The organism is Enterococcus sp. AMC1252 (genome assembly GCF_058216515.1).
The window spans coordinates 1903161-1960831 of record NZ_CM177097.1; the positions used below are offsets into that span (position 1 = coordinate 1903161).

A 57671-nucleotide genomic window follows, 5' to 3' on the forward strand; every position below is an offset into this window, starting at 1 on the left:
TTGCCTAGTATAACGAAATATTCATTACTTTATTTAGCTGAACATAATCTGGGAATGGAAGCTGTCGAAGAAGATGTTTATATTGATTCTTTGGACCAATTTAAAGAAGCCGGAGCTTGTGGAACTGCAGCTGTGATTTCACCAATTGGCGGTATTCAAACTTACGATGATTTCCATGTATTTTATAGTGAAACTCAGGTAGGACCAGTAACTCAAAAACTTTATGATGAGCTGACAGGGATTCAATTTGGAGATTTAACTGCACCAGACGGTTGGATCAGAAATATAAAGATATAAATAATGTTGTCAAAGGATGACTAACTTCATACGAGTAAAAAAAGAAAATAACGAAAAGTTCTCGTTGTTTTCTTTTTTTGTTTTTTAATTGATACGAAGTTGGGCAAACAAAAAATACGGAAAAAGAACTGAGTGATTTCTAAACTTGATAGCAATCCAGTTAGTTTCCATCTTGTGTTTTAAGGGGTATACTAAGTCTGTATTCATTTTTTTAAGAAAGGAATGAAAAAATATGTCTTTTGAAAAAACAAAACAGTTAATGAATGGCTCAATTATCCCACGTTTAGGGTTAGGGGTATGGCGTGTGGAAGATGGGAAAGAGGCCGTTGATTCTGTGAAGTGGGCGTTAGAAACGGGTTATCGTTTGATTGACACTGCAGCCGCCTATAAAAATGAAGCAAGTGTTGGCGAAGGAATTCGTCGTTCTGGCGTTCCTCGAGAAGAAATTTTTGTAACAACTAAATTATGGAATGCTGATCAAGGATACGATTCAACTTTAAAAGCTTTTGATGAGAGCTTGAAGAAGCTTGGGCTAGATTATATTGATTTATATTTGATCCATTGGCCAGTAGAAGGGAAATATAAGGATTCTTGGCGTGCTATGGAAGAAATTTATCAAAGTGGACGTGTGAAAGCGATCGGGGTTTCTAATTTTCATAAACATCATATTGAAGACTTGCTTAAAGATGCTAAAGTTGTGCCTATGGTTGATCAAATCGAGATTCATCCTACATTGACACAAGGGCCATTGCGTAAATTTTTATCTGATAATAAAATTGCAGTTGAAGCATGGTCTCCATTAGGACAGGGCAAAATTTTAGAAAACCCAACATTAGTTGCTATTGGTAAAAAATATAATAAAACGGCAGCACAAGTCATCATTCGTTGGCACTTACAAAACGATATTATTGTTATTCCGAAATCGGTTCACCAAGAGCGAATCAAACAGAACTTTGATGTATTTGATTTTGAATTAAGTGAAGAAGATATCAAGCAAATCAATGAGCTAAATACAAATGAACGTTTAGGTCCTGATCCAGATAATTTTGATTTTTAATGTGATGAAAGTAAAAAAAGCTAGGAAATTGTTGTAAAACAATTTCCTAGCTTTTTTATAACTGATTTACAAAATAATCGAATAACTTAAATTCTTTTGCTTCCACATCAAAACGAAGTTCAGGATGCCATTGAACACCTAATATTCTTTGAGTTGGATCATTTGACTCAATTGCTTCTGCAAGACCATCAGATGATCTTGCGGTAATTTTTAATGGAGATGCTAATGTTTTAAGCGCTTGATGATGATAAGAGTTCACTCGATACTTTGCTCCAAGCAACGTATACAAAGTAGTGTCTTTTTCTATTTGGATATCATGTGTTGCAAATTGTGGTTGCGTAGGCTGTTGACCATGTTTAACTTGCCACTTAGAATATAGTGAAAGATCTTGATATAAAGTTCCTCCTAAAGCAACATTTAATAACTGCATCCCTCGACAAACTGCAAAAATAGGTTTCCCTTGTTTGATAGCTTCTTTGATCAGAGCTAGTTCAAAAATATCACGACTGCGATTGGTTTCTTCTAGTTTCGGGTGAGGTTGTTCGCCAAATAGATCTGGAGAAATGTCTTGTCCTCCAGCTAGGAGTAATTTATCTATTTTAGATATATAAGCTGTAGCGGTCTGTTCATTTCCAATAGGTAGTATAATCGGTAATCCGCCCGTCTTTTGAATAGCTGTCACAAATCCTTGTGGTGTGTAACTTACATGGTTGCCGTTGAAAACATCAACGGATTGAATAATTTGATTTCCAGCTATGCCGATAATCGTTGTCATTAGATCACGTCCTCAATTAATATGTAGAATAACAGTGTATCACTTTTTTTATAAAATAGGGATATAAAAGGCTTTAATGCCTAACTGAAATCAAACACAAATAAAGAAACAGTTAATCTCAAAGTAGGAATGACCTAAAAAAGATTAACTGTTTATTTGGAGTTAACGAGTACGAATGACTTCGATTTTGTAGCCGTCAGGGTCAGTAATAAAGTAATATGATGGAGGAGTTCCAGGTAAACCTTTCATATCTGTAACCGAGAAGCCAGCATTTTTTTGTTCTTCATGTAATTTTTCGATCTCATCTGTACTAATAGCTATATGACCATAACCATCGCCTAGATCGTAAGCTTCATGATCATAATTATACGTTAACTCTAGTTCATAAGCATCACCTGGCAATGTCAGATAAACTAAAGTAAATTTATGTTCAGGAAAATCACGACGGCGGCTTTCTTCAAAATTGAATGCCTTTTGATAAAATTCTAACGACGCTTCTAAATCTTTAACACGAACACAAGTGTGAGCCATTTTCATATGGGTCATCTTCCTTTCAAGAGTAGATATTATCGTAGATCATGGATATAATCTATTGATATTTTTATAGTAGCATAGACTATAATAAAATTGTGAATGAAATGATAAGATATTACTTGTTCATGAGAAAATTCTCATGTAAAATTAGATTAAAAGAAAAGGGAGTTGTATTTATGAAAATACCGTCATTCGGTAAGAAAATGGAAACATTAGTCTATAAAAAAAGGCTTGGTGCTTATATTATTGTATCAAGGAAAAATGGTACCGAAATAGTGTTGGTTCAAGCACCAAATGGAGCATACTTTTTACCGGGTGGAGAAATTGAACAAGGCGAGACTAAAGAAGTTGCGATTCATCGAGAAATGATTGAGGAGCTTGGGTTCGAAGTGATTATTGGTGAGTATCTAGGACAAGCAGACGAATACTTTCATTCAAGACATCGCAGTACTGACTACTATAATCCAGGCTATTTCTTTGTTGCAGACAGCTGGACAAAAGTGTGCGAACCTTTAGAAAAGACTAATACAATCAGTTGGGTTCCTGTTGAGGAAGGAATTAATTTACTAAAGCGCGGTAGTCACAAGTGGGCAGTACATAAATGGAGAAACAATCAATAAAATAATAAAACAACTAAAAACAGACTGGGATAACCATCCATGAGAGCTATTGCTTTATGGGGGGATTCCAGTTTTTTCTTTATTCAGAAAACGGAAAATACCATTGAAAAAAACATGAGAAATTACATTTTTGTTTCTAAAATAAGAGTGTTGGGTACAGTGTTTGGTTTCAAGTCATACAATTATTGCAATGGAAAGAATGTATAAATGAGTGGATGAGAAATATACATGACATTTTATAAACACCTTAATTCGAAGAGCATATTTGGCTAAACGTATAGGATTTCATGAGACCACTTTTTGTTTTAACTTAGTACAAAATAAGTATCCAAAAGAGATTGAAACCCTTTCATAAACAGATTATATTGAAATAGAACCAATAAGTCGTACGCTTGGTGAAATTCAAAAGGGGTGTTGCATATTGTTAAGTGAGATGATAAAAAAAGAATATATTCAATTAGGTGTTAAAGCAGTGGATTGGGAAGATGCAATTCGACAATCAGCACAGCCTCTGCTCAATGAAGGGAAAATTACAGAGGAATATATCGAAAAAATTATTGAAACAACGCAAACATCAGGCCCCTACATTGTGGTCACAAAACATGTGGCATTACCTCATGCACCAACACAATTTGGTGCACTAGATTTAGCAATGGGTATCACAACATTAAAAACACCGATCAGATCAGGAAATATAGCAAATGATCCAGTTAAATATCTATTTTGTATGAGTGCAAAAGATAGTGAAACTCATTTGGAGTCTATGGCTGAGCTCGTTAACTTATTAAGTGATCAGAAGTTTTATCAGGTTTTAGATACAGCTGAAACACCAATGGATGTTTTAAACTATATTATTGAAACGGAATAGGAGATGAATCATATGTATAAAGCACTTGTTGCTTGTAGAGCTGGAGTAGGATCAAGTTTAATGCTAAAAATAAAAACGGAGCAAGTAATTACAGAAAATGGTTTTCCAATTCAAGTTGAACATTCTTCTTTGGATGCGGTTCCAGGCTTTGATGGTGACTTATTGATAACCTTAGCAGATGTTGCGAAAGAATTAGAAACGCAAGGATTAAAGCAAACAGTTATTGGTATCAATAATATCGTAGATAAAATTGAAATTGAAAGTAAACTAAGTCAGTTTTTGAGCCGCTGATGCAGTTGTAAACACAAGGAGATGAAAAAAAGTGGATTTTATTATTAGTTTCTTAAGTACACCAGCCGTTTTGTTAGGTATTGTAGCGTTTGTTGGACTCGTTGCTCAAAAGAAGACAGGTACTGAAATTTTAACTGGGACCTTTAAAACGATTATTGGGTTCATGGTTTTTAGCGCTGGAGGAGCATTGATGACTGGTGCTTTACAGAATTTCAATAAACTATTTCAAACAGGTTTTAATATTGTCGGGGTTGTTGCTTCACCTGAAGCAGCGACTGCTATGGCTCAGGAGCAGTATGCATTAGTGACGTCTTGTACATTGATCTTAGGATTTTTAATGAACTTAGTTTTTGCTCGTATCACGCCAATGAAGAATATCTTCTTCACAACGGGTCATAGTTTATTCTTTGCCTGTGTTCTTTCATTGATTATAAAGTCACATGGTATTTCAGATATTGCAGCAATTATTTTGGGAGGAACAATTTTAGGATTTTGTTCAGCCGCTCTTCCTCAACTATGTCAACCCTTTATGCGGAAAATCACTGGTAGTGATGATGTTGCAATCGGACACTTTAATATGATTGGCTACTCGCTATCAGGTTATATCGGGAAACTTTTTAGTAAACATGAAGATAAAAGCACCGAGCACATCAACTTCCCTAAATGGCTCTCATTTTTTAGAGATTTTTTGATGGGCGTTGCGGTCATCATGCTTATCCTTTTTTATGTATCCGCTTTAAAAGCTGGGCGATCAGTCACACAAGAATTGGCAGGAACTACACATTGGTTAGTTTTCCCAATGATTCAAGCTTTTACTTTTACTGCTGGAATGTCTATTTTAATGACAGGCGTGCGCATGTTTTTAGCAGAAATCACTGCCGCTTTTGTGTCCATTTCAGAAAAATTTATTCCCAATTCCCGTCCTGCTTTGGACGTGCCAACTGTTTTCCCATATGCTCCAACTGCAGTCATTGTTGGTTTTTTATCCGCCTATGCAGCAGGGTTAGTTGGTGTTGCAGTTATGGTAATCTTTAAATTCCCAATCGTTATTATTCCAGCCGCTCATATTTGTTTTTTCTCGGGTGGAACAGCAGGGGTATTTGGCAATTCAACTGGGGGATGGCGTGGAGCGGTTGCTGGATCGTTTATAGTTGGGTTGTTGTTAGCCTTTTTACCAACGATACTCTATCCAGTGTATGGAAGTATGGGGTTGGAAGGATCAACGTTTCCGAACATAGATTATAATGTAATCGGAATTTTTATTGAGAAGTTATTGAATCTGTTTACTTAATATTCATGCCTAATTCAGTAGACTGGAGGTAAAGAAAGTAATGAAACCAAAAACAGACCAACTATTATTCGATTTTTTTGAAAATACATCTGAAGAATTAAATAAGCTCATTCAAGAAATATCAGTAGAACGATTAGCTGAAGCAAAAGAATTGATTATCGCTTCAGAAAAGCAAGGTGGGCGAGTTCATGTGACTGGAATTGGAAAACCTGGGCATGTTGCAGAGTACGTTGCTTCATTATTGTCTTCAACAGGAACGCCGGCTTATTTTTTAGATGGTACTGAGGCAATTCATGGTTCAGCAGGTCAAGTGAGGGCAGGGGATATTGTGCTGTCAATTTCAAATAGTGGTGAAACAGAAGAACTAAAAAAAACTGTTCAAACACTAAAGAAAAATGGCGCTAAAATTATTTCTGTTACGGGCAAAAAAAAATCATGGTTGGCAAAAAACAGTAATTGTTTCCTTTTTGCTGGGGTAGAAAAAGAGGGGGATTCCTTGAATAAACCTCCACGTGCTTCTATTTTAGCAGAGGTCTTGATTCTTCAATCTTTGAGCGTTTTGTTACAAGAGGAAAAAGGAATAACAAGCAAGGAATATATAAAGTGGCATCCTGGAGGAACTTTAGGGCAAAGTATTTCACATCAAAAGCAATGAAAGGAAGAGCCAAACATGAAGCCATCAGGTATTATTACAGCCATGGTCACACCACTAGATAAAACAAATAAAATTAACGTGAAATCTACAAAGAAACTAGTGAATCATTTGATTGACAAAAAAGTCAGTGGCCTGTTTATTCTTGGAACAAATGGAGAATTTCATGTTCTAAATGAGTGTGAGAAATTGACATTCGCTGAAATTGTTATCACAGAAACCAACGGGCGTGTACCTGTTTATGTGGGTACAGGTGGAAATAGCACAGATCAAGTCATCAACTTATCAAAAGAAATGACGTCGTTGGGTGCAGATGCATTATCTGTTATTACGCCGTTCTTCGTTTCTCCTACTGAAAGTGAGTTACTCACTCATTATTTAACAATTGCTGATGCAAAGGTTGCGCCGATTTTATTATATAACATTCCTAAAAATACAGGTATAGATCTAAAATATAGTACAGTTTCTAGTCTAGCTGAACATCAGAATATTATTGGAATCAAGGATAGTAGCGGCAAAATTGAAAATATAAAAAAATATCTTGATGCGTCCAAAAATGAACAGTTCTCTATTTTGGCTGGATCAGATTCTTTGATACTCGATGCATTAGAATTAGGAGCTACAGGGGCAATTGCTGCTACATCAAATGTATTGACCGAAATTGACGTAGCAATTTATCGATACTGGTTAGAAGGGAAATTAGAAGAAGCTCGTACAATGCAAGATAGTATTGAAGAATTTCGTCGTATTTTAAAACTTGGAACCATTCCATCTGTATTAAAAGCAGCTATCACTTATCAAGGGATTGATGTTGGACAACCTAGATTACCTGTTCAACCGTTAGATAATAAATTATTATTGGAAGTTGCACAAACAATGGAAGATTACAAAAAAATCGATTCTTTTAGAGGAGGGCAATGATGTTTAGGACAAATATACTAAAACGCATTGAAGAAACTGCTATCATGGCAATTGTTAGAGTAGAAACAATCGAGCGAGCAATTGAAATTGCTGATGGTTGTTTAAAAGGTGGTGTGGACTGCCTAGAAATCAGTTATACTCTGCCTAATGCAGGTATGATCATTGAGCAGTTAAACGCGCATTATCAAGGAGAATTATTGATTGGAGCTGGAACAGTTCTGGACAGTGAAACAGCTAGATTAGCAATTCTGTCTGGTGCGAAATTTATTATCGCTCCAAATTATGATGACTCTGTGTGTAAATTATGTAATCGGTATCAAATTCCTTATATGCCAGGTTGTAGCAGTGTAACGGAAATGATAACAGCAATTGAAGCAGGAGCAGCTATGGTCAAAGCATTTCCAATTTCTACGTACTATGGACCAACACTGGTTACAACACTAAAAACACCAACGCCATATCTTCCAATTATGTCATCTGGAGGAGTTAATTTAGAAAATATAGATGAGTGGTTAGAAAGTGGTGTAGATTGTATAGGGATAGGTAGTCTTTTAACAAAAGGAACAAAAGATGAAATCTCAGTAAATGCTAAACAATTGAAGCAGGCAGTTGTTAAACATAAGATGGGAAAAAGTTAAGGAAGCGTTCTGCGTTTTCGCAACTAAAAAAAGATTGTTTTTGGAGGAGGGGACTTAGTGACGGATGAGCGTTCTAGAAAATTGATGAAACGGCTGATTGAGCGTTCGATACATGATATAAATGAATTAGCTGCTCAAACTGATTTAACAAAAAGACAATTGGAGTACGCAATAGAGAAAATTAATGGGTATGTTGAGATGGACAATGAACCCAAGTTAATGATTGAAAACAATCATATCATTTTAACGAACCAACTCCGAGAACAATTTATTACACTACTTTCAGATAAAACTTATACTACAGATTATTTAATGAATGCTTTCGAACGGTCAAAATATTTATACTTACTATTATTTTATTATGCAGATGAATACCTTTCAATCAATCATTTCGTCGAAGAGCTGGGTGTGGGGAAAACAACCATTATCAATGATCTGAAAAATTTGACGATCGAGCTGGATTTAGAAAACATTCAACTTGTTTATACTAGAAAAAATGGTTATCAATTATTAGGCAGTGAAGAGCATATTCGTTATCATTTAATAAAAATGATCATTTGGGATTCAACTGAGAATAATACTGCATTTATTTATGATCGATTTTTAGAAAAGCACCAAATTGAACCCATTGATTTAACAAAGCAATTAATTGAAAACTATACAATTCAGTATGGCATTACATTCGTTGAAAATCGTTTAACAGAGTTTCTTTATACGTTTATCTTCTTAAAAAAACGATTGCTCAGCTCACCAGTAACTTCGAACGACATCTACCAGTTGCCAGCTTTGATCGCAATGAAAGAATACCAATTTTCCAAAAGTATCTTAACTCATTTTGGCATTGAAGATAAGTCTGCTTATCTGTATCTTTGTGCTTGGATACTAGGGTTATCCGTTGGCCGTCCCGATGATTCTACAAAAGATTATGAAACGATTATGGAACTAGTTAAACGAATCATTATGCGTTTTGAAGCACTATCCGGTATTCGCTTTAATAATCAAGAATCAGTCAGCCGACAATTATATACGCATATTAGACCTGCATATTATCGTTTGTATTTCAAACTACCGATTGTAAATCCGTTTCATAGTAAAATAAAAGGCGAATACAATGAATTATTCAATATTGTTGAAGAAACATTGAAGCCAATCTCATCATTATTTGAACATCAGATTCCGGAAGATGAAATCGCATTTTTAACGATGCACTTTGCGTCATTGTGCTCCCATTTTGATGAGTATAAAACATCTCAAAAGGTTGCGTTGATTGTTTGCCCGAACGGAATTGGTAGTTCATCCATTGTTTATACAGAGTTAAAAGGACTTTTCCCCGAGCTATCTTTTATAGGACCTGTTGAAACCAATGGAATTGAGCGCTTATCAGATTCATATGATTTGATTTTTTCCACAGTGCCAAACATTCGGTTATTTTACACAAAAAAACCGGTATATATCGTAAGTCCGATCATGAACACACGAGAAAAGTATCGTTTGATCAGTGATGTATACACTCAGATAGGCAACTTCAATTTTAAATTACCAAGTGTTGGGAAAATCATGGAAATTGTTCAACGACATACTACAGTTGGTGAAGCAACGTCTTTGGAAAAAGAACTGTATGAATACTTGATTAATCAAGAAGAACCTACTGAAAATGAGATAGATGGCCCTCGTTTAATGGAAATTACAATTCCTGAGTTAATACAGCTGAATTTGCAGGCTAAGAATTGGGAAGAGGCAATCCGACTTTCAGCTGCACCATTGCTAAATGATGGTAGAATCACAAGAAATTACGTTGACATAATTATTGAAACTGCTAAAAAACAAGGTCCATACATGGTCATTTCTAAATATGTTGCGTTACCACATGCTAGACCGACCGATGGCGTAGAAAAATTAGGAATGAGTATTAGTGTTTTAAAAGAGCCGATTACATTCGGAAGCAAAGAAAACGATCCAGTGAAGTATATATTTTGTCTTGCTGCTACTGCGAATAATCGTCACTTGAATGCGATGGCGGAATTAGTAAAATTATTGGACGATTCTGAATTCTATCATTTGCTAAATTCTAGTAACGACCCAAATGAAATCTATCGGTATTTATCAAGAAAAGAAATATAAATTAGTACGATTTGATGACTGAGGTAGAAAAAAACATACTAAGATTAGAGGGTAATCTTAGTATGTTTATATTAAAATTAGTGCATATATTTCAATAAAACTTCAGCAACACCGTCTTCATCATTACTTGTTGTTTGAATATCTGCAGCGAGTTTAACACTTTCAGTTGCATTTCCCATTGCGACACCAATACCGGCATACTCGATCATGGAGAGGTCATTCTCATTATCACCAATTGCCATTGTTTCGGACTGAGAAATCCCTAGATGTTCTGCAAGTTTCGCAAGCGCATTTCCTTTACTTGCTTCTTTGTTCAAAATCTCATAGTAAAAATCAGTACTTTTAACAGTAGTATATTTATTAACGAATTCTTCGGGAAGTTGACTAATCGCTCTATCCAAAATGTCTGGCTCATCGATCATCATCATTTTGATAATTGACATATCTGGAGTCATCTCGTCAACTGTCCGATATTTTAAAGGCATATCCACAAGAGATGCTTCATGAACAGTGTATTTACCGATATCACGGTTCGCTGTATAGATTGTTTTATCATCAATCGTATGCAAATGCGTACCAACTTTTCGAGACATAAATTCTATTTCTAAAAAGTCATTATAACTTAAAGTATACTGTGAGATGATTTCATTAGATTTTGTTGCTTGTACCAATGAACCGTTATAAGTGATTACATAATCATTGTCACCATATAAATCTAATTCAGTCAACTGTTCTTTTACACCAGGTAAAGGGCGCCCTGTACATAAAACGATATACATGCCACTTTGATTGGCTTTTTGAAGTGTTTCTTTCACTTTGGGCGTGATGTTTCTGTTTGAATCAAGTAATGTTCCATCGATGTCTATTGCTACTAATTTGACTGACATAAGTTCCTCCTAAGTATACTGTTTAATTTTTTCCTTCAACTAATGCACCATTGTGAATATAGGCAGCAAATTCACGATAGGTGTCATCAAATAAATCATAATGTTGTTGTCTTCTTGGGTCGACCATTTCTTTAGGGAAATAAAAACGTTCATCGATTTGTGTTTGCCCAGCAAGTGCAGCCACTAAGTGACTAATTTTAGATAATTCGATTAACGTTCCATCTTTTTGCATGATTTCAATTTGAGTTCGATGGCTATTTTTTTCTGGACGATAAAAATCATATGGCAGATCATAACTTGAATTGATTGCAGTGTAGTATTTTGGATTATAGCCAACTTTTTCAATCAAAGCTTTTAAATGACGGATAGTAACGGAATCCTTATTGCCAGAAAACGTTGCTGATTTTAGCGGTTTACGTATTAAAAAACGGTTCGCTAAATCGTTTAGAATGGGATCAGGTAATGAAGTCCATTGGATGAAATATGTGTTTAACACGCCATCATCTAATTTTAAGTATTCTTGCAATGAAAAATTACCTTTAAAAAAAGGCACCAGAAGCTGAGAATGTAATTGATAGTCTTCAGGCTGTTGTTCATATAATTCTTTTGCGCGATGTAACAGGTGATCCAAAATGACTTCCATGCCACGAGAAACTGGGTGGAAATAGACTTGGACATACATTTGGTACCGACTAACAATGTAATCTTCAACTGCATGCATTCCGTTCATAGCAAATGCTAAACCATCTTTGTAAGGGCGAATAACACGTAATATCCTAGTCAAATCAAACGTACCATATTCCGTTCCTGTAAAATAGGCATCTCTCAATAAATAGTCCATACGATCAGCATCAATCTGACTTGAAATCATTTGAACAACTTGCGGATTAGGATACTGTTTAGTGATGACACTCGCTACCTTATTAGGAAAATCTGCTGAAACTCGGTTCAGTATTTGAAAGACTTCAGTTTCTGGAGAAGTGATTATTTCAACTGTTATTGCTTCGTGATTTGTATTGAAGATGTGTTCAAACGTATGAGAATACGGACCATGACCAACGTCATGAAGTAAAGCCGCACAAAGTGCAACTAAACGTTCACTATCATCCCAGCCATCTTCACCAAGCCGCTCAGCCGAATAATTACGTTGAAAAATATCACAAATGCGTCGAGTGATTTCATAGACGCCTAAAGAATGTGCAAAACGACTATGCTCTGCACCATGAAAAGTGAAAGAAGAAGTTCCTAATTGTTTGATTCGTCGTAGGCGCTGTACTTCCGCTGAATTGATTAAATCCAAAATAACTTGATGTTGCACATGAATATAGTTGTGTACGGGGTCTCTAAAAACTTTCTCAATAGGTAAAATTTGATGCTTATAAGGGGTTGGCATTGTTTCACTCCTTTTACTGTGTTTCACAAGAAATAGTTGATGAGTATAAAGAACAATCTATGTCCGAAATACTAACATTGCTATTTCAATAATTGGTTTCTTTGTTCCATTTTTTCCATTTGTTTATTGATTTCAGTCGTAAACCAGTCGGAAGTTAGTGATTTAGGCAATGTTTGGCTATCAATCTTAATAGGCATGCTTTCTAATAATACAGTAATTAATCGTTTTTTTACTTCATCAACTGTCATTCTTTTTTGCAGAAGATCTTCCAAATTCGCCATAACTTTTGGATCAACGGCAGGATAACCGTTCTTACCAAAGTCATCGTGCAAACTAGTTTCATAAAAACGGCGGACACTTTCCCCACGTTTTTGTTGATTACCGTTGATACTTAAATAAATCATGATTGCAGTACCATTTTTTACTCGGCGTTGAGCAATTCCAGCAAATTTTCTACCATTGATACTTAAATCGAATGTACCTGGACAATAAGAAGTAGTGATTTCGAAGGCTTTGATGGCATGCAAGGAATCCTCAAAAGCAAGCTTTACCCAATTCCACATATAAGTATAGGCTTCATCAATGCTCATTTTTTTATTTTCGATATTAGGTAAAATCAAAGAGAGGTTTAAAATCCCTTCATCTGCAATCACACCTAATCCTCCAGCATTTCGGATGATACTATTATAACCATCTTGTTTCAAAGACGCTAGACCACTGTTCAAATCAGTAACCCGAGTATCTTTCATTCCGAGAATCATTGCTTGATCAAGTTGCCAAAAATGAATGATTGGCTGTTGGTTAATGCCAGCAAATGTAGTGAGGGTATCGGTTAATGCAAAAGGAAGAAAATAATCTTTTACACTCAAACAATGTTGATCATATAAAAAGATTGTATCAGTTGTAAATAGTTGATTTAAATTAGTCATCTTCGTCTTCATCCTGTTTTACGCGGGAAACGTAATCTTTCACCTCTTTATTCATTTGATTATATTCATTCGTAAAACGCATGGGTTTACTAATAATTCTCATCGGCATGGTGGCTAAAAATTTACTGAAATCTCGTCTAGCTTCTTCAGTTAAACGGCCTGGCTTGGAAGCTAAGCGTTCATATAGATAATGATAAAATTGATTCATCGCATCAATATCAATACTCATTTGATTATGACACTCTGTACATTCAATGCTGGAAATGATTTCGTTCATATATTGAATATCGTGGAGTGTTTCTTTTTGGCAATGCATACAAAATAACATTGCTTTTTCATCGTGAAATAACATTTGTTTCCACCTCCAAGCTCTATTATATACGATTTAAGAGAAAAATCATGCTTATCTACATAGAAATAAGAAGGAAAATGGAGAAAATTTAAGGAAAATCAAAAAATCAAGAGAATATCTTGCTATTGGTTAAAGAAAAATATAGAATATTTACATATGATCCGGTCGGGAACAAATGTAAAGCGGGGTGTGGAAATGATTCAAAAGATAACTAAAATTCAACCAAGTAAATGGATGGATGATTTAAAAGCATTAAGAAAAATGTGGGAAATTAGAATTTTTGAAGAAATGATCCAAGAACTTTTTGACGCTGGAGAATTGCATGGAACAATGCACCTGTGTATTGGTCAAGAAGCCACTGCGGTGGGTGGAGCGGGTATTTTGAAAAAAAGTGATTGGATCGTTTCAACGCACAGAAACCACGGACACTGTATAGCAAAAGGAACGGATATTAGAAGTATGTTTGCTGAATTGCTAGGTAAGAAAACAGGAACCAATGAAGGTAAAGGTGGCAGCATGCATATTGCTGATTTAGATGTTGGGAACTTGGGTTCAAATGGGATTGTTGGGGCTGGTTTTCCGATTGCCGCAGGAGCAGCTGCGAGTGCACAAATGCAAGGAACAGACCAAGTTGTCTTGTGTTATGCTGGAGATGGTGCAACAAATGAAGGAAGTTTTCATGAAGCGTTGAATTTAGCTTCTATTTGGCAATTGCCGGTTGTTTATTTTATTGAAAATAATCAGTATGGTATGAGTAGTTCTATCGAACAAATGGTGAATATTGATAAGCTTTCTGATCGAGCAAAGAGTTACGGCATTGAAGGTATAACAATTGATGGCAATGATTTAGCTGCTGTATCGGAAACTGTTTCACAGGCTGTAGAAAAGGCAAGAAGCGGTGGAGGACCTACATTGATTGAAGCATTAACATATCGTCATAAAGGCCATTCTAAATCTGACCAATTGATGTACCGTTCAGAAGATGAATGTCGTCAGTGGCAAGAAAATAATGATCCTATCTTTCGTTTAGAAAGTAAGCTAATCAAAAATGGTGTTCAACAAGAATCTGATATTCGTCAAATGGAACGAGCAATTCGTAAAGAGTTTGCTGATATGATCGTGTCTGTGAAACGTGATAGCGATCCCGCATTTGAAGATCTTTGGACACATGTCTATGCGGAGGATAAATTATGAGAAAGATCACTTATTTACAAGCAGTTAATGAAGCATTAGATGAAGCGCTCGCTCGGGACGACCGTGTCTTTTTGTTAGGAGAGGATATCGGTATTTATGGTGGAGGATTTGGGGCAACTAAAGGACTTCAAGAAAAATATGGAAAACAACGAGTTAGAGATACACCGATATCAGAAAGCGCAATTGCAGGTGTATCAGTTGGCGCAGCGATGACGGGCATGCGCCCAGTGATGGAATTGCAATTTTCAGACTTTATAACAGTCGCAATGGATCAATTAGTCAATCAAGCAGCAAAAATCCATTACATGTATAGCGGAAAAGCTAAAGTTCCATTGGTCATGAGAACCGCATCTGGTTCAGGAACAGGCGCTGCAGCACAGCATTCTCAAAGCTTGGAAAATTGGATGGCTCATATTCCTGGCTTAAAGGTAATCCAACCAAGCAATGCTTATGATGCAAAAGGGTTGCTCCGTGCAGCTATCGAGGATGACAATCCTGTGATGTTTTACGAACATAAATTATTATATAAAACTATAGGGAATGTTCCAGACAACCCCTATACAATTCCTATTGGCTTAGCTGATGTTAAACGAACGGGCAAAGATGTGACAATCGTTGCGACAGGGATCATGGTCAATAAAGCTCTAGAAGCAGCAGAAATCGCAAAGAAAAAAGGTATTTCAGTTGAAGTTATTGATCCCAGAACTTTGGTGCCTCTCGATGTCAATACTATTTTAACTTCAGTTGAAAAAACAAAACGAGTCATCGTTGCAACAGAAGCAGTTAAAAACAGTGGATTTAGTGCAGAGATTACATCGATTATTGCTGAATCGAACGTTTTAATGAATTTAAAAGCGCCGATTATACGTTTAGGCGGAGCGTTTGTCCCAATGCCAGCACAAAAAATGCTAGAAGCCCTCGCAACGCCTCAAGTTGATTCACTTGTTGAAGCGGTAGTTCAAATCATGGCAGAAGTTGAGGTTTAGTGATGAAAATCAGTGAAGACCGTAGGAAAATGCTAAAAATTGTTACGATGTATTATGAGCAAGGGTTGACGCAAGCAGTCATTGCAAAAAAAATGAATGTATCACGTCCTGTTATTTCAAAAATTTTACAATATGCCAAAGAATCGGGTATTGTTTCGATTTCGATCAAAGATGAATCTGCTTATGCAGTAGAGCTTGCACTGAATTTAGAAAAGAAATACCAGTTGAAAGATGTAATTGTAATTTCAGTGAATGAACAAAAGCAAGCTGAAACATTAACAAAAGAAGTCGGTCAAGCAGCATCCCTGTGCTTAAAGGAGCATTTAAAAGCTGGTATGAGCGTTGGCTTGTCTTGGGGAACGACTTTAGCAGATATGATTGACGAGATGCCATATTGTTCATTTCCAACAATCAATGTATGTCCATTAGTTGGTGGTGTTTCTAGTGAACATCTTTATTACGATACAAATCATTTAGTTTTTAAACTAGCTGAAAAACTCAATAGTAGATGTCAATATTTTTATGCACCGGCATTAGCTGAAAGTGATTTACTAGCAGATGTTTTGAATGAGTCGCGATTAGTCGGAAAAGCGATGGAGCAAGCAAAGAATGTTGATTTTGCGATTATCGGTGTAGGGAATCCAAATGAAAGCTCTACCTGGAAGCGTCTTGGCTATATTGAATCAAGGGAGTTAGAAATTATCAAAAAAACTGGGGTTAAAGGAGATGCAGTAGCATCCTTATTTGACAAAAATGGTCAAACAGTGAACAATGAAATAAGTAAGCGAATGTTAGGCATTAAGGTTGAGGATTTAGTCAGCATTCCAGATGTAATGATTATTGGTTGCGGTAAAGAAAAAGCTGAGAGCATCAAACCGTTATTGCAGGGGAGATGCTGCACCATCTTAGTTGTCGATCAAATAGTTGCAGAAGCTCTGGTGTTAACTTGACTAGTATATCAGCATAAAGATAGAATATAACTGAAGGAAAGAGAACTTTTTTCCTATTTTTCTTTCTAGGCTGAACGAGCCTATTCAGCTTTTAATTTAAGGAGAGTGCTTTTAATGGATTTATCACAAGGAACACCAGTATCAATTCAATTAAAAACAATAGTAGATCAAGCAGGTGAAAAGAAAAATTTTTATTTCGATTTAGAAGGTCAAATCGTGAAGATTGGCGATACATTATATATTCGTTATAAAGAAGAACAAGAAGAAGGCGAACCTGTACCTGTGACCATCAAGGTCGAACCAGACGGTAAAATTCAATTGATTCGCGCAGGTGGACTTCGAATGCGGTTAAAATTTGCATACCAAGAACGATTAGAGACGAGCTATAAAACACCTTATGGTCTATTTCAAATCACTACGTTTACTCGTAATTTACGCTTCAGTCTTAAGGATCAGCCTGTGGCAGGGAGTATTTTAGTTGACTATGATTTATACTCTCAAGCCGAAAAAATTGGGGAATATCATTTAGAACTAGAATTTACTGCGTAATTATGTAATAATCAATTGATTTTTTCTTCATGTTTTTGTATGATAAGGAGTAGACTGTGAAAGGACGTGTACCGTTTGGAAATTAATGTATTTGACGGGTTGAACAAAGATGAATTATCCATGATCGAAGTTGCGCACGCAATTTTAGAACAACGTGAAGATGTGATGGACTTCTCTGATTTAGTAAACCAAATTCAAAATTATCTTGGAAAATCTGACAGCGAAATTCGTGACTCTTTAGCACAATTTTATACTGACTTAAATATTGATGGCAGTTTTATCTCTTTAGGAGACAACCGTTGGGGCTTGCGCTCATGGTATCCAATCGATTCTATTGACGAAGAAGTAACACATGGTTTGGATGAAGATGAAGAAGACAAACCACGCCGTAGAAAACGTAAGAAAGTCAATGCTTTCATTATTGATGCTAATGATGAAGATGTGATCGACTATAACGATGATGATCCGGAAGATGCTGAATTAACGGATGATGATGAAGATGATATTCTTTACGATGATGATGACGATGAAGAAGATGAAGAAATCAAAGCTTACAATTCTGATCTTCAAGAAATCGGTGCAGATTCTGACGATGAAGAAGAAGAATTACCTGGAATCGAAGAAGACCTTACAATCATCGATGAAGATGATGTAGACGATGACTTTGATGACGAAGATGAGTATGCTAACCCTGAAGAGGAAGTATAGAAAAAAATACGAGTGTTCTCGCTTTGAGAGCACTCGTGTTTTTTTACTTATCAAAACCACTTAAAATCGGCTTTTTAAGTTAGTAAGAAAAAAAGAATCAAAATGATTGACAAAAGGTCTATATCTTTGTAAACTATCATTGTTAACAAAACAAGAATAGCGTTTTCATGTGACTAGATAATACTAGGCATGGAAGAATTTCATTAAAATATGATATACTCATATTTTGACGGGATTGTTCTATGCTTTTTTGTTGTTTTATTACAAGAAAACAGGCAATCTACTTCTGCAGAAGAGGAATGTTTATGAAAATCAAAAAGGTGCTTAATCAGAATGCTGTACTTGTTGTTGATGCTGGGCAAGAAAAAGTGGCAGTTGGCAAGGGCGTGGGTTTTAACAAAAAGAAAAATGATTTGTTATTCTCACAACAAGTGGAAAGAATGTTTGTAATGGAACCAGAGGGTTTGAAAAAGCTTCAGGTTTTATTATCTCAAATCGATGAAAAGTATTTTTTTGTCACAGAAGAAATTATCGCTCATGCTGAAACTGTGCTTGGTGAGAAACTGAATGAGCACATCAATATTGGCTTAAGTGATCATATTGCGTTTGCTGCTGAAAATATTCAAAATAATATCATTGTGAGAAATAAACTTTTGAATGAAATCGAAATTCTTTATACCGAAGAGTTTTCGATTGCACAGTGGGCCGTTGATTATTTAACACAAACGTTGGGGATTCCTTTTAGTTATGATGAGGCAGGTTATATTGCAATCCATATTCATAGTGCTCGTAGTGGACGTACGGATAATAGTAAAAGTATTCGTGAGGTCACAATTGTTTCAGAAATTATTCATTTGATCGAGCAAGAGTTGGGGATCAATATTCATGATGAAAAGATGAGTCTAAGTTATTCACGACTAGTCAATCATTTACGTTTGTTTATTCATCGTTTTCAACAAAGTCAGTATGCAGTATTAGATGATGAAATTTTGGATGTTGTACGTAAGAAATATGCAGAAAGTTACGAGATATCGAAAAAAGTTCAAGTTTTGTTAATGAGAAATTTTCACTATCAAGTACCAAACGAAGAATTAGGTTATCTGGCTATTCATATTGAACGGCTGAAGATGATCAAATAAAAGACAAGGGGAGACACAAAATGAAAGCATATATGCAAAGAATGGGACGCTCGTTAATGCTTCCTGTAGCGGTATTGCCAGCTGCAGCGATTTTAATGGGTATTGGGTACTGGATTGACCCCAACGTAATGACGGGATTAGGCGATCCTAATTTTCTATCTGTCTTTTTAGTTAAAGCAGGTGGCGCAATTATTGATAATCTACCAGTCTTATTCGCGGTAGGTTTAGCATTAGGTATGTCAAAAGATAAAGATGGTGCAGCAGCCCTTAGTGGGTTAGTTGCTTTCTTAGTAGTAACAACGTTACTTTCAACCGCAGCGGTTGGTGCAATGAAAGGTATTCCAGTAGAACAAGTTGATCCTTCATTTGCCAAAATTAGTAATGCATTTATTGGAATTTTATCTGGTTTAATTGCTGCAGCAATGTACAATCGATTTAGTCAGGTGAAATTACCGATGGCGTTATCTTTCTTTAGTGGTAAGCGACTCGTTCCAATTATGACTGCTTTAGCAATGCTAGTAGCTTCTGGCGTTTTATTCTTCTTATGGCCAGTAGTATTCTCTGGATTAGTTACATTTGGTGAGTCTATTTCTAAATTGGGTGCTGTAGGTGCTGGTTTGTATGGATTCTTTAACCGTCTATTGATTCCAACTGGGTTACACCATGCATTAAACTCAGTATTCTGGTTTGACGTGGCTGGTATCAATGATATTGGTAACTTCTTATCTGGTACTGGCGAAAAAGGAATCACTGGTATGTATCAAGCTGGGTTCTTCCCGATGATGATGTTTGGTTTACCAGCAGGTGCCTATGCGATTTACCGTAATGCACGTCCTGAAAAGAAAAAAGCAACTGCTTCATTGATGATTGCAGCAGCATTTGCTTCATTCTTTACTGGTATCACTGAACCATTAGAATTCTCATTCATGTTTGTTGCATGGCCTTTATATGTTTTACACGCTATTTTGACAGGTATTTCATTATTTATTTCAGCAATTTTCCACTGGACAGCAGGATTTGCTTTCAGTGCTGGTTTAGTCGATTTTGTTTTAAGTTTACGTAATCCAATTGCCAACCAACCGTATATGTTGATTGTTCAAGGATTAGTTATGGCAGTTCTTTATTTTGTTGTATTTGATTTTGCAATCAAAAAATTCAACTTAATGACTCCAGGTCGCGAAGAAGGCGAAGGCGAAGAAACACCAGATTTGGATACTACAGGTGATAACAAATTTGCAGTTTTAGCTAGCAAAATTTATCAAGGTCTTGGTGCTGATGCTAACGTTACGTCAATTGATAACTGTACAACTCGCTTACGATTAACTGTAAAAGATACAGGTAAAGTCGACCAAGCGAAAATCAAAGCAACAGGCGTTCCTGGTGTGAAAGTTATTGATGATACAAATATTCAAGTAATCGTGGGTACAGAAGTACAATTTGTAGCAGATGAAATGAATAAAATCCGTAATGGTGCAGCTCCTGTTTCAGGTGAACCTGTAAAAAAGCCTGAAGTGAAAACAGAAGCACCAAAAGTAACAGCAAAAGAAACTGAATTATATGCTGTTGCAAACGGAAAAGTTATTCCAATTTCAGAAGTACAAGATGATGTTTTCTCAGCAAAAATGATGGGTGACGGTTTTGCAGTTATCCCAACGGATGGTGAAGTATCAACTCCTGTTGCAGGTAAGATCACAAGTATTTTCCCAACAAAACATGCTTTAGGAATCCAAACTGATTCTGGCATTGAGGTATTATTGCACATGGGCTTAGATACTGTTGAGCTAAAAGGAGCACCATTTACTTTACATGTTGAAGAAGGTCAAGTATTGAAACAAGGTGATAAAGTTGCGACAATCGATCTAGCAGCATTAGAAACTGCTGGTAAAAAATCTGATTTGATCGTTGTCTTTACAAATCAAGATGTTGTTGAAAGTTATGATTTAACAAAAGCAAATCAAACAGTTTCTGCTGATGAATCAATTGGGAAAGTAACTGTAAAATAATAAAAGAAAAAGCTGCCTAGGGACACTCTTAGGCAGCTTTTGTTTTATTCTATTGCTTTATTTTTTTTCTATGATATGGTTAAAGTGTAATTGTTTTATGTTATCTAACTTTAAGAGCTGGCCAGGCGAAACAAAGAGAAAACATGATAGCACCAGATGATGTTACCTCAATTTTATCAGTTTCTGTCAAGGCTAAACAGGCTCTTCAAGCTTTTGATTTAGGAGGAGATTATCTTGCATGAATAACGCTGGACACAAAGAAGTGCCAGTTGATGATCATACGGTTTCTTTGTGTCATATTGGGTAAATATGATAAAGATGAAGGAGCAGAATCACATGATTATTATTAAGGGGAACAATCCGAGAAAAATCGACAAAATTTGGGAATTAGTAAAAAAAGATCACACAGGGAAGAAAATTGCAATCGTTGGGTATCCAGGAGAAATTCCACATAATTTTATTCGAGCAAAACAAATGCCTACCTATGAAACAATGACAAAACACAATACACTTGACGATTTAACTCGCTTTTTAAAAGAGACAAAAGATCGATTCGAAGCAGTCATTCTCTATCTTGATTGTGAATCGCATTTAATAGAATCAATAAAGGAAACAACAAAGTCTTATAAAGAACAGTTCATCTTAACTGTTTATGATGAAAAGGTATATGAGCAAGTGGTTGATGGAGATTAAAGGTGGTAAATGGTATGAACGAAAAAACGGAACAATTATTAGGACTGATCAAAAAATTTCAAACAGAAGATCTTTCATTGGATGACGCAATCGAACTTCGACGATTATCTGCGGAGTTTGCAAATGTTTGTGGTGAAGCTGTTGAACAAAAGATGGATCAGTATTATAAAAAATGAGTAATTATTTTAAGAATGATGTAAGAGGTTGGGACAGAAGTGTTTAACTCCGAGAAATAAGAAGAAATTCACGAAAATTATTTTTCAAATTTTTGTGAATTTCAGCTTATTTCCGAAGGATTTGCTTCTGCGCCCACCGTTTATTCGGATTCCTTGAGGCTGGGATGTAACTCATAGAGTTATGTCTCAGCCTCTTTTTTTGTTGTAAAATCTATTTACTTACAAATGGTAAGCAAATAAGTTGTGTATTTATTTTAAAGGTATATAATAACACTATGAAGGTCAGAGATGGTCAGTTAATGATTGATTTTCTACTGAATCTTCAAACAAAATAGGAGGTTTGTAAAATGGCAAAACAACATTATGACAGAAGTAAACCACATGTAAACATCGGCACGATTGGACATGTCGATCATGGAAAGACAACGTTAACCGCTGCAATCACAACAGTATTAGGGAAAAAAGGCCTAGCAAACCCACAAGACTATGCTAGTATTGATGCAGCGCCTGAAGAACGTGAAAGAGGTATTACAATCAATACATCCCATGTGGAATATGAAACTGAAGCTCGTCACTATGCCCATATCGATGCGCCAGGTCACGCAGATTACGTTAAAAACATGATCACAGGTGCAGCACAAATGGATGGTGCAATTTTAGTAGTGTCCGCAACAGATGGACCTATGCCGCAAACTAGAGAACATATCTTATTATCTCGTCAAGTAGGCGTAAAATATTTGATCGTTTTCCTTAATAAAATAGATTTAGTTGATGACGAAGAATTGATAGATTTAGTTGAAATGGAAGTTCGTGAGTTGTTGAATGAATATAATTTCCCAGGAGACACTACACCAATCATTAAAGGTTCTGCTTTAAAAGCATTGCAAGGTGATCCTACAGCCGAAGCTACAATCATGGAATTGATGGATACAGTGGATGAATATATCCCAACACCAGAAAGAGACAACGACAAACCATTGTTATTGCCGGTCGAAGATGTCTTTTCAATTACTGGTCGTGGAACCGTTGCATCTGGTCGTATCGATCGTGGGAAAGTAAGCGTTGGAGATGAAGTCGAAATTGTCGGTATTAAACCTGATACACAAAAAGCTGTAGTAACTGGAATTGAAATGTTCCGTAAAACGTTAGATTACGGAGAAGCAGGGGATAATGTCGGAGTTCTTTTAAGAGGAATCACTCGAGATGAAATTGAACGTGGTCAAGTAATCGCAAAACCTGGCTCAATTACACCACACACAAAATTTATCGCAGAAGTTTACGTCTTAACGAAAGAAGAAGGTGGGCGACATACGCCATTCTTCACAAATTACCGTCCACAATTTTATTTCCGAACTACTGATGTAACAGGAGTAGTGGAATTACCAAATGGCGTTGAAATGGTGATGCCAGGGGACAATGTGACGATCGATGTTGAATTGATCCATCCGATTGCAGTAGAACAAGGAACAACTTTTTCAATTCGAGAAGGCGGACGAACTGTTGGTTCCGGGATTGTTACTGAAATAGAAAAATAGCGAAAAATGAGGTTGGGATAAAAGTACTTAAATCCGATAAATAAGAAGGAGTTGCTGTTACTCCTATCGCTTATTCCAATCTCTTGATGCTAGGATGTAACTCGTTGAGTTATGTTCTAGCATTTTTTTATTTAATGAATAGAATTTATTTGTATTCAGTCTATGTTATACTATTTGTCAAAAAGAAGGAGAGTTGGAAAAAAATGAAATGTACCGTTTTAAGAGTAGACGCATTCACTACAATTGCTGGACAGGGGAATCCAGCGGGCGTTATATTGGATGGCTATAAGTATACTACAGACGAGATGCAAAATATTGCAAAGCAAGTTGGTTTTAATGAAACTGTCTTCATTTGTCCAAGTGATAATGCTACGATTAAATTAAGGTATTTTACACCAGGACATGAAACTCCGCTTTGCGGGCATGCCACAATTGGCGCGATTTATGCCCTCTATAAAGGCAAAGGAAATCAGCAGTTACAGATTGAAACGGGCGCAGGGATACTACCAATTGCATACGAGGATCACCTGCAAAGGGTCACTATGAAACAGGCAGAACCTAAGTTTATTGATTTCAAAGGGGATCGGTTAGCTCTTTGCCAATCATTAGGAATCACACTAGAAGATCTTCATCAAGATTTCCCTATACAATATGGTAACACTGGGTCATGGACACTGCTAGTACCTGTGACCGATACAAGAGTTTTAGATAAAATGAAACCAACTCAAGAAGTTTTCCCAAGTATTTTGAAGGAAGTACCTAGGTCATCGATTCATTCTTTTGCAATACTTAACAAACAGTTAGGTTCTTATACAGCCAGACATTTTTCTTCACCGTTTTCTGGAACAATGGAAGACTCCGTGACTGGAACAGCTTCTGGTGTAATGGGTGCGTATGCGTTAAACCAAATTTATGTTAATGAAGAAAGCAAGGAAATATGTATTACTCAAGGAAAGCATGTCAAAATGGAGGGGACTGTTTTAGTTCATGTTGTAAAAGACAACGAAGGCGCGCACAAAGTTAAAATATCTGGAACAGCGTGTTTTAATGAGGACTTCGAAGTAAGCATATAAAAATAAGAGATTGTGAGATAACTCGCGGAGTTATCTCACAATCTCTTACAATTTAGCGCTGGTATCTATTTCTAAGAATTCGACGAACACCATGCATTTTCTTTTGCTTTTCAATCGGAGCATTGTCTATGATAAGTAAAGCAATCATGACGTAAGCAATGAAACTATTTCTGGAATATAGTGTATATCTTGATACCCATTTGGCTGCGTATTTTTCTTTATAGTCACGTAGACCCCGGAATGAATAAAAACGCGAGCCAAATTCATAAACTAGATAAGCGATACGTTCTTGAATAAAGCTTTTTTTAGAGGTTCCGACATTCGATAAAGGAGCCATACCTAAATTAAAGTAAGCAAATCCTTTGTCATTCATGTAGTTGAATAGAGATATAAACAGGTAATCCATAACGCCAGATGGTGCTTCTCTACTATATCTCATTAAGTCGATTGTAGCTTCTTCTTTAGTATAAGTTGGTATGATATTTGCAAAAGCTACAATCTGACCCTCTTGGTTTTTAACAACTGCAATTTTTCCTCGCTGTAAATAGCTCTCGGAAAAGAACCCTAATGAGAAGCCTTTTTCTTTACGGCTGCCGAGCCATTCGTCAGAAACATGTTTTAAATCTTGCATCAATTCTTCGGAAAAAGGAGGTGTTAGTACGTCAAAACGATAATTTTCTTTGGCAAAGCGGTTCATGACAGCTCGTTCGCTTTTCATTTTTTTCCCCGATAGGGTAAAGTTCGGCAAGTCAACATGAGCTTCTTCGCCCATTTTGATGAAATCATACCCAAATTCATGCAAAAACATCACAACTTCTTCGGAGGCTTCATAGAAGACAGGTAGGTAGCCCCATTTGTCTGCTTCGTTAATAAATTGTTCAACAGCTGCTGAAAAATCCTCTTTCTTACCAGAAGGATCCCCCATCACGATGCATTTATCATTTAACGTTTTAAATTGTAATAGTACGGTATCCTCACGGTTTTGGTCAGTATAAATGTATACATCTTTGTCTCTAAGGAAAATCAGCTGACTGTCAGTGTTTCCACCATAAGTTGTTAAAAGTGACAGGACACGTTCTTCATCTAATGGTGAGCCCATTTTGCGTCGACTCCCTTCAAGATAACGAATAAATATATAACTAAATAATGTTACTAGCAAAATCCCAATAAATCCGGAGAACCAAATCTTTTCTGACGGAAAGAAAAAGAATGAGATAAATCGATTTTTATGATGAGGGAATGTTGGTAAATTGTATACCCCGATCACAATATATAAAAGTGTTAAAGCTAGAAAGATAATACCGTCCACAGTGATCATTTCCCAAGAATATACCAATTGTTCTCTAAATAGTTCTCTCTTTGAAAAAACAACGATCACAAGCAGAAGACTAAGAAAAATAATGATCCCCCAACTGAAATCTTTCATGAATGTATAAATCAATGTTATTAAAATTAAACCGATTGTTGGTAGATAAGCTCGTTTCACTCTGGCTGCAATGCCACGTCCCATAATTAATAACAAAAAGCCTAGCAAGATAGCAGGAAGTTGCGTAATTAGATGAAAAGAAAGCGGATTGAGCTGTTTTAACCAACTGAGTTGACTAAATGCTTCTGGAATCGTAGCAGAAAGTACAATCATAATCCCTGAGAAGTACATTAGAAATACAACGAATTTGTGCGCTAATTCTGTTGACAATTCTCTAGGTATTCCAGAATAACGTGTATTTAAACTATGGCTGAGATTTTTTATAAAGAAAATAATCCCAATGATAAAAGGCACGATGTAATAAAAAAGCCGATATAGCACTATCCAAGCAATCACAACTTCTCGGTTGATGCCTAAAGAGGATAGACCGACGATCATCATAATATCAAAACTACCTAGTTCCCCAGGAATCATAGAGACGATCCCGATTACTGATGCAGCAATGAAAAGTGGGATGATTTTTAGGGGATTTATTTCAACGCCCATCAACATACCAATTAAAATAAAACTACCTAAAACGCCTGTCCATTCTAAAAACGAAGTCAAAATTAATCCTGCACGCGTTTGATTATCAATATCGCCAATGTATTCATCTTTTTTGATCAAGCTTGCAATCAAGACGACAGGGAAGTATAAACCTCCGCCAATCAACCAAATCCAATATTGTTGTAAATAATCATTAGTATGACCAAACATCACAAGAAAAAAAGCAATCAAACTGTAAATGGAGAGGCCGGACATTAAGAAAATCAGAATTTTTGAAAGAGCCTGAACAACCTTCTTACCATCCTTTTCTTTTCCATAAAACTCCGAGCGTAATCCAATACTGACCAAACCGCCAAATCCAGCAATATTATTAATCGTATTGATCATCCAACTGCTTTCTATTAGAAATGTTTTTTTGGGCTTTTGTTTCAAAATTTTGTTAAGAATCACGTCATAGCCGACCATCGGAAAAACAGCAACTAATCCGATAAGGAACATCAACACGATTTTCCAAATGGCAAGTTCTTGAAAAATACTTCCAAGCTGTTCAAATGAAATGGTTTTGCTAATTGAAAGCAACTCGCGAACAACAATGATTACGACTGAAAAAATAAATATACTTTTAAAATAACCAACATGGTCTTTGACCCACTGAAGCATTTTCTTCATTTAATTGCACCTACTTTTCTTGTAAAAATGTTAAAATTTCTCGATTGAACGTTTGCGGATCTTTTTTCGCAAAAGAATGACCTTGCTTTGGAACTAAAATAAATGATGCATGAGGGATTTCTTTTGCTAGATAAATTGAATGCGATCGTTTGATAATATCATACTTACCAACGATCACTAATGTTCTAACAGAAATAGTTTGTAAATCACTTTTAGAAACACCGATATCACGAGTCATCAAGCGGATAGTGAGTAGCTGCATTTCAGCTTTTTTACTGAACAAAGCAAGAAACTGAAATAAAATATATTCTATCGCTGTAAAGATTCTGATTGGGAATCTAACACCTTGAACGACGGTATTTCCAGCATTTAAAACTAAACTATGAACCTTTTGAGGATATTTTTTTGTGAAAACCATTGCGAGATTTGCTCCATCGCTGAAACCTACGATGTTTGCTTTGACAATATGCTCTTGCTTCATGATACAGTATAGATCGTCTGCCATCTGTTCAAATGTGAGTGAGTCACTATGGTTTGTTGAGCGTGCGTGACCACGGCTATCAACGGTAAATACAGTATAATAGCGACTGAAATCTGGTATTTGTTTTTCAAAATACTTGCCACTTCCACCATTTCCATGAAGTAGGAACAACGGAAATCCTTCACCCGTCACTTCGTAGTAAATTGAAGTTTTATCTGCAGTTAGCAGTACTTTTTTTTGTTTATCCATATCGTTACCACCTATCTTTCTTAGTATATCGGTTTTTACAAACATTTCAAACCAAAATGAGGCAACAAAATTCCAAATTTTTATTAAAGAATCATAAAGAATCAGCCTTTTTTTAGATTTTTTTTGAATAATAAAGTATGATAAAATCTACTCACAAAAAGTTTGGATGATAAGATGGGCAAATTGATGAAAATCGTAAAAAAATTACTGTTCTTGTTTTTTCTCTTGTTGATTATTGGTGTCGGTTATTTAGGATACCAGATCCGCCAAAATGTTCAGCAAGTGATGATATATGAAGATGAAGTAGAACAAGCAGTCAAAACAAATAATATTCCTGAATACAAAAATTTGGTTTTAGCAATTATTTATACGGAATCAAAAGGTCTCACAGAAGATTTGATGCAAAGTAGTGAGAGCGCTTATGGCAAACGACAAATGATCGGTACAACTAAAGAGAGTATTGATACAGGTGTGGCATTTTTAGCGCAATCAATCGAAAAAGCCGATGATGTAGGCTGTGATATTTGGACCGCAGTTCAAGCTTATAACTTTGGATTAGACTATATTCAGTTTGTAAAAGAGCGAGGCGGAAAAAATTCAATTCGCCTTGCAGAAGAGTATTCCAAAGAAGTGTTGTCACCATTATTGGGAAACAATGATCAAAAAACATATCGATATTATCGTCCACAAGCGCTTATTTACAATGGTGGATTTCTGTACAGTAATGGAGGCAACATGTTTTATGCTGATATCGTTAAGATGAACGAGCAGTTTATTAACTGGCTGAAATAAGTTAAATACCAAAAATATTGATCCTTAAGAATATCGTCTATTAAAAATTCGAATTCTTAAGGATTTTCTTGAAGTTCTTTCTATTAACAAGTAAACTAAAGAAGATGTATTTTTAACAAGGAGAAAGTAGGGAAACAAATCCATGACAAATAAGTTTGACCTAAAACAAGGATTGACTCAATCAGAGGTTGAGGAACGAAAAAAACAAGGATTACAAAATGACTACGAAGAAAATGTCGCTAAATCAACAAAAGATATTATTTATGACAACGTAATGACATTGTTTAACTTTTTGAACTTCGGGATTGCGCTTTGTCTACTTTTCGTTGGAGCATATTCCAACCTAGCTTTTTTAGCAATTATATTAGTAAATATGGGAATGGGGATCTACCAAGAAATCCATGCAAGAAACCTCGTTCAAAAGCTATCCATCGTTGCTAAGGAAAGTGTTCATGTTATTCGTGACGGCAAAGAGGTCGAAATCGATACAAAAGAATTAGTGATGGACGATATCGTAGTGATCTCCGCAGGGGAACAAGTACCATCTGATTTAGAAGTTTTAGACGGAAAAGCTGAAGCAAATGAAGCTTTACTAACTGGTGAGTCAGATTTGATTGAAAAGACTGAAGGCGCGATCTTATTATCTGGCAGTTTTCTAGCAAGTGGTCAAGTTTATGGCAAAGTTATTCATGTTGGGGCTGACAACTATGCAGTTAAGATCACTGCAGAAGCCAAAGTACACAAACCAATTCAGTCTGAACTAGTGAATTCAATTCGTAAGGTTTCAAAATTTACGAGTTTGGTTATCATACCTCTAGGGATTATTCTGTTTGTAGAAGGATTTATGATTCGCAACTCTGGATTAGAAGCTTCTGTGGTCGCATCAGCAGCAGCTTTGCTTGGTATGTTACCTAAAGGGTTAGTTCTTTTGATCAGTATCACATTAACAACAGGTGTGGTAAAACTAGCTAAGAAGCGGATTCTGGTTCAAGATATGTATTCCATTGAAACATTGGCTCATGTTGATACACTTTGCTTGGATAAGACCGGAACAATCACTGAAGGGAAGATGAAAGTTCAAAAAGTTGAAGTCTTACATGCGAATCATCATGAAAATTTCCCGCAAATTATTGGTAGTTATTTAGCTGAAAGTACCGATAACAACATTACAATGCAAGCAATTCGAGAATACTTTGAACTTTCCAATCGTTATGGCGCTGTGAAGGCATTACCATTTTCTTCTGAAAGAAAATGGGGAGCGATTGAATTTAATGAATTAGGGACAGTTTATCTTGGCGCACCAGAACGATTATTTGCAGATAATCGTTTACCTCAAGAAGTACTTGAAGCACAAGAAAATGGTTATCGTGTATTAATGTTGGGGATTGCTGAAAATACTCCATTAGATGAAGAGAACATGCCCTATTTAGAACCATTAGCTATTTTAGAAATTGATGACCCGATTCGTCAGAATGCAAATGAAACATTAGCTTATTTACGAGAAGAAGGAATCGATTTAAAAGTTATTTCTGGTGATAATCCAGTGACAGTTTCTAATATTGCTCGTCGTGCTGGACTATTTGGATATGAATCATACATTGATATGTCAACGATGGAAACAGAGGAAGAAGTGCGTAAAGCAGTTCATGACTACACTGTTTTTGGCCGCGTATCTCCTCAACAAAAGCGTACGATTGTCCGTGAATTAAAAGATAATGATCACGTCGTTGCCATGACTGGTGATGGTGTCAATGATGTCCTAGCTTTAAGAGAAGCAGATTGCAGTATTGCTATGGCAGAAGGGGATGGAGCAACAAGACAGATTTCTAATCTAGTGTTATTAGATTCTGATTTCACAACGCTACCAGATGTTTTATTTGAAGGCAGACGTGTTGTTAATAATGTGACAAAAGTTGCGAGTGTATTCTTTATAAAGACTATTTATTCATTTATCTTATCAATGATTTGTGTCTTTACTACAATTGCATTTCCTTTCATACCGATTCAAATCACGTTGATCGATTTAGCAATTGAAGGCTACCCAGCGTTCTTCTTATCATTTGAAAGCGACAAACGAAAAGTACGAGGCAAATTTTTACCAACAGCTTTGAAAAATGCTTCAGTGAACGCTGTATTGGTAGTATTAAATATTGTTGCAGTATACTTACTAGGACAAAATCAAGGATTTGCACAAATCGACACAACCACATTAATGTACTATCTATTGATTGGTATCAGCTGTATGGCTGTTGTCCGTGCTTGTTTACCGTTCAACCCATTACGAATTTTCTTAGCAGTTACAACCGTAGGTGGAATTTATGTGGCTGCCATGTTGTTCCATAGTATTTTAGAAGTAGGCTTTTTAACTCAGCAAACTTTACCGATTTTTGCGGTAATGATGCTTATCAATATCATTGTTCGAATCATGATCGGTTTATTCCAATTGAAAAGAGCAGGGAAGACAATCAAAGAGCTTTAACTTAAAAAAATGGGAGGGGTATTTATGAGCGGGGAGTATCAGATGCGCAAAACTATGGGAAAATGTTTTCGCTCTGCAACAGATAATTTTAACGGAGTGGTTCGAATTTATGGTAGCCCGTATATGTATCGTGTAGTAAATGGCATCCCTGAAAAGGGGGCGATGTTGGAAGTTGTAGATTTTTCAAGTACCGAATTATTTGTAACTGTAAACAACTATCTATTCGAAAGTGATGTGAATTATATTGATAATCCTTAACATTCTAATCTTTATCATTGTTTTAATTTTAATCTTAGTGCTAATCTCCAAAATGGTGATCATTGTTCAACAAGGTGAGGTAAAAATCGTTGAAAGTTTTGGAAAATACGTTAAAACGATTGATCCAGGTCTCCATTTTTTAATTCCGGTATTGTACAAAGTAAGAGGTCGTGTTTCCTTAAAGCAAACACCTTTAGAAATTGAATCTCAAAGCGTTATTACTCGTGACAACGTAATTGTAGAAGTTGATGAAGCAATTAAGTATCATGTGACAGATGTCCGGGCATTTGTTTATGACAATGAAGATTCTGTTACTTCGATGATCCAAGATTGTCAGTCAAATTTACGTGGGATCATCGGGAAAATGGATTTAAATGAAGTCCTTAATGGTACAGAAGAGATCAATGTAAGCTTATTTGAAAGTGTAAAAGATATTACGGCAGGGTATGGTTTGTCTATTGATCGAATCAATATCGGTGAAATTTCTGTTTCAGATGAAATTGTCAATTCAATGAATAAACTGATTACTGCAAGTCGTGATAAAGAATCAACGATCACGATTTCAGAAGGTAGAAAACAATCTATTATTCTAGATTCTGAAGCGAACGCATCTCAAATGCAAATTGATGCCGAAGCTAGAGCGAAACAAACCAAAATCGATGCTGAAGCCCGAGCAGAACGGACCAAAATCGATGCGGACGCTGAAGCAGAACGAATCCGCATAACGACTGAAGCAGAAAGACAACGTATTTTAGCTTTGAATCGAGCAATTAAAGAAAGTGATTTAAATGAACAAGCTTTAGCATATCTCGGAATAGAAGCATTTAAACAAGTAGTAAGAAGTGAAACAAATACCGTTATCTTGCCAAGTAATATGACAGAACTAGGAAATATTCCAGTAGCAAAAGAGCTATGGACGGCACATGATACGGAAAAAACAACTCATCATGATCAGGGTGTAGAGTAATTTAACTGATAAAAAAAACAGATTATTATGATCTGTTTTTTTATCATGCAATTTTAAGTTACCATAATTGTATTATGTAAACTTGTATTAATGAATGCTATCTTTCATGAAAATAAAGGTGCAATTTACTTGAAAATTATGTTTAGTGTGATACAATGAAACATGTGTAATTGTGTCTTTTGAAAATCGCGCTGAAAGATTCAGTGCTTTTTTACTGACTGATCACATGAATTAGCTTTTGGCTATTTTTTGGAGGTGAGAACAGTGGCACAAAGAATTCCTCAAGAAGTCATCGAGGAAGTAAGGCAACGTACGAACATTGTTGATGTTGTTGGACAATATGTTCAATTGAAAAAATCCGGCAAGAATTATATGGGTCTATGTCCGTTTCATGAAGAACGTTCCCCTTCATTTTCAGTAGCAGAAGACAAACAAATTTTTCATTGTTTTGGCTGCGGAAAAGGTGGAACTGTTTTTAATTTTCTGCAAGAAATTGAAGGAATCAACTTCCCCGAATCTGTACGCAGAGTTGCGGAATTAGAGCAGATTCCAGTTAATATCGATTGGGTCAATACAGTTGATTCGGATACAACTGAAAACTTGCAAAATCGCAAATTGATCGAACTGCATAAAAAAGCAGCGGATTTATATCATCATGTTTTGATGAATACACAAATTGGCGAACCAGCGTTGAATTATTTATTAGAGCGTGGTTTAACTAAAGAGCTCATTGAAACATTTAAAATCGGGTTTGCGCCTCAAAAACGTGATTTTTTAGGTCAAGTATTTCGAAATGAAGAAGTAGCTGAACAATTGTCTAAAGAGTCTGGATTGTTCATTCAGCGAGATAATGGTGAATTCCTAGATCGTTTTTATCAACGAGTGATGTTTCCAATCAATGATGATCGTGGGAATGTAATTGCTTTTTCAGGAAGATTACTTAAAACAAAAGATTTTCCAGGTGATGATATGCCCAAATATTTAAATAGCCCGGAAACAGTCTTGTTTAATAAAAGAGATACTTTGTTTAACTTTGACAAAGCTAGAAAAGAGATACGTAAAGAAAACACGGTTTTTCTCTTTGAAGGATTTATGGATGTTATCGCAGCTTGGCAAGCTGGGATTACTAGTGGTGTTGCTTCTATGGGAACTAGCTTAACAAATGAACAAATTCGTAAGCTTGAACGAGTGGCAAAAGAATTAGTTGTTTGCTATGACGGCGATACAGCGGGTGTAGAAGCCACAAATCGTGCGATTTCATTATTAAGTGAACATAGTCGTTTTCAGTTAAGTATTGTCAGTATTCCAGAAAAATTAGATCCAGATGAGTATTTAAGAAAATATGGGAATGACTCATTTCGTGAATTAGCACTTCATGGTCGAGAGACAGTTTTTAGTTTTAAGATGCAATATCATCGTTTAACTAGAAATATGAATAATGAGAAAGAACAAATAGACTATGTCAATGACTTATTACAAGAATTGATTTTAGTACAATCACCTTTAGAGCGTGATCGCTATTTGAATCAACTAGCTCAAGAGTTTCAGTTATCTTTTCATTCTCTAGAAGAGCAACTAAAACAGCTTGAAACACAACAGCGTTCTAATAAGCGAAAAGAACGACAGCAAGTTACACCACCGTCTCAAGTTTATGAAATGGATGATATGTTGGAACCGCCCGAGTTGTTTGAAGCCGAGGTTTCGCCCTCTGTCCAAAACAAACTGCCTTTGACCCAAGTAGAGAAGGCTGAGCGTGCTTTATTGTATCGTCTGATGAACGAGCAAAGTGTTAGAAATCAAATGATTCAACTACCTGATTTTAGTTTTGCGCATGATCAATATCAAGAACTTTACTTGTTGTTAGATAGCTATATGAGTGTTCATTCCGATTTTTTACTTGCTGATTTTATTGATTACTTAAAAGAAGAAACAATTAAGAAATTGGCAATCGATGTTTCTTTACAGACCATTTCAGAAGAAAGTTCTGAACGTGAAATTGCAGATGTCATACGAGTAATCGAAAATTCTAGCTTAGATGATCGAATTAGGGAAATGCAACTGCAAAAAAAAGAAGCAGAACGTCTAGGCAACAAACAATTAGTCGACGAATTAGCGATTGAACTCGTTAGTTTAGTAAAACAATTGCAAAAAAGTCGTACAGTGTCCTAACAGAAATCGTTAGACAACGTACTTGACTATTATTTATATATTTAGCCGAATGGAAAAATGAAGGGGGCCTTCTTTCATGGAAAAAGAAACAGAAAAAAAATATGCAGCTGCATTGGCAGCCTTTATCAAAGAGAGCAAACCGAAAGGCAATGTTCTTTATGATGATCTAACAAACAAATTAGCAACGCCATTTACGTTGAATGCCGATGAAATGGAAAAATTAATCCAAAAAGTCGAAGATGCTGGAATCAGTGTTGTTGATGAAAATGGTGACCCAAGTGAACATAGTCTTAAAAAAGACGCAAAAGTTGCTGAAAAAGCCCAAATGGAAGATTTATCTGCCCCGACTGGTGTTAAAATCAACGATCCTGTTCGCATGTACTTGAAAGAAATTGGACGCGTTCAATTATTAACTGCAGCTGAAGAAGTAGAATTAGCTCTTAAAATTGAAGAAGGCGATCAAGAAGCAAAACAACGTTTAGCAGAAGCTAACTTACGTTTGGTAGTATCGATTGCTAAACGTTATGTCGGACGTGGTATGCAATTTCTTGATTTAATCCAAGAAGGAAATATGGGTCTAATGAAAGCTGTTGAGAAATTTGACTATCGTAAGGGATTTAAGTTTTCTACTTATGCAACTTGGTGGATTCGTCAAGCAATCACGCGTGCGATTGCTGACCAAGCTAGAACGATCCGAATTCCTGTGCATATGGTGGAAACAATCAATAAATTAATCCGTATTCAGCGTCAATTACTGCAAGATTTAGGACGGGAACCAACACCTGAAGAAATCGGAGCAGAGATGGACTTACCAACTGAAAAAGTACGTGAAATCTTAAAAATTGCTCAAGAGCCTGTTTCTTTGGAAACACCTATTGGTGAAGAAGACGACTCTCATCTTGGGGACTTTATTGAAGACCAAGATGCTACAAGTCCTGCTGAACATGCAGCCTATGAACTGTTAAAAGAACAATTAGAAGATGTATTAGATACTTTAACCGACCGAGAAGAAAATGTCTTACGTTTACGTTTTGGTTTAGATGACGGGCGTACACGAACATTGGAAGAAGTTGGAAAAGTATTTGGTGTAACACGTGAACGTATTCGTCAAATCGAAGCAAAAGCATTACGTAAATTACGCCATCCTTCTCGTTCTAAACAGTTAAAAGATTTTCTAGAATAAGAAGTTTTTCTTAAAAATTTGAACAGCTCTTTTCGATTTCTTTCGGAAAGAGCTGTTTTTAAACAATCGTAACAAAAAAGTTAGATAGTACATATTGGAAGAAACGCGATTTTATGGTAGATTAGATTTACGAATGTGTAGAATGTGAGGCGGAATGTATGACGAAACAATGTCCGAATTGCGGAACTGAAATAGACAAGCAAGAAGAAGTATGTCCGAATTGTGGATATTCTTTTAAAGAGAATCAAAAAAAAGAAGATACAACAGCAATTCAAAAGAATAATGTTAGTGAAAAAAAAGACGATACTTCTAATTTTTTAAATAAAGAGCAAAATGAAAATATCGAATGGTCTGAATTAAAGGATATGAGTATTGGTCATGTTATGACGATGTTCAATGAACAACAACCAGAAGAAAAATCAACTAAAATCGCAGAAGATGAAAAAAAAGAACAAGAAGAAACGGATGCGCAGCGCTTAGAACGTAAGGGAACAGAAGCTGAAACAAAATCAAATGAAGAAAAAGAGACACTTGGGAATGCTGCTGCATTGAATCAGTATATCAATGAACATAAAAATGACAAACCACTCGTCGATGAACCACTTAAATCAGAGACGAATGGAACATCAGAAAAACAATCAGAAACTGAGGAGCAACCAATCAATTCTAGCGAAGAATCAGAATCAAACGATAAAGGACAAGATGAAATGAAATCAAACGAATCAGATCATAAGTCACCGGAATCATCGGATAAAGAACTTATCCAAGAAAAAGTAAGTGAAGGAGAGGTCACAAAGTTCAGTAAACCAGACGAGAATGAAGCACAAGCAAAACCAATTGGTCCTAAAGCTTTGCCAAAAGATACTTCTGAGATTCCTTCAAAAAGTAAGAAACCCGAAGAAATTGAAATGGATGATGCACCTATTTTCTTTAAAGATGCTGAAGAAACGACAACAGCAAAGAATCAATTTGAAAAACCGACTACTGAGCAGAGTCGGCCAACGGAACTAAAAAGCGAACCAACGAGCCGTTCAAAGAGTAAAAACTATAAAAAAATGTCGATCATTTTAGCGGCAGTTGTTGTGCTTACAGGAGGATCATGGTTTGCCTACAGCCAGACGCAAAAACAATCAACAAACGATAATCAAGTCTCGCAAAAACAAGATAAATTAGCAACTCAGACAGCTAAAGAGTTGAATAGTTATTTTACAGATGATAAAAAAATGTTCCTTAAACCTGAAATGGTTAACGTCAGCCCAAAAACTATCAAAGAAAATTTAGATACACTGAAAGATGATTCTAATTATAAAAGTCTAGAAGCTCTTTATAAAAATGTAACGGATAAACAGGCAGCAATTATCAAAGCAAACGAGTTATTTGCTCAGCCAATCATCAATGGAAATAAATTGAATGATGTAGCAATCAAAGCTGATAAAAAAGTTGATGTTGCTAAGCGTGAAGAAAAAGATGATTTTGATAAATTACTTAACCAAGCGACCGATCAAGCAATAAGCCAGTATGATCAATTACAAAAAGCTAAAGCTGCCATTGACGTTTTTTATCAAAATAATGAATTGACAGCAGCTTTAAGCAGAGAAAACTATACAGCAGCTAAAACAGAGGTTGATAAAGTTAAAAATGAAACACTTCGTAAACCATTAATTGAAACTTTAGCTAAAGCTGACAAATCATTGACAGATTCAGAAGCTGCAGCTATAACACAACAACAAGCGATTGTAGATCAGTCGCAAAATCAAACAACTCAAGCAACAGCTGACTATCAAAATAATACATCACAAACGACTAATGGCGTACAACCAGACTCAAATACTTTTTCGGCACCAAATGCTGAAGGTGTTTATACAGAGCCTGTATACTCGGTTAATGCCAATGATGTCAGTGATATGAGTAATCCAGCTTGGGGTTGGGCACCTGGAATTCAGGAAAAAGTAATTGCAACATGTATTGAGCGCGGATATATCACTGCTGGTGCGTATTCATTACAACCAGCAAGAATCATCAATGGTGAAGGTTATTATAATCTGTATGGATCAGACAATCAGTATTTAGTAACGATCAATGCTAAAACTGGCTGGTTCAAAGGAAATGCTTCAAGAAACGCGGGAAGATAGATAAAAATGAAGGGAAGACTGGGACATAGCTCAAAGAGTTATGTCCCAGTCTCATGGAATTTGGACAAACGGTTGGAATAGAAACGGATTCTCCTTATTTCTAAGTATTAGATACTGATGTTCCACCTTCGTTTTTCGTTTGATTTACACTTTAAAAACTATCAATGACGATTGATTTCATTACAAGGAGAACTATATGGAGAAAAAAGAATACCTAACATTCAAAGAAGGGATAAATGCATGTATTCCAACAATTTTAGGATATTTAGGAATCGGGATTGCCGCAGGAGTAGTAGGTAAGAATGTTGGCTTGACGATTGTTCAGATAGCATTGATGTCCATTTTAGTTTATGCTGGTGGAGCACAATTCATTATTTGCGGTATGTTAGCTATTCATTCACCAATTTCAGCAATTATCTTTACAACATTTTTAGTGAATTTACGACACTTTTTAATGAGTATGTCAGTGGCTTCTTACTTTAAAAAAGAACCTTTGATTACAAGTATTGGGATTGGAACCCTTTTAACAGATGAATCTTATGGTGTACTTATGACTGCTTTAAATAATGATCATCGAGTCAGTTCTGCTTGGACTCATGGGTTGAACATTACTGCTTATTTAGCTTGGATTCTTTCAACCGTTCTAGGTGGTTTACTAGGAACTTGGATTCCTGATCCCTATTTATTAGGATTAGATTTCGCTTTGGTAGCAATGTTTGCCGGATTATTCATCTTGCAAGTAGATGTACCAATCAAAAAGAATACCAAAGAAACTTTGATTGTGTTAGGCACAGTGTGTTTGTCCTTGTATCTATTTATGGGCTTTTTTTCGCCAGAACTTTCGGTTTTGTTTTCTACACTTTTAGGCTGTACAGTTGGGCTGGTGAATCATCATGAGTAGCAATTATGTATTATTGACGATTTTAGGATGTTCGATAGTCACTTGGATTCCGCGAATTTTTCCATTTTTGATTTCAAAACGAGTGGATTTTCCAAAATGGTTTCTTCGTTTTTTATCGTATATTCCTATTTGTATCTTGACGGCACTCTTATTTCAGAGTATTTTAGAAGTTCAGGCAACAGGCTTTCCTAAAGTAAAAACGTTAGAAGCATTAAGTTGTATTCCTACTTTACTTGTTGCTATTCGTACAAAAGATTTAATGAAAACAGTTGTAGTAGGAATTGTTACGATTGCACTATTACGCATTTTTTTAGGCTAAGTGCCAGAAGGAGAAAATTATGAATGAACTATTAGCACAAGTATTTACTGCATTAGTTATCGATGAGAATGAAAGTTACTACTTTTTACAAAAAAACGGGATCACATTGCGCTTATCAAAAGAAGAAGGTAATCATGAAATCGGTGAAGCAGTAGAAGGTTTTGGCTATATCAATCAAAAACAAGAGCCAGAGATGACTACAAAAATCCCCACAGCTCGGATAGGTCAATATGCTTTCGGAACTGTAACTGGCACAAGACGTGATTTAGGGGCTTTTGTGGATATCGGGTTAAAAGATAAGGATGTTGTAGTTTCTTTAGACGAACTCCCTGTAATGCGTGAATTATGGCCAAAAAAAGATGACCAGCTTATGATTTCTTTGAAGGTTGATAACAAGGAGCGTATTTGGGGCGAATTAGCTGATGAGAAAATTTTTAAAGCTATGGCTAAACCTGGAACGGAAGAATTGAAAAATGAAAATATAAGTGGGATTGTATATCGATTGAAAATGATTGGTTCATTTGTTTTGACAGATGACTTTTATATTGCATTTATCCATCCATCAGAACGGTATCAAGAACCTCGTTTGGGCGAAAGAGTAAATGGCCGGGTGATAGGTGTCAGACCTGACGGAACACTAAATATTTCTTTAAAACCTCGTGGCTACGAAGTAATCAGTGATGATGCAGCAATGATTTTGACCTTCTTGGAAAGATCAGCTGATCATAAGATTCCTTTTACGGATAAATCGAATCCAGAAGAAATTAAACAAACGTTTGGCATCAGTAAAGCACAGTTTAAGCGGGCTATTGGTAACTTGCTGAAGCAAGGGAAAATTACACAAGAAGCTGGATTTACTATTTTAAAAGAAGAATTACAAGAAAAATAATTGTTGGTCTTTTCTAATTGAGAATCACTTGCAAATATATTGGAGTTATTTTATACTTATTATAATTTGATACTATAAAACATGGTTCCAGATTAAAATAATTATAAATAAGGGGCTGCATTTATGGATTCTACTGCTGCTTTAAAAAAAACAAAACAACAATTGCATGAATCTGGTTTCAAACTGACGCCTCAACGAGAAGCAACAGTTTTAGTATTGCTGGAAAATGAGAAGGACCATTTATCGGCAGAAGAAATTTATTTTTTAGTAAAACAAAAAAGTCCAGAGATAGGTTTGGCAACAGTTTATCGTACATTAGAAATTTTAACTGACTTAAAAGTCGTAGACAAGGTAAGTTTCAATGACGGCTTAGCGCGTTATGACTTACGCAAAGAAGGAGCTAAACACTTCCATCATCATCTCTTATGTTTAGAGTGCGGGAATATCGAAGAAGTTGAAGATGATTTATTAGGTGAAGTAGAGCAAGTAATCGAACAACATTATCATTTTTTAGTGAAAGACCATCGATTAACTTTTCACGGTATTTGTCAAGACTGCCAACAAAAAAAGAAAAATCAATCAACATAAGAGATTTAATTTTGATTTTAAGCTCAGATTAAATCAATTAATGTAGAATTAGAGAGCAGAAATGCTTTCTATTTTTTTCTTTTTGAAAAAGATTGACAATTCTGAAAGAATCTCTTACAATTACTTCAATAAACAATAAAAGTTTTGATAAGAACTAGTAAGATAATACAGGTGCACAGAAAGTAGCCGGTCGTTGAGAGGCGCGCAAACCTAAGGTATCTGAATTCCTCTTTGAACTTCACACCGAATTGAGTAGGCTGTGACGGTTACGGGTACCCGTTATTGTGCCAAGGTATAATTTTGTACCTGATAAGTCAATGAGTGTAAGCTGATTGTAAACAAAGGTGGTAACACGGATCATTTGGTCCCGTCCTTTTCAGAAATGAAGAGGACGGGACTTTTTTATTTTACTTGGATTTATTTTTATTGTTTGATTATAAGAAAAATGAAGGGAAGTTATCGTATGAGTTTTAAAGCATTAAGCCAACCGATCAATTTTGAACAGGTTAAATCATTATCTAAATTAACACCAAAACAAGAGCAGTTAAAAGCTGCGCGTGATCTAGAATTAAAAGAAATCATTGAAGGCAATAGCAACAAGATTCTCTTAGTCATTGGACCTTGTTCAGCTCATAATGAAGAGGCTGTAATGGAGTATGTTACTCGTTTAGCTAAACTTCAAGAAAAAGTTCAAGATAAAATTTTTATGGTTCCGCGTGTTTATACAAACAAACCTAGAACTAATGGAGATGGGTATAAGGGCTTATTGCATCAGCAAAATCCAGAAGGAGAAAGTAATTTGATCAAAGGAATTGCTGCTGTCAGAAGTTTGCATAATCGTGTGATCAGCGAAACAGGCTTAACGACTGCTGATGAAATGCTGTATCCTGAAAATCTTGAATTTGTTCAAGACTTGGTTAGTTATATTGCGGTTGGTGCTCGTTCTGTAGAAGATCAACAACATCGTTTTGTTGCTAGTGGAATTGATCAGCCAACAGGGATGAAAAATCCAACTAGTGGTAATTTGAATGTTTTGTTTCATTCATTATATGCGGCACAACAAAAACAGGAGTTTATTTTTAATGGACTTGAAGTTGAATCTAGTTCTAATCCCTTAGCCCATGTTGTATTAAGAGGTGGTTTGAATGAATATGGTAAAAACATTCCTAACTATCATTATGAAGATTTATTAAAAGTGGTTGAATCCTACAAAGATGGAAACTACAAAAACCCTTTTATTGTGATTGATACGAATCATGATAATTCAGGAAAGCAGCACAAAGAGCAAATTAGGATTGTCAAAGAAACCTTAATCAATCGTTCGTGGAATAGTGATATGAAGAGATGGGTTCGTGGCTTTATGATTGAAAGTTTTCTCGAAAGTGGTCGTCAAGAAGCAGATGGAAAAGTTTTTGGTCAATCGATTACTGATCCGTGTTTAGGTTGGGATGAGACTGAAGAGTTAGTGAATTATATTGCCGAACATGCGTGATTGTATTAGATAAAGTTAAGCATGAGCAAAGTAAAACCTCCTTTGAATAGTTCAAGGGAGGTTTTACTTTGTTTAATTTAAAAGAGGTTAGTTTTACAAATTTGCGAATTTTTCTAATAAACGAATCATTTGGCAAGTAAAGCCATATTCATTATCATACCAAGCCACTGTTTTAACTAATTGGAAATCGCCAGAAGTGGTAACTTCTGTTTGAGTTGGATCAAAAATAGATCCTTCAGTTGTTCCGATTACATCACTAGAAACGATTTCACGATCATCATAACCAAAAGCCGGGTTGTCGATTGTATGTTTTTTGATTACTTCATTTACTTGATCAGCAGTAACTTTTGTTTTCAAAATAGACACTAGCTCAGTCAATGAACCATCAACAACAGGAACACGTTGAGCATGCCCTTGTAGTTTGCCATTTAGTTCTGGAATAACTAACCCGATTGCTTTGGCAGCACCTGTTGAATGTGGAATCGTATTGTCAGCTGCAGAACGAGCTGCTCGTAAATTCCCGCCTTTTACAGGGCCATCTAATAACATTTGAGTTGATGTGTAAGCGTGAACAGTTGTCATAGTACCTACTTCGATGCCAAATTCATTATTTAAGAAATAAGCCATAGGAGCTAAGCAGTTTGTTGTACAAGAGCCAGCAGAAATAATTTTGTCTTCCGGTGTCAAAGTATCGTCATTAACATTATAAACGATTGTTTTCATATCACCTGCTGGAGCCGAAATAACGACACGTTTTGCACCTGCATCTAAATGTGCTTGCGCTTTTGCTTCAGAAGTATAAAACCCAGTACATTCTAAAACAATATCGACGCCATTTTCTTGTACCCAGTTCAATTTGCTAGCATCAGCTTGCGCATATACTTTTGTTTTTTCTCCATCAACTACGATTGAATCATCAGTTGCAGTCACTTTTCCTGGGTATGTGCCATGAGTGGAATCAAATTGCAATAATTGTGCTAACATCGTTGGACTTGTCAAATCATTGATTGCAACTACTTCAATATCATCGGAAACTTCTTTAATGCGGCGAAATGCAAGTCGACCAATCCGTCCAAATCCATTAATACCTACTTTTACTGTCATACTAAATTTCCTCCTTTGATCGTTTTGAGCAAGTCAGTAAACTGGTTCTGATTCATTTAACAATAATGATTAGCAAACCAGTTTCAAGAGCTCAACAACAGTTCCACGAATAGCTTTATCTAATCGTATATTTAAAAAAACGGTCACATAAGCTATACTATAAGCATGGACGCTTTAAATGATTTTGTCAAAAATCTTGTCTTTTAACAGCAGAAAAGGAGTTGGGGAAAGTGAATAGAACACAGGTTGTTGAATTGCTTCAAGAGAACTATCAAGCAATTAGAGTAGGAAAAGGAAAATGGTTTGATAAACGGGTAGCTTATGTGATAGCACGCTCATTTATATCTAAAAATCGTCGATTTTCAGATACCGATTATCGCCGCATGGAAGAAACACTTCAAGAAGGGTTAACTTTTTTTAATGTCTTGGGGCAACCAATGAGAGGCATGTTGTTGGGGATGTTATTAGCGAATGGTAAAACTAGAGATTTAGATGTTCATATTTTGATTGCGGATTATCAGCGTTTGCGTAACGCCGGTTTTAAACTGTCTTCATATTCTTATTTTTCAGCTTATTTACTGCAATTTACCGAAACAGCTGAAAAAGAATTTGTTGTACGAAGAGGACGGGAAATTTTTGAGGAATTAAAAAAACATCATTATTTCCTTACAGGAGCAGAAGATGGCACAATTGCTATTTGCTTATCGCAACAAACAAAATTAGAAAGCTTCTCTACCAAGCAAGTTGGCGATTTAGTGGAGTCTTATTATCAAGCATTAAATAATTATGGTTTCCGAAAATCGAATCATTTACAGTTTGCTGCTGCGACTGCTGCCATGTTAACAGGTTCTTTTTCACATGATCTACTTGCTCGGATGGATCACTTGATTAAGGAACTAAAAAAACTAAGCATTCGATTGAAGCCAGAATTTTATAATAGTATTGTCACACTAGCATTTTTAGATTCAATAAAAAATGTAGACTTTTTAGCTCTACGAGATTACTTAGATCTACTTGAAGAAAAGACTAAACTTCGTTTTTATAAAGATTTTCGTCAATCAATGGCTTTAGGATTGTTAATCAATGAAGAGATGAGCTTTTTGTCTTCTGATAACCTAACTGTATCAGCATTAACGATCACCATGATGCTGGCTCAAGAACAAGCGGCAGTCGCAGTAGCTATTGCCACATCAATGTCAGCGGCAAATTCAAGCTCTTAAAAACTAATTTGGCTAGACAAATCTGGGTTTAACCTTTACAATAAGAAAGGCTTTTAAACAAGATTTGTCTATAAGTATAGAATAAACGGTGAGACAAAGTTAACTACTTCTTATATTCTAGGAGTACAAGACTTTTGTCCCAACCTTTTTAAGATAGGAGGACAAAATATGTCCATGTTTTTAGATCAAGTAACAATCGATGTCAAAGCCGGTAAGGGCGGCGATGGAATGGTTGCTTTTCGTAGAGAAAAATATGTACCAGACGGCGGACCAGCTGGAGGGGACGGGGGTCAGGGCGGCGATGTGATTCTTGTTGTCGAAGAAGGATTACGTACACTGATGGATTTCCGTTTCAACCGTCATTTTAAAGCGCAACCTGGTGAGAATGGAATGAGCAAAGGCATGCACGGTCGTGGCTCAGAAGATACATTTGTAAAAGTTCCCCCAGGCACGACAGTACGTGACGCTGATACAGGTGTGTTGATTGGTGACTTAATCGAAAATGGTCAGACGCTGACTGTAGCAAAAGGCGGCCGTGGCGGTCGTGGCAATATTCGGTTTGCATCTGCTAAAAATCCAGCTCCTGAAATTGCTGAAAATGGCGAACCAGGACAAGAAAGAAAAATCGAATTAGAGTTGAAAGTATTAGCTGATGTTGGTTTAGTCGGTTTCCCATCTGTTGGGAAATCTACATTATTATCTGTTATTTCATCAGCTCGTCCTAAAATTGGTGCCTATCACTTTACAACCTTAGTTCCTAATCTCGGGATGGTATCAACAAGTGATGGACGTAGTTTTGCTGCAGCTGATTTGCCAGGTTTGATCGAAGGAGCCTCACAAGGCGTTGGACTAGGGACACAGTTTTTACGTCATATTGAACGAACTAGAGTTATTTTACATGTGATTGATATGAGTGGGATGGAAGGCCGGGATCCGTATGAAGATTATCTAGCTATCAATAAAGAGCTAGCTTCTCATAACATGCGTTTGATGGAAAGACCACAAATTATCGTGGCAAATAAAATGGATATGCCAGAAGCCGAAGAGAATTTGAAAAAATTCAAAGAACAAATCGAAAAAGAACGAACAGACGAATATGCAGATCATTTACCGATTTTTCCTATATCTGGGGTTTCACGTAAAGGAATCGAACCTTTGCTTAATGCAACGGCTGATTTAATTGATGTAACACCGGAATTTCCATTATATGAGGAAGAAATCATCGAAGATACTGTTCATTATGGTTTTCAGCCAGAAGGACCAGAATTTACGATTGATCGTGATCCAGATACGACATGGATTTTATCAGGAGAGTCGTTGGAAAGACTATTCCAAATGACTAATTTTGAACATGATGAAAGTGTGATGCGATTTGCACGTCAATTACGTGGAATGGGCATCGATGAAGCATTACGTGCTCGTGGAGCAAAAGATGGGGATATTGTCCGAATCGGAGAGTATGAGTTTGAATTTGTAGAATAATTAAAGAAGAGAAGAGCTGGTATTTTATTAGCTCTTTTTTTATATGCGATAGTGATGTTTTTCACAATAAAAACGTTTATTTACTTAAATAAGAAAATAGGGCTGAATTTAATTGTCTTTATTCGTTATCTACCCCAAAATACAATTGGTTTTCTATCGGACTTTCTAGAATAATTGAACTTTTGACATTAGCGAACTGCATCCATTTCGCTAATAATTCTTTCATTTCCATTGTGTTTGCTACGGTTGCTTTCACTAAATAATTGACGTCGCCACTTACAATATGAACTTCATTTACATAAGGATTATTTTTTAATTGTCTTAGAGCTTTTTCAACAGAAAGAGTCACTTGGCTTAATTCTGTAAAAAAAGTAATGGTTTGTTGGATCTGTTCCATAGAGACTTGTATTGTAAAGTTCGTAATAATCCCTTTTTCCACTAGCTTATTGATCCGTTCTTTTACGCTAGGACGGCTAAGATTGACTTTTTGGGACAGGTCGACAATTGAGATTCGAGAATTTTCATGTAGAATTTGTAAGAGTTTATAGTCAGTTTTATCCATTGGTCTACCTCCTTAAAATCTTTTTCTTTATAACTATTTTTGTCTGTTTCATTATAGAGGAAAAAAGCAGTGTTTTCCAGATAATTTTAGCTTTATATAGGATTGGTTTGCTAAGTAGCTAGACCTGATATTTCATATTGTAAAAATAATTGGCATACTTTTACTAAATCGAAAAGAAAACGTTTTCATTTTATTCATTTTTTTATATACAAAAAACTAGAAAGTTCGTTATGATTAACTTATCTTAAGATGACGTGAACGTTTACTAGTAGATGTAGTAAAAAGGCAGACCAAAAAGGAGCGTTCTTTATGGTAAGAAACAGATGGTTAAAATTTTTATTATTGTATCTAGGTGGAGTAATTGTTTCTTTAAGTCAATTGAAATTAGTGCCGATTCAAAATGAATTAGGTCAAGATTTAGGTGTAAGTCTTTCTTTAGTGTCATGGTTAATGTCTATTTTTACAGTTTCTGGTATTTTCTTAGCCATTCCAGGCGGTACATTAGTCACACGTTTTGGTCCAAAAAAATTATTAGTTGGATTAATGGGGTGCTTAGCTATTGGAAACTTTTGGGGTGCTTTCGCTAATGATTTTTGGTCGTTATTGATTTCAAGAGCAATTGAAGGGATTTCGTTTTCAATGATCATTATGGTTGGAATCGTTTTGATCAATTTCTGGTTTAAAGAAGGAAATAGTGGAATTGCGACAGGGATTTGGGGGACTTTTTCTGCACTTGGTTCAATGCTGGCGATGAATTTCTTTAAACCTTTGTCTCAGGCATATGGGCTACGTTCACTTTGGTTGATTATTGCAGGACTATCGTTATTGCTGTTATGTTTGTATCTTTTTCTATTAGACGAGCCAACAAGTCGATCCATAGCGAATCAAAAAGAAAACAACGGTTCCTTCAAAAAAGCAATGGAAAATAAGTCGGTTTGGTTTTTAGCTCTTGCTCAAGGTTGTATGGCTTTTATATTATTTGCTTTTATCAATCTTTATCCGCAAATTTATACCCAACAGTATGGATTAACCGAATCATTAGCGAATAGTTATACTGGTTACTTTGGACTATTCGGGATTCCTTTTGGTGCTTTAGCAGGTTATTTGATCGATAAAACAAAAAAAGGACAAATGATTATTTTTTGTTCCTTTATATTGATGTTAGTTGCTACTTTGGGAATGGGCTATTTGTCAAGTGACTTCACATTTATAGCCCAACTCTTCGTACTTTCAGCAGGAGCTAGTTTATCTTCTTCTTGTGTGATGATCCTAGCACCTAAAATAGTGAAACAAGAACGATTGATAGGTTCAAGTATTTCTTTTATTAATCTGTTTTATTATATCGGAATTTTTATAGGAACACCGATCGTTACAAAAGTAAGTGAATCAAGTCAATCATGGTCAATGGCTATTTATCTACTTGGTGGGGTGGGAGTAATTGCCGTTTTGGCCATTCTTGGATTCGTTAAAATCAATAAAAGTAACGTATTAGTGTAATTTAGTTGTGTGAATTGAAGTGCTTTCATTTTAAAGAAAGGCTTCGTTTAAATAAAAAAATATAAACTTGGAAGGTGACGAATAATGGAAAGAGAATTTCGGACAGAGTTAGCATTTGCACAAGAATTGGATAGAACTGATCCGCTTAGAACTATTAGAGACCGTTTTTATGTTCAGCCAGGTGAAATATATATGGATGGTAATTCTCTTGGTTTAGCTTCTAAAGACGCTGAAAAAGCGTTACTCCATATGATGGATACTTGGAAAAAAGAAGGAATTAAATTATGGGATGGTTTATTCCATTATGCGGGTAAATTAGGTGAATTATCAGCACCGCTGATTAATGCTTATCCAGAAGAAGTTGTGATTACGGGGAGTACAACAATCAATATTCATCAATGTATCAGTACATTATACAAACCAACGAAGGAACGGTATAAAATTTTAGTCGATGATTTGAATTTCCCAACAGACCGCTATGCTATTGATAGTCAGGTTCAATTAAGAGGGTATGACCCTAAAGAAGCTGTGAAAGTAGTCAAAAGTGCGGACGGACGTTTGATTGATGAGTCGGCGATTATTGAAGCTATGACAGAGGATGTAGCAATTATTTTATTACCGACTGTTTTGTACCGCAGTTCGCAAGTTTTAGATATGAAACGAGTGACTGAAGCAGCTCATCAAAGAGGGATTCTAATAGGCTGGGATTTGTGTCATGCGATTGGTGCAATACCAATGGATTTTAAAGATATAGATCCAGATTTTGCTGTGTGGTGTACGTATAAATATTTATCGGCTGGTCCTGGTTCGATTGCAGGTCTTTATATGAATCAAAAACATTTTAAAGCCACACCGGGTTTAGCAGGTTGGTGGGGTAATAACGATGAAACTCAGTTTGAATTAAAACATGAATTTGAGCATCAACGAGATGCAAGCGGTTGGCAAATTGGTTCCCCTAGTTTCTTGTCTATGGCACCTTTAGAAGGAACATTAGGGATTTTTAATGAGGTAGGAATGGATAAAATCCGTGAAAAATCATTAGCAATCACAGCTTACTTAATGTATTTGATTGATGAAAAGCTTGCGAAATATGGCTATGCTGTCGGAAATCCTCGTGAAGATAGTAAGCGAGGCGGACATGTTTGTTTAGAACATGACGAAGCATACAGAATTTGTAAAGCGTTAAAAGTAGCAAATGTCATTCCAGATTTTAGAGAGCCAAATGTTATTCGCTTAGCACCTATTGCCTTATATAACACGTATGAAGAAGTGTATACATTAGTTGAAACATTAGAAGACATTGCAATCAATAAAAAATATGAACAGTTTAGTAACGAACGGACATTAGTAGTATAAAATAAATCAGTGAGGTGAAAATTATGCGTATCGGTATTCCAAAAGAAATCAAAAATAATGAAAATAGAGTGGCTATTACTCCAGCGGGTGTTGTCAGTTTAATCCACAATGGTCACCAAGTCGTTGTCGAAAGCACTGCTGGTCTGGGTTCGGGTTTTACAGATCAAGAATTTGAAGATGTAGGTGCTATTGTTGAAACAGACGTTGCTGCAGTTTGGCAATCTGATATGGTTATTAAAGTGAAAGAGCCATTAAAACAAGAATTCCAGTATTTTCACGATGATTTGATTTTATTCACCTATCTCCATCTAGCGCCAGAACCAGAATTGACTGACTCTTTAATCGAAAATAACGTAACAGCTGTTGCCTATGAAACGATGAGTCTCAATCATACATTACCATTATTGACACCTATGAGCGAAGTTGCCGGCAGGATGTCTGTACAAGTAGGGGCACAGTTTTTGGAAAAGCCGAAAGGTGGAGAAGGAATCTTACTTTTTGGCGTTCCTGGTGTTGAAAGGGGCAAAGTGGTCATTATTGGTGGTGGCGTAGCTGGCACGAATGCTGCTAAAATTGCTATTGGTTTAGGAGCAAAAGTGACGATACTAGATGTTAACCCGAATCGATTAGCTGAGCTGGATGATCTTTTTGGAAATAATGTGCAAACCTTGATTTCAAATGCCTATCATATTGAGAATAAAGTAAAAGAAGCTGACGTAGTGATAGGAGCTGTCTTGATCCCAGGAGCTAAAGCACCTAAACTTGTCACAGAAGAAATGGTCAAACAAATGAAACCAGGAGCGGTTATTGTGGATATCGCAATCGACCAAGGTGGGATTTTTGAAACCACGGATCAAATCACCACGCATGATAATCCAACCTATATTAAACATGGAGTTGTTCATTATGCCGTTGCAAACATGCCTGGAGCAGTCCCTAGAACGTCAACATTTGCCTTAACTAATGCAACGATACCATATGCTATTACCATCGCCAATAAAGGAATCGAACGTGCAGCAAAAGAAAATGAAACAGTTTCAACAGGGATTAATACGTATAAAAAGCATCTAACTATGGAGGCTGTAGCAAAAGATCAAAACAAAGAATATACACCAGTTTGCGAGTTATTAAAATAAATTAAACAAGTTGCACAAGTCGTCCTACTACTGAACAAGTTCGTTATTTAGTAGTAGGATGACTGTTTCTTTTTATATACTGAATTTAGTCAAAGGAGGAGGCAGCGAAGAATCCGCTAATTTCCCTAAAATAAAAAAACAAGCATTATATTTTATAAAAGAAAACTGACTTTAAATTATTGTTCAAGAAAAGAATACCTTAAAAATTCCCATTATTTTAAGCGGAAAGTCACCTAGATAGTTGATTTTCATTGCGTTAATTGCTAGTTTATTGATAGAATAGGGTTATCAAATAGGACGAGGTGGTTGTATGTCTAAACGAGTTATTATTATGCATTTTGAAGTAGAGAGCCAAGCTTACCAAGCATTTTCAGAAATAAAGAAATTGTATATGGAACAAAAAATCAAGGGAGAACAAATGGCGGTAGTGACCCATGTCAATGATGGTGTTCACCAATTTAAGATTGATGACTTTCTTGACTTTACAGGCAATAACCATACTGCAAAAAATAGTATGATTGGAATGTTGATAGGCATATTAGGCGGACCCTTAGGTATTTTACTTGGTTGGTTTGCAGGAAGTTTATTTGGAGCTTCTCAAGATGCTAAAGAAATTCAAGGGGCTCAAACAGTTTTTGAACATGTAACGAAACAAATTGGCGAAGGGGAAACTGGATTGATCTTAATTGCCGAAGAAGATGATAATCGTCCTTTAAACCAGCTGATCATGAACGAACTAGGCGGAGAAATCACCCGTTTAGACTTCGAAGATGTTGAAAAAGAAATCACAGATGCCAAAGCTGTAGAGAAAGAAACAAAAGACTCCGCTGAAAAATCTTGGCAAGATAAAAAACAAGATTCCAATGATAAAACAGAGAATTAGTCGATTATAACGACAAAATAAAATAAGCTTGAAGACGTGATAAGAAACTTTTTTCTACACGTCTTCTTTTTTTGAGTATAAGGATGATGAGATTCTATCAGATAATTGAATTAAGTGATATTATAGCAAAAGTAACAATAGTGCCCGGTGTTTTCCTATAAAATAAATATTATTTGCTAAAGCGACGACTTTCTTCTAAAATAAAGAAGAAGTTTAAAGAAAGTTAGGTAGCTCATGGAATTACAATTTTTAGGTACAGGAGCTGGGGTTCCAGCAAAGCATCGTAATGTAAGCAGTATTGCTTTAAAATTATTAGACGAAAGAAATGCTGTGTGGTTATTTGATTGTGGTGAAGGAACACAATTACAAATCTTAAAAAGTAATATTCGTCCAAGAAAAATCGAAAAGATTTTTATTACCCATTTGCATGGAGATCACATTTTTGGATTGCCAGGTTTGTTAAGCAGCCGCTCTTTCCAAGGCGGAAATGAAAAACTAGAGATTTACGGACCTGTTGGTATTGCTGATTTCGTTCGAACAGCATTAAAAGTTTCTCAAACTCGACTTTCATATGAGCTTAAGTTTATTGAGATCAAAGAAGGAATCGTATTTTCTGACAATCAATTTACTGTAACGTGTAAAGCGTTAGATCATGGTATTGCTTGCTTTGGTTATCGAATCGTAGAAGCTGACCATGAAGGTGAATTACAAGTAGATAAATTAGCTGCTCTAAACATCCCGTCAGGACCAATCTACGGCAAGATCAAACGAGGAGAGTCTGTAACGTTACCAGATGGGCAAGTAATCAACGGGAAAGATTTTGTTGGTGAAAAGAAACTAGGTAGGATCGTGACCATTTTAGGCGATACAAGAAAAACACAAAATAGTGTATTACTTGCAGAAAATGCGAATATTTTGGTTCATGAAAGTACATTTAACAAAGACGAAGAAAAAATGGCCAAAGCTTACTATCATTCTACAAGCCATCAGGCCGCGCAAATTGCGTTGAAAGCTGAAGTGGAAAAGTTAGTACTGACACATATCAGTGCCCGTTATTTGACTGGTGATATAATTCAGTTGGAGAATGAAGCAAAAGAGATTTTTCCAAACACTAAAATCGTTAAAGATATGGAAATTGTAGAAATTCCGTTTAAATCTGAGTAAGGAGGAATTAGGATGTATAAGGGCACAAATTTAGCAGATAAAGTTGTTGTTGTAACAGGCGGTTCTGCTGGCTTGGGTGAACAAATTTGTTATGAAGCAGCAAAAAAAGGCGCGATTGTTGTTGTATGTGCTAGACGTATCAATTTGATTGGAAAAGTCAAAGAAACGTGTGAAGAGTTAAGTGGGAAACCAGCATTCTCTTTCCAACTAGATGTATCCGATCCTGAAAATGTAGAGAATGTTTTTGATAAAATCGAAGCAGAAGTTGGCCCAATCGATATATTAGTCAACAATGCTGGTTTTGGAATTTTCGAAAACTTCATAGATATTGATTTAGAAGTCGCCAGAAACATGTTTGAAGTGAATGTCTTAGGAATGATGGTCTTTACTCAAAAAGCAGCCATTCAAATGGCTGAAAGAGGAACAGGACATATTATCAATATAGCCTCGATGGCTGGAAAAATGGCCACAGCAAAGTCAACAATTTATTCGGCTACTAAATTTGCTGTCCTAGGTTTTTCTAATGCTTTGCGTTTAGAATTAAAACCATTGGGTATTTCTGTGACTACGGTAAATCCAGGACCTATTCAAACAGACTTTTTCGATAAAGCCGATCCATCAGGGGATTATTTAGCTTCAGTCGATTTGTTCGTTTTAGAGCCAAATAAGCTGGCTAAAGAAATTGTTAATGCCATGGGAACAAGTAAACGTGAAATCAATCGACCAAAAGTGATGGAAGGTGCTTATCGTTTATACACCTTATTTCCTCATATAGGCGACTTACTTGCTGGCGGGATACTCAATAAGAAATAATAAACTCGCTTAGTATTTCTTGAAGCACGGTGAACAAAACGAACTGTGTTTCAAATTGACAAGTCTAGAGGTAAGTGAAATATTGTTATATATAAAGGAGGAAATAAACTATGAAAAATCAGTGGCGTGTAGTTATCGGTCTTATTTTGGTTCTGATTGTTGTCATTTTTGCCGTTTTAAATAATCAAACAGTTCCAGTTAGCTTTGGTTTTGCAAAAATATCTGGTCCATTGATCCTCATTATTTTAGGTTCTGCGATTGTTGGGGCATTGATCGGTCTATTAACCTCAACAACCACAATGTGGAAACAAAAGAAACAAGTGAAAGAATTAAAGAAAGACATCGAAAGTTACAAGAATGATGCAGATAAATTAGCACAAGAAGAAGTTGAAAAAGTAAAGCGAACATATGAAAATCAATTAGCTGAACTACAAGCAAAATATGATGTAGTGGAACCGTCAACGACTACATCTATCTCGGATACAGAATCTGTTGGCAGCCGCGTTGATCACTTTACTAAACCAAGAGACAATGAATAAGTCTAAAATTACAAAAAGCAGAGGGAAAGTAGAAATACTTATCTCTGCTTTTTTAATTTGCTGATTTTCATGATAGTTTCTTTAGTTTTCTTATTCTATTTGATATAATTACTTGGTTAGGAGTGACGTCGTGAAAAAAGCAAAATATATGTGGCAATTACGAGAAAAGACAGAATTACCTGAAGAATTTACAAATATATTAACCAATGAACAAATCAATCCTTTACTGGGCCAACTCTTATGGCATAGAGGTATCCAGTCTCAAGACGCTTTAGAAATATTTTTACGTCCTACAGTAGAAAATCTTTATGATCCTTTTTTAATGCACGATATGGAAAAATCGGTAACAAGAATTCAAGAAGCTGTAGCCAAAGGTGAAAAGATTTTAGTTTATGGTGATTATGATGCAGATGGAATCACCAGTACAACAGTTATGAAAGAAGCAATCGAATTGATTGGTGGGGAAGTGGAGTACTTCTTGCCAAACCGATTTATTCATGGGTATGGTCCAAATTTAGATGTATTCAAAGAGCAAATAGATAATGGCGTTCAATTGATCATTACCGTGGATAACGGCGTTGCAGGGCATGAAGCGATTCATTATGCAACAGAGCAAGGTATTGATGTTATCGTGACGGACCATCACGAACTACCGCCAGAATTACCAAATGCCTTTACTATTGTTCACCCAAAACATCCAGAAGGTCATTATCCTTTTGGTGAATTAGCTGGGGTAGGGGTAGCATTTAAAGTTGCAACTGCTCTATTAGGTGAAATGCCTGCTGAATTTCTTGATTTGGTTGCCATTGGAACCATTGCCGATTTAGTTTCGCTAACGGATGAAAATAGAGTTCTTGTTAAAATGGGACTGGAAATGATTCGAAACGGTGAAAGAATTGGTTTAGATACTTTGATCCATCTATCTGAACTAAAAAAAGAAGCAATCAGCGAAGAGAGTATTGGCTTTACGATCGCACCACGTTTAAATGCTTTAGGCAGGTTAGGTGATGCTGCTCCTGGAGTAGAATTAATGACTACCTTCGATGAAGAAGAAGCAGAGCGCATTGCGACTTTCATCAACAGCCAAAATGAAGCGCGCAAAGAAATTGTGGCTACAATTACTAAAGAAGCTTTTGAACTTATTGACCCAACAGAAACGATTCATATCGTGGCAAAACAAGGCTGGCACGAAGGAGTTCTGGGCATTGTAGCTGGGAGAATCATGCAAGATACTGGAAAACCGACAATCGTTCTTACAATCGATGAAAATAACGAATACGCTAAAGGCTCTGGCCGCAGTGTTTCAGCACTGAATTTGTATGATGCATTGAGTGAAATTCGTGAAGATTTTAGCCATTTCGGAGGTCATCATATGGCTGCCGGTATGACTTTGTCGGTAGCAAATATTGATAAAGTAAAAAAACATTTAATGAATTATCTTGAATCAAATCAAATTGATCTCTCTCAAGGACAAGAATTGTTACTTGATGAATCATTAAAAGTTGAGGAAGCAACGATTTCTTTTATTCAGCAATTAAAAATTCTTGCGCCTTTTGGAACAGATAATCCCGTTCCTAATTTCTTGTTTGAAGATATATCAGTTGAACAAAGTCGTCAAATCGGTGCTGATAAAAGTCATCTCAAATTTCAATTAAGTCAAGTTGGAGCTAAATTGGATGCAATCGCTTTTCAGATGGGCAACCAAATAGATGAACTGGGCCAGGGAACAACCAATATTGTAGGACAATTATCGATCAATGAATGGAATGGCAACAAAAAACCGCAGTTGATGGTCACTGATTTTTCAGTTGATGGTGTTCAATTGTTCGATTTAAGAGGAAAAAACGCTCGGCAAAAAGAAATACCTGTTGCAAATACGTTATACATTTATTTTAATCCAGATAGTCAAAAATTAATCGATAATCAAAATAGTCATCAGCATTTGTTTAGTACGACAGCTGAGGCCATCAAGATGATTGAAATAACGAATACTCAACAGTTAGTTTTTGTTGACTGTCCGGATGATAGTAATCTGTTAAAACAGATTACTCAAGATGCTAAAATAGAGCGTGTTTATATGATGGGAATTTCTCAAGAAGAAGCCTATTTAAATGGAACTGGAACTAGGGATCAATATGCGCAACTTTACAAATTTGTAATGCAACAAGAACAAGTAGATGTTCGTTATAAGCTAAATATTGTGGCACAACATTTAAAAATACAAGAAAAACTATTAATTTTTATGATTCAGGTGTTTTTTGACCTAGGATTTGTTACAATAGAAAACGGTGTTTTAAGAAAAGTAGAAAGTCCTGAAAATCATCCACTGACGGAAAGTCAGGTCTATCAAACTCGCTTAAAAAGAATCAAAACAGAAGAGTTTTTGTTATACAGCGATCGTGAGACATTACAACAATGGCTGTGGAATGAGGAGGAAGTATAAAAAAATGAATTTAAAAGATTATATTGCTAGTATTCCAGATTATCCTGAAAAAGGCGTTATATTTAGAGATATTTCACCATTGATGGCGAACGGTGACGCGTATCGTGAAGCAACAAAACAAATTGTTGATTATGCAAAAGAAAAAAGAATCGATATGGTCGTAGGTCCAGAAGCACGCGGGTTTATCGTGGGATGTCCAGTTGCTTATGAATTAGGAGTCGGTTTTGCTCCAGTTCGTAAAAAAGGGAAATTGCCACGCGAAACGATTGAAGTAACCTATGACTTAGAATACGGTACGGATACGTTAACACTTCACAAAGATGCAATCACTCCTGGACAACGTGTATTGATTTGCGATGATTTACTAGCAACAGGCGGCACGATTAAAGCAACTATCGAGCTGATTGAATCATTAGGCGGTATTGTTGTCGGCTGTGCATTTCTGATTGAATTGATGGACTTGCATGGACGAGATAAAATTACTGGTTATGAAATCGTTACTTTGATGGAATATTAAAAAAAGATCTTTACTCTGATATTATTCAGAGTAAAGATCTTTTTTATTTTACTACTATAGAAAAAATTACTTCTATTTAAATTTTATGGATATTTGCGATAAACATAATGCTGATGATCATTTTTTTTCCTAGTATGGGTATATCTTTTTTCATCCCATAACATGAACCATATAATAAATAGAGGGCTAACAATAAGTAAAGCGGACTGTAGTCCTAATGTTCCTAAGAAAATACCAATAATCAATACAACAAATAATAACCCGCCACGACGAACTGCTTTCATTCTTAATCACCTCATAATTTTTATCGAACAAACGTTTGTATAGTTATTATACGAATGTTTGTTCGGTTTGTAAAGAGAAAAACATAAAAAAAGATACTTCTTTTTGGTTCAACCAAAAAGAGGTATCTTAAATCCTTTAATTAAAGGGGTTTTGTATTGTTTTAGGTATAAAGTAAAATTGAAAAGAACATGAATCCAGCTCCCAACATAACGAACAAGTGCCAAACCACATGCATAAAACGAACACTTTTTAAACTATAAAACGCAGCGCCTAATGTATAAGAAACGCCTCCCGCTACCAATAAAGCAATTCCTATTGGACCTAAAGAATCATATAAAGGTTTGGCAGCAGTTATACAAAGCCAGCCCATAATAATATAAATTACAGTAGAGACATTTTTCACCGTTTCTTGTTTATGGAGTGTTAAAGACTTGTACACAACACCACTGATTGCCATCACCCAGATAAGTACAAATAATAACCAACCGAGCCAGCCTT

Annotated in this window: 56 protein-coding genes and 1 other annotated feature (2 of these 57 cut by a window edge); of the genes, 44 read left to right on the forward strand and 12 right to left on the reverse strand. The window is 35.9% G+C overall.

Features of this window, described 5'->3' with window-relative positions; translation table 11 throughout:
- Both AC4BB5_RS08955 and AC4BB5_RS08960 read left to right on the forward strand, forming a co-directional pair.
- A protein-coding gene (locus AC4BB5_RS08955; protein ID WP_490458991.1) for a branched-chain amino acid aminotransferase crosses the window boundary here: on the forward strand, positions 1–297 show its end. It extends 720 nt beyond the left edge of the window; only the last 297 of its 1017 coding nucleotides appear in the window; the start codon falls outside the window, past its left edge; the stop codon is at positions 295–297.
- A 232-nt stretch (positions 298–529) separates the two neighbouring features.
- On the forward strand, positions 530–1354 hold the full coding sequence (locus AC4BB5_RS08960; protein ID WP_490458992.1) for an aldo/keto reductase: 825 nt from the start codon (positions 530–532) through the stop codon (positions 1352–1354).
- Positions 1355–1409: 55 nt separating this feature from the next.
- Here AC4BB5_RS08960 and AC4BB5_RS08965 read toward each other — a convergent pair whose 3' ends face one another.
- Positions 1410–2129 (reverse strand): gamma-glutamyl-gamma-aminobutyrate hydrolase family protein, encoded by a 720-nt coding sequence (locus AC4BB5_RS08965; protein WP_490458993.1) that lies wholly within the window; start codon positions 2127–2129, stop codon positions 1410–1412.
- A 162-nt stretch (positions 2130–2291) separates the two neighbouring features.
- Positions 2292–2666 (reverse strand): lactoylglutathione lyase, encoded by a 375-nt coding sequence (gene gloA, locus AC4BB5_RS08970; RefSeq protein WP_490458994.1) that lies wholly within the window; start codon positions 2664–2666, stop codon positions 2292–2294.
- Positions 2667–2839: 173 nt separating this feature from the next.
- On the opposite strand from gloA, the gene AC4BB5_RS08975 reads away from it, so the two are divergent.
- From AC4BB5_RS08975 to AC4BB5_RS09010, 8 genes are all read left to right on the forward strand, one after another.
- Positions 2840–3283: an NUDIX hydrolase gene (locus AC4BB5_RS08975; RefSeq protein ID WP_490458995.1), complete on the forward strand. Its 444-nt coding sequence runs from the start codon at positions 2840–2842 to the stop codon at positions 3281–3283.
- Between the two features lie 421 nt (positions 3284–3704).
- Positions 3705–4151 (forward strand): PTS sugar transporter subunit IIA, encoded by a 447-nt coding sequence (locus tag AC4BB5_RS08980; RefSeq protein WP_490458996.1) that lies wholly within the window; start codon positions 3705–3707, stop codon positions 4149–4151.
- A gap of 12 nt (positions 4152–4163) precedes the next feature.
- Positions 4164–4442, forward strand: coding sequence for a PTS sugar transporter subunit IIB (locus AC4BB5_RS08985; protein WP_490458997.1), 279 nt, complete (start codon positions 4164–4166; stop codon positions 4440–4442).
- A 31-nt stretch (positions 4443–4473) separates the two neighbouring features.
- On the forward strand, positions 4474–5733 hold the full coding sequence (ulaA, locus tag AC4BB5_RS08990) for a PTS ascorbate transporter subunit IIC (protein WP_490458998.1): 1260 nt from the start codon (positions 4474–4476) through the stop codon (positions 5731–5733).
- Positions 5734–5773: 40 nt separating this feature from the next.
- On the forward strand, positions 5774–6388 hold the full coding sequence (locus AC4BB5_RS08995) for a KpsF/GutQ family sugar-phosphate isomerase (protein ID WP_490458999.1): 615 nt from the start codon (positions 5774–5776) through the stop codon (positions 6386–6388).
- A 15-nt stretch (positions 6389–6403) separates the two neighbouring features.
- Complete coding sequence (gene dapA, locus AC4BB5_RS09000; RefSeq protein ID WP_490459000.1) at positions 6404–7306, forward strand: 4-hydroxy-tetrahydrodipicolinate synthase; 903 nt, start codon at positions 6404–6406, stop codon at positions 7304–7306.
- Positions 7306–7944: a beta/alpha barrel domain-containing protein gene (locus AC4BB5_RS09005; protein ID WP_490459001.1), complete on the forward strand. Its 639-nt coding sequence runs from the start codon at positions 7306–7308 to the stop codon at positions 7942–7944. The genes dapA and AC4BB5_RS09005 overlap by 1 nt, the downstream gene beginning before the upstream one ends.
- A gap of 57 nt (positions 7945–8001) precedes the next feature.
- The gene (locus tag AC4BB5_RS09010; protein WP_490459002.1) at positions 8002–10065 is read left to right on the forward strand and encodes a BglG family transcription antiterminator; all 2064 of its coding nucleotides are present in this window, start codon (positions 8002–8004) and stop codon (positions 10063–10065) included.
- 77 nt (positions 10066–10142) lie between these two features.
- On the opposite strand, the gene yidA is transcribed toward AC4BB5_RS09010, so the two are convergent.
- From yidA to AC4BB5_RS09030, 4 genes are all read right to left on the reverse strand, one after another.
- On the reverse strand, positions 10143–10952 hold the full coding sequence (gene yidA, locus AC4BB5_RS09015; protein ID WP_490459003.1) for a sugar-phosphatase: 810 nt from the start codon (positions 10950–10952) through the stop codon (positions 10143–10145).
- Between the two features lie 22 nt (positions 10953–10974).
- A complete protein-coding gene (locus tag AC4BB5_RS09020; protein ID WP_490459004.1) occupies positions 10975–12345 on the reverse strand; it encodes an HD domain-containing protein in 1371 nt (456 codons plus the stop codon).
- Between the two features lie 80 nt (positions 12346–12425).
- Complete coding sequence (locus tag AC4BB5_RS09025; protein ID WP_490459005.1) at positions 12426–13274, reverse strand: lipoate--protein ligase family protein; 849 nt, start codon at positions 13272–13274, stop codon at positions 12426–12428.
- Complete coding sequence (locus tag AC4BB5_RS09030; protein ID WP_490459006.1) at positions 13267–13626, reverse strand: hypothetical protein; 360 nt, start codon at positions 13624–13626, stop codon at positions 13267–13269. Before AC4BB5_RS09030 ends, AC4BB5_RS09025 begins: the two co-directional genes overlap by 8 nt.
- 195 nt (positions 13627–13821) lie before the next feature.
- Here AC4BB5_RS09030 and AC4BB5_RS09035 point away from each other — a divergent pair, with 195 nt between their 5' ends.
- The 11 genes from AC4BB5_RS09035 to AC4BB5_RS09085 all read left to right on the forward strand — a co-directional run bounded on the left by AC4BB5_RS09035 (position 13822) and on the right by AC4BB5_RS09085 (position 24632).
- Positions 13822–14820: a thiamine pyrophosphate-dependent dehydrogenase E1 component subunit alpha gene (locus AC4BB5_RS09035; protein WP_490459007.1), complete on the forward strand. Its 999-nt coding sequence runs from the start codon at positions 13822–13824 to the stop codon at positions 14818–14820.
- A complete protein-coding gene (locus AC4BB5_RS09040) occupies positions 14817–15806 on the forward strand; it encodes an alpha-ketoacid dehydrogenase subunit beta (protein WP_490459008.1) in 990 nt (329 codons plus the stop codon). The genes AC4BB5_RS09035 and AC4BB5_RS09040 overlap by 4 nt, the downstream gene beginning before the upstream one ends.
- Before the next feature lie 2 nt (positions 15807–15808).
- The gene (locus AC4BB5_RS09045) at positions 15809–16756 is read left to right on the forward strand and encodes a sugar-binding transcriptional regulator (protein WP_490455830.1); all 948 of its coding nucleotides are present in this window, start codon (positions 15809–15811) and stop codon (positions 16754–16756) included.
- A gap of 114 nt (positions 16757–16870) precedes the next feature.
- Entirely contained in the window at positions 16871–17305 is a 435-nt protein-coding gene (locus AC4BB5_RS09050; RefSeq protein WP_086313009.1) for a YwiB family protein, read from the forward strand.
- 75 nt (positions 17306–17380) lie between these two features.
- On the forward strand, positions 17381–18013 hold the full coding sequence (gene rpoE / locus AC4BB5_RS09055) for a DNA-directed RNA polymerase subunit delta (protein WP_490455831.1): 633 nt from the start codon (positions 17381–17383) through the stop codon (positions 18011–18013).
- 305 nt (positions 18014–18318) lie between these two features.
- Positions 18319–19152: a PRD domain-containing protein gene (locus AC4BB5_RS09060; RefSeq protein ID WP_490455832.1), complete on the forward strand. Its 834-nt coding sequence runs from the start codon at positions 18319–18321 to the stop codon at positions 19150–19152.
- 20 nt (positions 19153–19172) lie between these two features.
- A complete protein-coding gene (nagE, locus tag AC4BB5_RS09065; protein ID WP_490455833.1) occupies positions 19173–21155 on the forward strand; it encodes an N-acetylglucosamine-specific PTS transporter subunit IIBC in 1983 nt (660 codons plus the stop codon).
- A 336-nt stretch (positions 21156–21491) separates the two neighbouring features.
- Positions 21492–21848, forward strand: a complete 357-nt coding sequence (locus AC4BB5_RS09070) for a hypothetical protein (protein WP_490455834.1) — start codon at positions 21492–21494, stop codon at positions 21846–21848.
- A 14-nt stretch (positions 21849–21862) separates the two neighbouring features.
- A complete protein-coding gene (locus tag AC4BB5_RS09075; RefSeq protein ID WP_490455835.1) occupies positions 21863–22024 on the forward strand; it encodes a hypothetical protein in 162 nt (53 codons plus the stop codon).
- Positions 22025–22371: 347 nt separating this feature from the next.
- Positions 22372–23559, forward strand: coding sequence for an elongation factor Tu (gene tuf, locus AC4BB5_RS09080; RefSeq protein ID WP_490455836.1), 1188 nt, complete (start codon positions 22372–22374; stop codon positions 23557–23559).
- A 203-nt stretch (positions 23560–23762) separates the two neighbouring features.
- Entirely contained in the window at positions 23763–24632 is an 870-nt protein-coding gene (locus AC4BB5_RS09085) for a PhzF family phenazine biosynthesis isomerase (RefSeq protein ID WP_490455837.1), read from the forward strand.
- Between the two features lie 52 nt (positions 24633–24684).
- On the opposite strand, the gene mprF is transcribed toward AC4BB5_RS09085, so the two are convergent.
- Together mprF and AC4BB5_RS09095 are read right to left on the reverse strand one after the other, a co-directional pair.
- Entirely contained in the window at positions 24685–27273 is a 2589-nt protein-coding gene (gene mprF / locus AC4BB5_RS09090) for a bifunctional lysylphosphatidylglycerol flippase/synthetase MprF (protein ID WP_490455838.1), read from the reverse strand.
- Positions 27274–27283: 10 nt separating this feature from the next.
- Positions 27284–28003, reverse strand: coding sequence for an alpha/beta fold hydrolase (locus AC4BB5_RS09095; RefSeq protein ID WP_490455839.1), 720 nt, complete (start codon positions 28001–28003; stop codon positions 27284–27286).
- A gap of 174 nt (positions 28004–28177) precedes the next feature.
- Between AC4BB5_RS09095 and AC4BB5_RS09100 the strand changes: the two genes are divergently transcribed.
- The 12 genes from AC4BB5_RS09100 to AC4BB5_RS09155 all read left to right on the forward strand — a co-directional run bounded on the left by AC4BB5_RS09100 (position 28178) and on the right by AC4BB5_RS09155 (position 42172).
- Positions 28178–28795, forward strand: a complete 618-nt coding sequence (locus AC4BB5_RS09100) for a lysozyme family protein (protein ID WP_490455840.1) — start codon at positions 28178–28180, stop codon at positions 28793–28795.
- 142 nt (positions 28796–28937) lie between these two features.
- Entirely contained in the window at positions 28938–31274 is a 2337-nt protein-coding gene (locus AC4BB5_RS09105) for a cation-translocating P-type ATPase (protein WP_490455841.1), read from the forward strand.
- A 24-nt stretch (positions 31275–31298) separates the two neighbouring features.
- Complete coding sequence (locus AC4BB5_RS09110; protein WP_490455842.1) at positions 31299–31532, forward strand: hypothetical protein; 234 nt, start codon at positions 31299–31301, stop codon at positions 31530–31532.
- Positions 31533–31584: 52 nt separating this feature from the next.
- Positions 31585–32499 carry an SPFH domain-containing protein gene (locus AC4BB5_RS09115; protein ID WP_490455843.1) on the forward strand — a complete coding sequence of 305 codons (915 nt, stop codon included), beginning with the start codon at positions 31585–31587 and terminating at the stop codon, positions 32497–32499.
- A 264-nt stretch (positions 32500–32763) separates the two neighbouring features.
- A complete protein-coding gene (gene dnaG / locus AC4BB5_RS09120) occupies positions 32764–34668 on the forward strand; it encodes a DNA primase (protein ID WP_490455844.1) in 1905 nt (634 codons plus the stop codon).
- A gap of 76 nt (positions 34669–34744) precedes the next feature.
- Positions 34745–35851: an RNA polymerase sigma factor RpoD gene (gene rpoD / locus AC4BB5_RS09125; protein ID WP_025868903.1), complete on the forward strand. Its 1107-nt coding sequence runs from the start codon at positions 34745–34747 to the stop codon at positions 35849–35851.
- Positions 35852–36009: 158 nt separating this feature from the next.
- Complete coding sequence (locus AC4BB5_RS09130; protein ID WP_490455845.1) at positions 36010–37983, forward strand: cell division site-positioning protein MapZ family protein; 1974 nt, start codon at positions 36010–36012, stop codon at positions 37981–37983.
- 196 nt (positions 37984–38179) lie between these two features.
- Positions 38180–38884 (forward strand): AzlC family ABC transporter permease, encoded by a 705-nt coding sequence (locus AC4BB5_RS09135; RefSeq protein ID WP_490455846.1) that lies wholly within the window; start codon positions 38180–38182, stop codon positions 38882–38884.
- Complete coding sequence (locus AC4BB5_RS09140; protein WP_490455847.1) at positions 38877–39203, forward strand: AzlD domain-containing protein; 327 nt, start codon at positions 38877–38879, stop codon at positions 39201–39203. Before AC4BB5_RS09135 ends, AC4BB5_RS09140 begins: the two co-directional genes overlap by 8 nt.
- A gap of 19 nt (positions 39204–39222) precedes the next feature.
- Complete coding sequence (locus AC4BB5_RS09145; RefSeq protein ID WP_490455848.1) at positions 39223–40092, forward strand: CvfB family protein; 870 nt, start codon at positions 39223–39225, stop codon at positions 40090–40092.
- Between the two features lie 123 nt (positions 40093–40215).
- A complete protein-coding gene (gene fur / locus AC4BB5_RS09150) occupies positions 40216–40680 on the forward strand; it encodes a ferric iron uptake transcriptional regulator (protein ID WP_490455849.1) in 465 nt (154 codons plus the stop codon).
- A gap of 135 nt (positions 40681–40815) precedes the next feature.
- Positions 40816–41058, forward strand: a binding site (T-box leader).
- An 85-nt stretch (positions 41059–41143) separates the two neighbouring features.
- Entirely contained in the window at positions 41144–42172 is a 1029-nt protein-coding gene (locus AC4BB5_RS09155; RefSeq protein ID WP_490455850.1) for a 3-deoxy-7-phosphoheptulonate synthase, read from the forward strand.
- A 93-nt stretch (positions 42173–42265) separates the two neighbouring features.
- Here the strand turns inward: AC4BB5_RS09155 and gap are convergent, their stop codons facing one another.
- Positions 42266–43276 carry a type I glyceraldehyde-3-phosphate dehydrogenase gene (gene gap / locus AC4BB5_RS09160; RefSeq protein WP_490455851.1) on the reverse strand — a complete coding sequence of 337 codons (1011 nt, stop codon included), beginning with the start codon at positions 43274–43276 and terminating at the stop codon, positions 42266–42268.
- Between the two features lie 230 nt (positions 43277–43506).
- Between gap and AC4BB5_RS09165 the strand changes: the two genes are divergently transcribed.
- Both AC4BB5_RS09165 and obgE read left to right on the forward strand, forming a co-directional pair.
- Positions 43507–44496 carry a DUF4003 family protein gene (locus tag AC4BB5_RS09165; protein ID WP_490455852.1) on the forward strand — a complete coding sequence of 330 codons (990 nt, stop codon included), beginning with the start codon at positions 43507–43509 and terminating at the stop codon, positions 44494–44496.
- A 168-nt stretch (positions 44497–44664) separates the two neighbouring features.
- Positions 44665–45978, forward strand: coding sequence for a GTPase ObgE (obgE, locus tag AC4BB5_RS09170; protein WP_490455853.1), 1314 nt, complete (start codon positions 44665–44667; stop codon positions 45976–45978).
- Between the two features lie 118 nt (positions 45979–46096).
- Here obgE and AC4BB5_RS09175 read toward each other — a convergent pair whose 3' ends face one another.
- Positions 46097–46540, reverse strand: coding sequence for an Lrp/AsnC family transcriptional regulator (locus AC4BB5_RS09175; RefSeq protein ID WP_490455854.1), 444 nt, complete (start codon positions 46538–46540; stop codon positions 46097–46099).
- A gap of 309 nt (positions 46541–46849) precedes the next feature.
- Here AC4BB5_RS09175 and AC4BB5_RS09180 point away from each other — a divergent pair, with 309 nt between their 5' ends.
- The 9 genes from AC4BB5_RS09180 to AC4BB5_RS09220 all read left to right on the forward strand — a co-directional run bounded on the left by AC4BB5_RS09180 (position 46850) and on the right by AC4BB5_RS09220 (position 56888).
- Positions 46850–48037 (forward strand): MFS transporter, encoded by a 1188-nt coding sequence (locus AC4BB5_RS09180; protein ID WP_490455855.1) that lies wholly within the window; start codon positions 46850–46852, stop codon positions 48035–48037.
- Between the two features lie 84 nt (positions 48038–48121).
- Entirely contained in the window at positions 48122–49393 is a 1272-nt protein-coding gene (kynU, locus tag AC4BB5_RS09185; protein ID WP_490455856.1) for a kynureninase, read from the forward strand.
- A 23-nt stretch (positions 49394–49416) separates the two neighbouring features.
- Positions 49417–50529, forward strand: a complete 1113-nt coding sequence (ald, locus tag AC4BB5_RS09190) for an alanine dehydrogenase (RefSeq protein WP_490455857.1) — start codon at positions 49417–49419, stop codon at positions 50527–50529.
- Positions 50530–50839: 310 nt separating this feature from the next.
- Positions 50840–51412, forward strand: a complete 573-nt coding sequence (locus AC4BB5_RS09195) for a DUF1269 domain-containing protein (RefSeq protein WP_490455858.1) — start codon at positions 50840–50842, stop codon at positions 51410–51412.
- Between the two features lie 234 nt (positions 51413–51646).
- Positions 51647–52576: a ribonuclease Z gene (rnz, locus tag AC4BB5_RS09200; RefSeq protein WP_490455859.1), complete on the forward strand. Its 930-nt coding sequence runs from the start codon at positions 51647–51649 to the stop codon at positions 52574–52576.
- 12 nt (positions 52577–52588) lie between these two features.
- The gene (locus AC4BB5_RS09205; RefSeq protein WP_490455860.1) at positions 52589–53389 is read left to right on the forward strand and encodes an SDR family NAD(P)-dependent oxidoreductase; all 801 of its coding nucleotides are present in this window, start codon (positions 52589–52591) and stop codon (positions 53387–53389) included.
- A 110-nt stretch (positions 53390–53499) separates the two neighbouring features.
- A complete protein-coding gene (locus tag AC4BB5_RS09210; protein WP_490455861.1) occupies positions 53500–53928 on the forward strand; it encodes a LapA family protein in 429 nt (142 codons plus the stop codon).
- A 130-nt stretch (positions 53929–54058) separates the two neighbouring features.
- The gene (gene recJ, locus AC4BB5_RS09215; protein WP_490455862.1) at positions 54059–56371 is read left to right on the forward strand and encodes a single-stranded-DNA-specific exonuclease RecJ; all 2313 of its coding nucleotides are present in this window, start codon (positions 54059–54061) and stop codon (positions 56369–56371) included.
- Positions 56372–56375: 4 nt separating this feature from the next.
- Entirely contained in the window at positions 56376–56888 is a 513-nt protein-coding gene (locus AC4BB5_RS09220; RefSeq protein WP_490455863.1) for an adenine phosphoribosyltransferase, read from the forward strand.
- Positions 56889–56971: 83 nt separating this feature from the next.
- On the opposite strand, the gene AC4BB5_RS09225 is transcribed toward AC4BB5_RS09220, so the two are convergent.
- Together AC4BB5_RS09225 and trhA are read right to left on the reverse strand one after the other, a co-directional pair.
- Positions 56972–57172, reverse strand: a complete 201-nt coding sequence (locus tag AC4BB5_RS09225) for a hypothetical protein (protein WP_490455864.1) — start codon at positions 57170–57172, stop codon at positions 56972–56974.
- A 161-nt stretch (positions 57173–57333) separates the two neighbouring features.
- Positions 57334–57671, reverse strand: partial view of a PAQR family membrane homeostasis protein TrhA gene (gene trhA / locus AC4BB5_RS09230; protein ID WP_490455865.1) — the 3' portion only. It continues 316 nt past the right edge of the window; 338 of the gene's 654 nt are visible here — the last part of the coding sequence; the start codon falls outside the window, past its right edge; the stop codon is at positions 57334–57336.

Excerpts from the sequence above, each read along its gene's own strand:
- gap (WP_490455851.1), bottom strand. The coding sequence starts at position 43,276 with ATGACAGTAAAAGTAGGTATTAATGGATTTGGACGGATTGGTCGACTT.
- AC4BB5_RS09025 (WP_490459005.1), bottom strand. The coding sequence starts at position 13,274 with ATGACTAATTTAAATCAACTATTTACAACTGATACAATCTTTTTATAT.
- AC4BB5_RS09145 (WP_490455848.1), top strand. The coding sequence starts at position 39,223 with ATGAATGAACTATTAGCACAAGTATTTACTGCATTAGTTATCGATGAG.
- ald (WP_490455857.1), top strand. The coding sequence starts at position 49,417 with ATGCGTATCGGTATTCCAAAAGAAATCAAAAATAATGAAAATAGAGTG.
- AC4BB5_RS09020 (WP_490459004.1), bottom strand. The coding sequence starts at position 12,345 with ATGCCAACCCCTTATAAGCATCAAATTTTACCTATTGAGAAAGTTTTT.
- AC4BB5_RS09130 (WP_490455845.1), top strand. The coding sequence starts at position 36,010 with ATGACGAAACAATGTCCGAATTGCGGAACTGAAATAGACAAGCAAGAA.
- AC4BB5_RS09225 (WP_490455864.1), bottom strand. The coding sequence starts at position 57,172 with ATGAAAGCAGTTCGTCGTGGCGGGTTATTATTTGTTGTATTGATTATT.
- AC4BB5_RS09040 (WP_490459008.1), top strand. The coding sequence starts at position 14,817 with ATGAGAAAGATCACTTATTTACAAGCAGTTAATGAAGCATTAGATGAA.
- AC4BB5_RS09060 (WP_490455832.1), top strand. The coding sequence starts at position 18,319 with ATGAAAATCAAAAAGGTGCTTAATCAGAATGCTGTACTTGTTGTTGAT.
- tuf (WP_490455836.1), top strand. The coding sequence starts at position 22,372 with ATGGCAAAACAACATTATGACAGAAGTAAACCACATGTAAACATCGGC.
- yidA (WP_490459003.1), bottom strand. The coding sequence starts at position 10,952 with ATGTCAGTCAAATTAGTAGCAATAGACATCGATGGAACATTACTTGAT.
- AC4BB5_RS09210 (WP_490455861.1), top strand. The coding sequence starts at position 53,500 with ATGAAAAATCAGTGGCGTGTAGTTATCGGTCTTATTTTGGTTCTGATT.
- AC4BB5_RS09085 (WP_490455837.1), top strand. The coding sequence starts at position 23,763 with ATGAAATGTACCGTTTTAAGAGTAGACGCATTCACTACAATTGCTGGA.
- AC4BB5_RS09045 (WP_490455830.1), top strand. The coding sequence starts at position 15,809 with ATGAAAATCAGTGAAGACCGTAGGAAAATGCTAAAAATTGTTACGATG.
- rpoD (WP_025868903.1), top strand. The coding sequence starts at position 34,745 with ATGGAAAAAGAAACAGAAAAAAAATATGCAGCTGCATTGGCAGCCTTT.
- AC4BB5_RS09105 (WP_490455841.1), top strand. The coding sequence starts at position 28,938 with ATGACAAATAAGTTTGACCTAAAACAAGGATTGACTCAATCAGAGGTT.
- AC4BB5_RS09140 (WP_490455847.1), top strand. The coding sequence starts at position 38,877 with ATGAGTAGCAATTATGTATTATTGACGATTTTAGGATGTTCGATAGTC.
- nagE (WP_490455833.1), top strand. The coding sequence starts at position 19,173 with ATGAAAGCATATATGCAAAGAATGGGACGCTCGTTAATGCTTCCTGTA.
- AC4BB5_RS09110 (WP_490455842.1), top strand. The coding sequence starts at position 31,299 with ATGAGCGGGGAGTATCAGATGCGCAAAACTATGGGAAAATGTTTTCGC.
- dapA (WP_490459000.1), top strand. The coding sequence starts at position 6,404 with ATGAAGCCATCAGGTATTATTACAGCCATGGTCACACCACTAGATAAA.
- AC4BB5_RS08995 (WP_490458999.1), top strand. The coding sequence starts at position 5,774 with ATGAAACCAAAAACAGACCAACTATTATTCGATTTTTTTGAAAATACA.
- AC4BB5_RS08960 (WP_490458992.1), top strand. The coding sequence starts at position 530 with ATGTCTTTTGAAAAAACAAAACAGTTAATGAATGGCTCAATTATCCCA.
- kynU (WP_490455856.1), top strand. The coding sequence starts at position 48,122 with ATGGAAAGAGAATTTCGGACAGAGTTAGCATTTGCACAAGAATTGGAT.
- rnz (WP_490455859.1), top strand. The coding sequence starts at position 51,647 with ATGGAATTACAATTTTTAGGTACAGGAGCTGGGGTTCCAGCAAAGCAT.
- obgE (WP_490455853.1), top strand. The coding sequence starts at position 44,665 with ATGTCCATGTTTTTAGATCAAGTAACAATCGATGTCAAAGCCGGTAAG.
- AC4BB5_RS09075 (WP_490455835.1), top strand. The coding sequence starts at position 21,863 with ATGAACGAAAAAACGGAACAATTATTAGGACTGATCAAAAAATTTCAA.
- AC4BB5_RS09095 (WP_490455839.1), bottom strand. The coding sequence starts at position 28,003 with ATGGATAAACAAAAAAAAGTACTGCTAACTGCAGATAAAACTTCAATT.
- AC4BB5_RS09030 (WP_490459006.1), bottom strand. The coding sequence starts at position 13,626 with ATGTTATTTCACGATGAAAAAGCAATGTTATTTTGTATGCATTGCCAA.
- AC4BB5_RS09155 (WP_490455850.1), top strand. The coding sequence starts at position 41,144 with ATGAGTTTTAAAGCATTAAGCCAACCGATCAATTTTGAACAGGTTAAA.
- AC4BB5_RS08965 (WP_490458993.1), bottom strand. The coding sequence starts at position 2,129 with ATGACAACGATTATCGGCATAGCTGGAAATCAAATTATTCAATCCGTT.
- AC4BB5_RS09115 (WP_490455843.1), top strand. The coding sequence starts at position 31,585 with ATGGTGATCATTGTTCAACAAGGTGAGGTAAAAATCGTTGAAAGTTTT.
- AC4BB5_RS09180 (WP_490455855.1), top strand. The coding sequence starts at position 46,850 with ATGGTAAGAAACAGATGGTTAAAATTTTTATTATTGTATCTAGGTGGA.
- AC4BB5_RS09220 (WP_490455863.1), top strand. The coding sequence starts at position 56,376 with ATGAATTTAAAAGATTATATTGCTAGTATTCCAGATTATCCTGAAAAA.
- AC4BB5_RS09005 (WP_490459001.1), top strand. The coding sequence starts at position 7,306 with ATGTTTAGGACAAATATACTAAAACGCATTGAAGAAACTGCTATCATG.
- fur (WP_490455849.1), top strand. The coding sequence starts at position 40,216 with ATGGATTCTACTGCTGCTTTAAAAAAAACAAAACAACAATTGCATGAA.
- gloA (WP_490458994.1), bottom strand. The coding sequence starts at position 2,666 with ATGAAAATGGCTCACACTTGTGTTCGTGTTAAAGATTTAGAAGCGTCG.
- AC4BB5_RS08975 (WP_490458995.1), top strand. The coding sequence starts at position 2,840 with ATGAAAATACCGTCATTCGGTAAGAAAATGGAAACATTAGTCTATAAA.
- AC4BB5_RS09100 (WP_490455840.1), top strand. The coding sequence starts at position 28,178 with ATGGGCAAATTGATGAAAATCGTAAAAAAATTACTGTTCTTGTTTTTT.
- AC4BB5_RS09175 (WP_490455854.1), bottom strand. The coding sequence starts at position 46,540 with ATGGATAAAACTGACTATAAACTCTTACAAATTCTACATGAAAATTCT.
- AC4BB5_RS09205 (WP_490455860.1), top strand. The coding sequence starts at position 52,589 with ATGTATAAGGGCACAAATTTAGCAGATAAAGTTGTTGTTGTAACAGGC.
- mprF (WP_490455838.1), bottom strand. The coding sequence starts at position 27,273 with ATGAAGAAAATGCTTCAGTGGGTCAAAGACCATGTTGGTTATTTTAAA.
- AC4BB5_RS09050 (WP_086313009.1), top strand. The coding sequence starts at position 16,871 with ATGGATTTATCACAAGGAACACCAGTATCAATTCAATTAAAAACAATA.
- AC4BB5_RS09195 (WP_490455858.1), top strand. The coding sequence starts at position 50,840 with ATGTCTAAACGAGTTATTATTATGCATTTTGAAGTAGAGAGCCAAGCT.
- AC4BB5_RS09070 (WP_490455834.1), top strand. The coding sequence starts at position 21,492 with ATGATTATTATTAAGGGGAACAATCCGAGAAAAATCGACAAAATTTGG.
- AC4BB5_RS08985 (WP_490458997.1), top strand. The coding sequence starts at position 4,164 with ATGTATAAAGCACTTGTTGCTTGTAGAGCTGGAGTAGGATCAAGTTTA.
- AC4BB5_RS09135 (WP_490455846.1), top strand. The coding sequence starts at position 38,180 with ATGGAGAAAAAAGAATACCTAACATTCAAAGAAGGGATAAATGCATGT.
- AC4BB5_RS09035 (WP_490459007.1), top strand. The coding sequence starts at position 13,822 with ATGATTCAAAAGATAACTAAAATTCAACCAAGTAAATGGATGGATGAT.